This window comes from Brachybacterium sp. UMB0905, from assembly GCF_002871795.1.
GTDB lineage: Bacteria > Actinomycetota > Actinomycetes > Actinomycetales > Dermabacteraceae > Brachybacterium.
Window position 1 is genome coordinate 1 of record NZ_PNHL01000006.1, and the last position, 55,983, is coordinate 55,983.

Sequence of the window (55,983 nt, forward strand, 5' to 3'; positions counted from 1 at the left end):
TATCAGGTGAGTCGGTCGATGCAGGAGTTGCTGCGGCAGATCGACCCGATCTGCGCAGTCCCCGGCTGCGCCACGATCGTCACCACCAGCGGCGAAAGTGACCACATCGAAGAATTCGACCACCAGCATCCAGACCGGGGTGGCCCCACCAGCCCCCAGAACCTCCACCGGCTCTGCTACAGCCATCACCGGCTGAAAACCCTCGGGCTCATCGACCCGATCCGCGACCCCAACACCGGGGTGACCACCTGGACTGCCCGAACCCGCGGACGCAGCCGCCCCTTGACCGAAACCGCACGCAACACCGACCTCGTCACCCGCGAGCTCGGCGACCACCTGCGGGTTATCTGGAACTCCTACCTCGAACGCGAGGAAGACGCCCACCGCCGAGCACGGGGTGAAGCGGTAGACGAAGAGAGCGAGCCAGCCGCAGACCCACCCAGCCCCGCTGCCCCGCTTTACGACCCCGAGCACCCGCCGTACTGAGAGCACCGCTCTCGCCGAGCCCCATCCACGAACGGCACTCTGACGACCGGCCACCTGCAGTATGCGCGCGGCCGGTCGCCTGAGTACCGTCCGCGGAACCAGCTGGGCGGGCTTGTCCCAGCAGTCCCGCACCGCTCACGCCCCGAGCTCGCGCAACCGCGCGCGGGCCATCACCGCTATCGCGAGCACCGCCACGAGCGCCCCGCCAGCCAGTGCCAGCGCCCCCACCTGCGTCACCAGCCCCCACAGCACCGCCCCGGCTGCGAGCGCCAGCAGCACCGCGTCCGACTGCCAGGCGAGCATTCCGAGCACCGCTCCATCGCCCTGTGCAGTAGGCATCGGCGTCATGAGCTTCAGCGGCATCGGTCCCTTCGCCGCATCCCGCGCCCGCCCCGCGACCAGCGCCGGCACCAGCAACACCGGCAGCAGCACCGGCACCATCAGCACGGGCAGCGTCACGTTCCCTCCGCCCACGCCCTCCGCGCCCAGTGCCAGCAGGCCCGCCACCCCACCGGCCAACGCCCCGAGCATGAGCACCCCAGTCGGGGCGAGAGCATGCAGCAGCACCTGCACCCCGGCGCGCTGGCCGAACAGCGCCGGTGCCCCCAGCGTCGCGACCCCATGCCGGATCCCGTCCACGAACGGCCCCGTCCCCACCCACAGCGCGAGCGAACCCAGCAGCATCGCCCCCACTCCGAGCGGCCCCGTCAGAACCTGCGCCACGACCAGCAGCCCCGCGCCCAGCAGCACCCCCGCCAGACCCCCGAGCGTCCGCTCCGGGCTGCGCAGCCAGCCGACCACGTCCCGGCGCACGTACAGCAGCGTCAGCGGCCCGCCGCCAACCGCCCGAAGGCTCCGGCCCGTGCTCGGTGGCGGCCGCAGCGACCCCGCCGCACCCGCCACATCACCGCTGGTCACCATGCCTGTGGCGCTCTGCCAGCGCAACGCCTGCTCGAGCAGCACCCACCCCCGCAGCCGATCGAGCGCAAGCACCGACCCCGCCGCCGCCACCGCTCCTGCCCCGCCGAGCACAGCGGCGAGCGCCCACGGCACCCCATCGGCCAGCGTCCAGCCCCATGGCGGCAGCAGCCACGCCCCCACCGCCGCAAGCGTGAGCAGGCCCGCCACCACGCCACGGCCGCGCGAGCTCAGCAGCTGGCCGGCCAGCCACGCTCCGCCCAGCAGCAGCGCCACCCCGGCAGCCACCGCCCCGAGGGCCACCAGCCCCATCGGCTCCGCATACCCGGCACCCAGCAGTGTCGCCCCCACCACGCCGGCGAGCAGCAGCCCCGCTGCCACCAGCGCCAGCAGGGACCGAGCGAGGGGCCGCCACAGCACCCGTCGGCGCGAGATCGGTCCCGCCGCGAGCGTCGCGGTCAGGAACGGGGCCAGCAGTGCCGGACCGCGCACCGCCCCCACCAGCACCGTCGCCGCGCCCCCGCCGAGCAGCGCCGCCATCAGCATCCCGGGCGTGCGGGCATCCAGCAGCACCGGCAGCACATCCGGCCGCGCGAGGAACAGTCCCGCACTGCGCAGGGCCGGCGCCCCGAACACCAGCACTGTCATCACCGTGAGGTAGACGATATAGAGCAGGTCCATGGCGCTGCGGGCACTCGCGCGCCCCGCCCAGACCTGCCGGGCCGGCCCCAGCGGGTCGCTCACACCTCCCCCTCGAGGTGCAGCCGGCGATCCGCGAGCTCCTCAAGCAGCCGCGGGCTATGCGTGGCGAGAACCGTAGCAACCCCCGCCTGCGCCCGGGAGCACAGCGCCGCGATGACCAGCCCCAGCCGCTCGGGGTCCAGCCGCTGCTCGGGCTCATCGAGCAGCAGTACCTGCGCCGGACGCGCGAGGGTCAGGGCGAGGGACACCAGCTGCGTCTGCCCGCTCGAGAGCTCATGCGGGAATCGCCGCGCAAGCGCCGTGACTCCCAACTCCTCCAGCAGCGCATCGGCCTGCTGCTCCGCCTCCGCCGCTGCCGTCCCCCAGGTCGCGGCGATGAACTGCAGATGCTCCCGCACCGTGAGATCGCGCGAGGTCTGCGGCGGGCCGATGAGCGCGGCGAGCGCCGTGCGGAATCCGCGGTCGCGGTCATCGGGGCGGCGCCCCAGGATACGCACCTCCCCCGCCGTGGGTTCGAGGATCCCGGCGAGCACGCGCAGCAGCGTCGTCTTGCCGCTGCCGTTCGCGCCGGTCAGGGCGAGCACCTCTCCGGCCGCCACGGAGCCGCTCGCCTCCAGCAGCATCACCGCTTCATCGGCCACCACACCCACGCCGTCGAAGCGCACCACTGCCACATCGGTTGGCGTGGTGGAGAGCGACGGCGCGGAGGTTCGATGATGTCGAAGCACCGCCCCATTGCACCGCATGAGAGTGGGCTGCTTCCTCCGACGATGGTCGCGATCTGGACGGGACGCGCTCGCGATCTGCCCCGACACGCCCCGATCTGGACCGGACGCGCTCTCGACCTGCCCCACCCACACCGCCTACCCCCACGCCCCTCTCACACTGTGAGACGTCACCCTCTAGATTTCGTGTCAGATCCGTGAGATCATAGAGAGGCGCCGACGTAGGTGCCGCCACCCTGTACCTGCAGGCCGAGCGGCACTCGAGCCGCCCCGACGTTTCCACTCCCCCGGTCCTGCGACCGTGGACGCCGCGCGGCCGCCCCGACCCCACCAGGGCCGTGGGTACCGGCGGCGCACAGGTCAACCCAGGAGGTAAGAGCTTGTCCGTCGCGACCCCCGCCCCGAAGATCGGTGAGGTCCTCACCCACCCCGTCCATGGCCCCGTCAGCATCGTGGCCACCTGCACCCGCACTGTGCGCGGCGAGGAAAGGGACTACGTGGACCTGGAGGTCATCGGCGACGAGATGCGCATCTCCGTCCCCGCCGACGGCAAGGACGTGATCGGCCTGCGCCCGCTGCTGGCCGAGAAGGAGATCGCAGAGCTCATCGCGAAGCTCGCCGAGCCCATCGAGATCCCCACCAAGAAGGCGTCCTGGGCCCATCGCATCAAGTCCCTGCAGATGCAGCTGCAGACCGGCCGTATCAGCGACCGCGTCGAGGTGATCCGCAACATCATGCGCGATTCCGGCGGCGTGCCCTCCTCCCTCGCGGAGCGCAATCTGCTGCGCCAGGCCGTGGGCCCGCTGGCCTCCGAGGTCGCGATCGCCCGCGACATCTCCCTTGATGAGGCCACTGAGCTGCTGCAGAGCACCGCTGAGGGTGCCCTCGAGTCCAAGGCCGCCTGAGCCGACCTCTCACCACGTTGCCCCGCGTCACGTCCTCCCGCGCACCCCGCCGGAGGGTGTGACGCGGGGCAGTGTGCGTGCGAGCCACGCTCCTCCGGCGAGGCACAGTGCCCCGGTGACCGCCCCGGCCGCTGCCACCGGCGCAAGCAGCGTGATCCCGGAGACCAGCAGCGGCGCGACCAGCCGCCCGCCCCCGAGCATCGTGTTCCACCAGGCGAGATAGCCGGTCCGCCCATGCACCGGGGAGACATCGATCCCGAGGGTCATCACGATCCCCGACCCCAGGCCGTTGCTCACCGCGATCAGCAGCATCGGCACCACGAGCGCGACCACGGCTGCCGCCTCACCCCGCCCCGCCAGCAGCGTGCCCAGCACCGCGAGCAGCACGAACCCGGCTCCGAGCCCGAGCGCGCACGGCACCGCCGCGGCGGCCCGGCCATAGCGGTCCATGAGCGTGCCCGCCGGGACCACCAGCAGGATCTCGACGGACGCCCCGACCCCGAAGACGATCGAGATCCACAGGGCGTCCAGGCCCAGCGCCGCCCCCAGCAGCGGCACGATCACCGGGCGGTTCACCCGCGCCATCATCACCGGTGCGATCCCCGCGCCGACGGACACCATCCGTGCCAGCACCGCCCGGTCCAGGCGCCGACGGGCCGGGCTGCGCGGCAGCTTCCGCCCCGGCCCTGCGGTGCGCACCGTGCGCTCCCCCGGCGGGAGGAACAGCGCGATGAGCGCGGTGCCAGCCCCGACCACCACCGCGAACAGCAGGAACACCGCGGGGATCGACCAGCTGGCCATCACCGCCGCACCGAGCAGCGGACCGACCACCTCTCCCAGGCGCAGCACCCCACCGAACAGGGTCATGCCGCGGGCCCGCATCGTCGGCGGCAGGGCGGTGCCCAGATACGACTGTCGGCCCAGCTGCCACACCTGGGTGGCGGCGGCGATGACCACCAGCAGCGCCACGAACAGCGCGCGCTCCATCGGCCCGCTGGGCGCATCGAGAGCCGCGTTCAGCAGGGCGAACAGCGCCAGGCCCGCACCGACCAGCAGGACCCCGGTGCCGACGAGGGCCGGGCGAGCGCCGAGCCGAGCGATCAGCCGCCCCGCCGGAATCGGCCCCAGGAAGGAGGCGGCGCCGAAGATCACCGTGAGCCCCGCGGACTGCGGCACGTTGAACCCCAGGTCAAGGGCGATCAGCGGCACGAGTGGGAGCAGTGCCGCCAGTCCCGTGAACTCCAGGAAGGTTGGGGCGTACACCGAGGGGATGAGGGTGCGCAGCACCCTCGCCGTCGGCCCGTCGATGGCGGTCAAACCTCCGCGGTCTCGGCGATCGCGATGCTCTCCGCGTTCCGCGCGACCTGCTCATCCATGCCCGCGGCAATCGCCTCCGCGGTCCAGCGCACCGCCCAGGCGCGCCGATGCTCCGCCCCCTCGACACTGCTCAGCCACGCCGGGGTGGGCGTCGGGACGGGCGCCAGGCACGTGGTGGCCCAGCCGCCCGTCTGCGCCGCGAGCGCCAGCAGCGCGATCTCCCAGCCGATCGCGAGGGCCGCCGCTCCGCGCCGTGCGAAATCCGCAGCGTCCATCACCGCGCTGTGCCGCAGACACAGCCGGGTGGTGCCGTCGTCCTCCGGGTCCAGCCGCACCAGCAGCGGCCCCTCGGCCCCGGGCTGCTGCCAGTCCACGAGCAGTCGATGTGGCTCGGCGATCTCCACCACGGTGCCCTCGGCCGGGGACGCCCCCACTCCCGGGGACTCGAAGCCGGAGCCCTCGCTGAGCTGGCCGCGCACCGGGCCGAACCACTGCGCGAGCTCGTGCGGGTCTGTGATCAGCGGCCACACCTGGGCGGGGGCCAGGGAGAGATTGGTGGTGAGGGTGAGCACGACCTGCACATGCGGGTGTCCCTCGTGACTGGTGCGGGTATCGATCTCGAGCTCGCGGCGCACCGCGTCGAGCACCGGCAGCGACTGCGTGAGGGTCATCGTCTCCTCGATAGGTCGGGCTGCTCCGCCCCGGTGCGCGGGCACGGGAGCGGACGCAGGCAGAGTAGCCCACTGCGCGCCGACCTGCCATAGCGTCGGCCGACGCGCAGGATCCGCGGTGCGCCGCGCCCACCAGGACGGACCCGTAGCATGACCGGTGTGAGTGACGCACAGAGCTTCAGCCGGGACGCTTTCACGGGCCATCTGTTCGATCTGGACGGCGTGATCACGCCGACCGCCGAGGTGCACATGCGGGCGTGGGCGCGCATGTTCCAGGGATTTTTGGACTCGCGCGGGGTCACCGAGCCGTACACCGATGAGGACTACTTCGCGTACGTGGATGGCAAGCCGCGGTACGACGGGGTGCGCTCCTTCCTCACCTCACGCGGCATCGAGCTGCCCGAGGGGGAGGACGCCGACGCCGCCGACCAGGCCGCCGGTAAGGAGACCGTCCGCGGGCTCGGCAACCGCAAGAACGACATGGTGCTCACCCTGATCCGCACCGAGGGCGTCGCGCCCTACCCCGGCACCGTCGCCTACCTCGATGCGCTGGGGTCGCAGGCGCGCCTGGCGATCGTCTCCTCCTCCCGCAATGCGGAGGAGGTGCTCACCAGCGCCGGGCTGCGCGAGCGCTTCGAGCACATCGTGGACGGCAATGTGGCGCGGGCCGAGGGACTGCCGGGCAAGCCCGCCCCGGACACCTTCGAGCACGCCGCGGACCTGCTCGGCGTCCCGCATGAGCAGTGCGTGGTGTACGAGGATGCGGTCTCGGGGGTGCAGGCCGGGGCGGCCGGGCGTTTCGGCGCGGTGATCGGGGTGGACCGCGGGGCGGGGCATGACGTCCTCGCGCGCGCCGGCGCGACCCTGGTGGTCTCCGATCTGGAGGAGCTGGCATGACCCGTCTGCGCAATGTGCCCGCGGACCCGGTGGACCGCACCCGGTTGCCGGTGGATCCCTGGCGCCTGGTGGAAGCCCGGCCCGGCGGTGACCCGGGCGTCATGGAGACGCTCTTCGCCACCGCGAACGGCTACCTGGGGATGCGAGCCACGCCCGAGGAGGGGCGGGATGTCGCCCACTACGGGACCTTCCTCAACGGCTTCCATGAAACCTGGTCGATCCACCACGCCGAGAGCGCCTTCGGCTTCGCCAAGACCGGGCAGACGATGATCTCCGTCCCCGATTCCTCGGTGCTCAAGCTCTACGTGGACGATGAGCCGCTGCTGCTGACCATCGCGGATCTTGAGAGCTACGAGCGCTGGATCGACTTCCGCGAAGGAGTGCTGCGCCGCGAGCTGATCTGGCGCACTCCGGCCGGCAAGCGCGTGCAGGTGTCCTCCTCGCGCATGGTCTCCTTCACCCAGCGCCACCTCGCCCTCATGGAACTGCAGGTCACGATGCTTGACGGGGCCGCCCCGGTGGCGGTCTCCTCGCAGATCATCAATCGGCAGGATGTGGCCGATGACTTCGGCAAGGGCGGCGGCGGGTCCTCCCCCATCACCGATAAGGACGATCCGCGGCGCACCACCGACTTCACGCACCGCGTGCTCGAGCCGCTGCAGGACTGGCACAGCGAGCGCCGGATGCTGCTGGGCTACCGGGTGGCGCAGTCCGGCATGACTCTCGCCGTGGGCGCCGACCACGAGGTGGAGTGCGAGGCCGAGATGGAATACCTCATCGACACCATGCCGGACCTGGGCCGGCAGGTGGTGCGCGGGCACCTCGAGCAGGGGCAGACCCTCACCGTCCGCAAGGCAGTGACCTACCACTCCTCCCGCTCCGTGCCGCATCGCGAGCTGTTCGACCGCTGCCGGCGCACTCTGGACCGGGTGCGCGAGGAGGGCTTTTCCACCCATTACGACCAGCAGCGCGAGTACCTCGCGGACTTCTGGACCAGCTCAGATGTCCAGCTGCCGGGCCAGGATGCCGCCCAGCAGGCCACCCGCTGGTGCCTGTTCCAGCTGGCGCAGGCCGCGGCCCGCTCCGACCAGTGGGGCATCCCCGCCAAGGGCGTGACGGGCTCCGGCTACGAGGGCCACTACTTCTGGGACAGCGAGGTGTACGTCGTCCCGTTCCTGACGTTCACCCAGCCGCGCTGGGCCCGTAACGCCCTGCGCTTCCGCACCAACCTGCTGCCCAAGGCGCGTGAGCGCGCCCGCGAGCTGAACCAGCGCGGAGCCCTGTTCCCGTGGCGGACCATCAACGGGGATGAGGCCAGCGCCTACTACGCCGCCGGCACCGCGCAGTACCACATCGATGCGGACGTCGCCTACGCCTTCGCGCAGTACGTGGACGTCACCGGGGATCAGGATTTCCAGCATCGCGACGGGGTGCGGGTGCTCGTGGAGACCGCCCGACTGTGGGCGGACCTCGGGTTCTGGCGGCACATGGCCGATGGCTCCGCGAGCTTCCACATCAACGGCGTGACCGGCCCGGATGAGTACACCACCGTGGTGAACAACAACATGTTCACCAATGTCATGGCGCGCTACAACCTGCGCCGCGCCTGCCGGGCGGTGCGCGAGCTGCAGGAGGCGGATCCGACGGCCTACGAGGCCCTGCGGGTGGAGCTCGAGCTCGATGAGCTCGAAGTGGAGCAGTGGAACGAATGCGCCGACGGGATGTTCATCGCCAAGGACGAGACGCTGGGCATCCACCTGCAGGAGGACCGGTTCCTGGAGCGGGAGGTGTGGGACCTGTCCTCCACCCCCGAGGAGGCCTTCCCGCTGCTGCTGAACTTCCACCCGCTGGTGATCTACCGCTTCCAGGTGATCAAGCAGGCCGATGTAGTGCTGGCCCTGTTCCTGCGCGGCAGCGAGTTCACGGCCGAGGAGAAGCGCCGCAACTTCGAGTACTACGACCCGATCACCACGGGTGATTCCTCCCTCTCGGCGGTGGTGCAGTGCATCATGGCCGCCGAGGTGGGGCACCAGAAGGCGGCGCTTGACTATTTCCGGGCCGGACTGTTCGTGGACCTCGGGGACCTGCACCACAACGCGGCCGACGGCGTGCACATCGCCTCCGCGGGCGGGGTGTGGAACGCCCTCGTGCATGGCTTCGGCGGGATGCGGCAGGACGAGGGCCGCATCTCCTTCGACCCGCGCCTGCCGGCCGACTGGCCGGAGCTGCGCTTCCCGCTGACGGTGCGCGGCTCCCGGTTCCGGGTGCGTCTGGTGCGCGAGGCGATCAGCTTCACCCTCGAGACCGGGGAGCCGCTCGCGGTCACGGTGCGTGGGCAGGAGGTCACCATCACGGCCGACGGGGTCACCGTGCCGCTCGAGGACCAGGGACCGCTGCTGTCCGATGAGGTGCTGACCCATCCCGTGGGGCTCGGCGACGCCCGGGCCGACGGCTCGATCATGACGTCCTTCGTGCCGAGCGACCCCGAGGACCCGTGGGAGTACCCCGTCCTCAGCGACCCGGACGAGATCATCGAGAACAGCTGATGGCCCGCGAGGTCGAGATCCCGCGGCCGCGCCTGAGCGTGCTGCACGTGCTGAACCGGGTGCGCATGCGACTGCTGGACATCCAGGTGTGGGACGTGGCCGGGACGATGACCTTCTACCTCGTGCTCTCGCTGTTCCCCGGCGCCGTCGCGGTGGTGTCGCTGATGAGCCTGATCGGGGTGGAGCACGAGACCCTCACCGCGATCTCGGAGATCACCGGGGAGATCTTCCCGACCTTCGATCCGCGCCCGTACCTCGTAGCCATCCAGGCGGTGTCCTCGGCCGGCGGCGGCCTGTGGGGGCTGGCGCTGGGCACCATCGGCTCCCTGCTCTCGGCCTCCAACGGCGTAGCGGCCTTCCACCGAGCGCTGCACCGCGTCTACGACACCCGAGAAGGACGCCCCTTCCTGTGGTTCCGCACCATTGTGTTCGGGGAGACGGTGCTGATCGTCGCTGTCGTGCTGCTCAGCATTGGCATGCTGATCGTCGGTGGCGGGGCGTCGCAGCGCATCGGTGAGCTGATCGGCATCCCCACCATCGCCTTCGAGGCCTGGAACCTCGTGAAATGGCCGATCCTGCTGATCATCCTGATCATCGGGGTCTCCGGCGCGTACTACCTGTTCCCCAATGTGCGCCTGCCCCGCTACCGGGTGATGACCCTGGGCTCGGTGCTCAGCGTGCTCGTGCTGTTCGGCACCGCGCTGCTGGCCGGGCGGCTGATGGAATATGCCACGCGCTTCGCCGAAGTGCTGACCGTCCTGAACGGCCTGATCGCGATCCTGCTGCTGATGTGGGTGGCGAACATCGTGGTGGTCTCCGGCGCGGCGCTGGACGCCGAGTTCCTGCGCGCCCGCCAGATCGCGTCCGGCATCCCGGCCTGGCATCACATCGAGCTGCAGCCGCATGCACGGCATACCCTGGACTTCCTGGCCTCGGATGCGGATCACGCGGAAGAGCTGGGCCGCACCGTCGCCGAGGCGGTGCGTGCCAAGCGGCCGCTGCGTCGCGAGCGCAGCCCCTGGATCGTCGACGCCGCCCACCCCCTGGCAGTGAACCCGCCCAAGAGCCATCCCGTGACCAGCACGCCCGAAGAAGGAGACCCCTCCGCATGACCGTCCGCCCGATCACGATCGTCGGCCATCGCGCCCTGTCCCAGCGCACCCGCAAAGTCCGCGAGATCACCGATGAGATCCGCGAACTGGTGGCCGACATGGTCGAGACCAGCGCGGCGGCCAACGGGGCCGGGCTCGCAGCCCCGCAGGTCGGCTCCCGCTGGCGACTGTTCGTCTACTCCTGCACCGACGGGCAGGGGCAGATGCGCCGCGGCGTCGTGATCAACCCGGTGCTGGAGCGCTTCGGCGGCCTGGTGCTGGATGAGGAGACCCTCGAGGGCTGCCTCTCCGTGCCCGGGGAGGGTTTCCCCACCGCCCGGTATCGCGGCGCGCGCGTGAGGGGCATCGACCTCGAGGGCCAGGAGATCGTCGTGGAGGACGAGGGCGGGGTGCTCGCCCGCGCCCTGCAGCACGAGGTCGACCACCTCGAGGGCATGCTCTACCTGGACCGGCTCTCCCCGGCCCGGCGGCGGGAGGCCCTCGATGCGGTGACCGCCCGAGGCTGGCGCGCCCGGTCCCTGCGCTCGTGGGACCCGCGCGAGGTCGAGGCGCCCGATGTGTGAGCCCGCCGTGTGAACCCCCTGACGTCCGGCGCAGGGCCCGATGCTGTCCAGCATCCGCTGACTATCCTGTGGCTATGGAACGTCCCTGCCTGTCTCGTCGTCACGCCCTCCTCGTCCCCGCCACCGCGGCAGCCGGCGTCGGAGCCCTCGCGGCCTGCGCCCCCGAGGATCAGGGCTTCGGGACCAATGCGCCCGTGCGCGCCGAGGACGGTGCGGTGCCGCTCGCGGACATCCCCGAGAACACCAGCACGCTCGTGAACTTCGGTGGCCAGCAGCCCTTCGTGCTCGTGGTCCGCGGCGAGGGCGAGGACGTCACCGCCTACTCTGGCTACTGCACCCACAACGGCTGCGCCCTGCGCGAGGTCGAGGATCAGCTGGACTGCCCCTGCCACGGCTCCCGCTTCGACGCCACGACCGGCGAAGTGCTCGTGGGCCCGGCCACGCGGCACCTGCCCGAGGTGGCGGTCCGCATTGAGGGCGACACCCTGCAGCGGGACGGCTGACCGTGCAGCTGCATCAGACCTCGAAGGGCCTCCGGCCCCACCGGGACGTGGTCAGCTTCGTGCGGCGCGGCGAACGGCTGAGCACTGAGCAGCAGCAGGCGTGGGACGCGCTGGCCGAGCAGTACGTGCTGGATCCGCCGCGCGCCCACCGCGATACGCTGCCCGCCGCCGGGGAGACGCTGGATGTGCCCGCCCTGTTCGGGCGGACGGCACCGCTCGTGGTGGAGGTCGGCTCCGGCCAGGGGGAGAACCTCGTCGCCGCTGCTCTCGCCCACCCGGAGCGTGACTTCCTGGGGGTCGAGGTGTACGCGCCCGGCCTCGCCCAGACCCTGGTGCGGCTACAGGAGGCGGCCGGGCAGGACGGCGCTGACCTGCCGCAGAACCTGCGGATGCTGCCGCTGGATGCGCAGCGGGCCCTGCCGCAGATGCTGCCATCGGCGTCGATCGATGAGCTGTGGGTGTATTTCGCCGATCCGTGGCCCAAACAGCGCCACCACAAGCGGCGGCTGATCAACCCGCCGTTCCTGGATGCGGTGCTGCCGCTGCTGCGGGAGGGCGCCGCCTTCCGCCTCGCGACCGACTGGGCGCAGTACGCTCACCACATGCGCTTCCAGCTCGATGCACGCCCCGAGCTGGAGCTGCTGTTCCCGCAGGGCCCGCGGCCCGACGGGGACTCCACCGATGCCGTGCCCGAGACCATGGCGATGACCGGCTGGGCACCGCGTTTCGCAGGTCGGGTGAAGACAGGTTTTGAGGCCAAGGGCCGACGGGCCGGGCGCCTCATCTGGGATCTTGCGTACACCCGGGTGGCAGAGCCCGGGACCGACGACGGCACCGCCGGAGAGGGGTCGGCATGACCGGGAACGATGATCTGGAGCTGCCCGCGGAGTGGGACGCGGACGAGGATCCGCAGCGCGACCGGCGCGGCGGCCGCCGCGCCGCCCTGATCGCGCTGGGCCTGGTGGCCGTGCTGGTCCTCGGCGTCGGCCTGGTGGTGGGCAACTACCTGCGCGGCCTGCAGAACTCCTATGAGAAGCGCACCGTCGTGGAGATCACCCGCGGCCCCTCCGATGGCGAGGCCCCCGCCCCCGTCGAGGGCAGCGGCCAGAACTTCCTGCTGCTGGGCTCGGACAAGCGCTCCCCCGAGGCGGCCGCCGCCTCCGGGGTGTACGGACAGCGCTCGGACGTGATGATGCTCGTGCATGTCAGCGAGGACAAGGACGCGGTGTATGTCATGTCCTTCCCCCGTGACCTGTACGTGGACATCCCCGGGCACGGGAAGGACCGCATCAATGCCGCCCTCGCCTTCGGCGGGGTGAGCCTCGCGGTGACCACGGTGGAGAACTACGTGGGCGTGCCGATCGACCATGTGGCCCTGGTGGACTTCGACGGCATCCAGGGACTCGTGGACACCCTCGGCGGGGTCGAGGTGCAGGTGCCCACGAACTTCACCGCGGACGGCCACACCTTCACCGAGGGAATGCAGCAGATGAACGGCGAGCAGGCGCTGGTGTTCGTGCGCCAGCGCAAGCAGTTCGCCGACGGCGACTTCCAGCGCAACCGCAATCAGCAGGCCCTGCTCAAGGGCATCGCGGACAAGCTCATCAGCCGCGACACTCTCACCGACCCCGGCAAGCTCGCGAACACGGTCGAGTCCATCTCCCCGTTCCTCACCACGGATGCGGGGCTGAGCTCCACCGAGATGGTGCAGCTGGGGCTGTCGCTGCGCTCCATCCGCGGCGGAGACATCTACTACCTCTCGGTCCCCCACGGGGAACCGACCACCACCAGCGGCGGAGCGAGCGTGGTGGCCACCGATGAGGAGGAGATGGCCGTGCTGCGGGAGGCTCTGCGCACGGATTCGATGGGAACCTATTACGCTCAGAACGCCGGCCGCTACTGAGGGCCGACGCCGCTTCGCTCACCCCTGGGAGGACCCCGTGGCCAATCCGATCGTGACCATCGCCGTTCCCATCGCCGGGTTCATCGCCGCACGCCTGGGCTCCCAGGCGGCCTCCGCCGGGTGGGGCGCCGTGTTCGGGGAGGAGGCCCCCACCCCGAAGAAGCAGAAGGCCGCGGAGAAGGCCGCTGCGCAGCGCCGCAAGGAGCTCAAGAAGGAAGGGGCCTCGAAGGCAGAGATCTCCGCGGTGCGCAACCCGGAGGATGAGACCCCGGTCTGGAAGATCGTGCTGTGGACGACGATCTCCGGCCTCGTGCTGCAGGGGCTGCGCGTGGCGGCGCAGCGCGGCACCAAGGCCGGGTTGGAGCGGGCCATGAGCCGTCGGCCCCGCTCCAACCGCGGCTGAGTCTCAGAACTCCGGGACGTCCACGCCCGGGTGGAGGGTGTCCGGGGCGTCGCCGGTGACCAGGAAGCCCACACGGCGCACCAGGGAGACCGCGTGGTCGCCGATGCGCTCGTAGAAGCGGATCAGCAGCGTCATGTCGATGATCTGGGCGTTGGTGTACTCGTCCTGGCCGCCGCGCGCGATCTGACGGGAGATCTCGAGCATCAGCTCGTCCATCTCGTCGTCACGCTTCTCGACCTGCGCGGCCAGCGCGAGGTCCCGCTCGGCGATGACCTCGCAGGCATCCTTGAGGGCGGCCCGGGCCAGCTCGCTCATGCGCACGATCTGCTCGCGGTGCCGCTCGGGCACGGCCAGCTCGGGGTTGGCGCGGCGGGCGGTCAGGGCGACGTGCGCGGCCAGATCACCCATGCGCTCGAGCGACGAGCTCATGCGCAGCGTCGCGACGAGCAGCCGCAGATCGGTGGCCACGGGCGACTGCCGGGCCAGCAGTTCGACGGCCTTCGCATCGAGCTCGACCTGACGGGAGTCGATGTGGGGATCGGCCGTGATGACCCGCTCGGCGAGGGCGAGGTCCCCCTCGAGCAGGGCGGTGGACGCGTCCTGGATGGCGGTGTCGACCAGCCCGGCCATGTCGATCAGGTCGTCGACGATGTGCCGCAGGTCGCTCTGGTACGCCTCGCGCATAGTGATGCTCCTTGACTGTGTACGAACGTCAGCGCCGATGCTCGCAACTCGGAATGAACGGAGGTCGACGGCTGGTGAACACGAAGCGTAGCTGGCATGAACGCTTCAGGACATCGCGTCACCGGGCCGGGCGTGGCGCCCGGGAGGCGATGCGGGGATCTAGGCTGGATCAGTGCCCCTGTCTGCTCTGCTCCTGCTCGCCGCGGCAATCGGTCTGGTGATCGGCGTCGCGGCGACGCTCGCGCTCGCCCGTTCGGACCGTCGGCACCACGAGGAGGCCCCCGCCCCCGCGGAGCAGCGCGTGCCGGAGGCCGCCGCGGAGGTGCTGGCGATCCTCTCGTCCGCATACGTCGTGCTGGACTCCAGCGGTGACGTCCTGCGCGCCTCGCCGCTGGCCTATTCCTACGGCATCGTCCGCGCTGCCGAGGGTGATTACCCGCGGCTCGCCAGCCGCGAACTGATGGAGCTGGCCGCCGATGTGGGCCGCAACGGCGGCTACCGCGATGAGCGCCTGACGCTGCGCCGCTCGACCGGGCAGGACACCGACGCGGTCATCGACGTGCGGGTGGGCGCCCTGGGTGAGCGCGGCGCGCTGCTGCTGGCCGATGACCTCACGCGGGCGGTCCGCGTCGAGGAGACCCGCCGCGACTTCGTCGCCAATGTCTCCCATGAGCTGAAGACCCCCGTCGGCGCAATCACCCTGCTGGCCGAGACGATGGAGGACGCCGCCGAGGACCCCGATGCGGTGCGCCGCTTCGCGGAGCGCATGCAGACCGAGACCCGGCGCCTGTCCCACCTGGTGCAGGAGATCATCGAGCTGTCGCGGGTGCAGGGCGGCTCCGCCCTGCCCGATGCGACGCCGGTGGAGATCGACGAGGTGGTCGAGGAGGCCGTCGCGCTGAACCGCAACTTCGCGCTCGGCTCACAGATCGAGATCGCCGTGGGTGGCACCCCGGGGCTGCGGGTGTACGGCTCGGTCGCGATGCTCACCACGGCGCTGTCGAACCTGATCTCCAACGCGATCTCCTACTCCGATGCGGACACCCGCGTGGGAGTGTCGGTGCGCCGCGACGGCGGCATGGTGGAGATCTCCGTGAAGGACCAGGGCATCGGCATCTCCAAGGAGAACCTGGAGCGGGTGTTCGAGCGCTTCTTCCGCGTGGACCGGGCGCGCTCACGCAGCACCGGCGGCTCAGGACTGGGCCTGGCGATCGTCAAGCACATCGCGACCGACCACGGCGGCGAGGTCACCGCCTGGTCGATGCGCGGCCAGGGCTCCACCTTCACGCTGCGGCTGCCGGAGATGGGCCGCACCGAGACCATCACCGTGGGCGGCCGCCCGGCGGGCGAGTCCGCCCCGGCCGCCTCAACCTCGGCCGCGGACGCCTGACGTACCGTGGCCATGGAACACCGTGCCGAAAGGGGCAGATGAGATGACGCGGATCCTGATCGTCGAGGACGAGGAGTCGTTCTCCGACCCGCTGTCCTACACCCTCCGCAAGGAGGGCTACGAGGTGGCGGTGGCCGACAACGGCACCGACGGGCTGCGCATCTTCTCCGCCCACGGCGCCGACCTCGTGCTGCTGGACCTCATGCTGCCCGGGATGAGCGGCACCGAGGTGTGCCGGGAGATCCGGCGGACCTCCACCGTCCCGGTGATCATGCTGACCGCCAAGGACGACGAGTTCGACAAGGTGCTGGGCCTGGAGCTGGGCGCCGATGACTACGTGACCAAGCCGTACTCCTCCCGCGAGCTGCTGGCCCGCATCAAGGCGGTGCTGCGGCGCGGCCAGGACTCCGCGGAGGCGCAGGAGGATGCGCCCCTGACGGCCGGGCACATCATGATGGATGTGGAGCGCCACGTGGTCCAGGTCCATGGGCAGGATGTGGCGCTGCCGCTCAAGGAGTTCGAGCTGCTGGAGATGCTGCTGCGCAATGTGGATCGGGTGCTGACCCGCGGCCAGCTCATCGACCGGGTGTGGGGCGCGAACTATGTCGGCGACACCAAGACGCTGGATGTGCACGTCAAGCGGCTGCGCGCGAAGATCGAGGATGACCCGAAGAACCCCGTGCACCTGGTGACGGTGCGGGGCCTGGGCTACAAGTTCGAATCCGGCTCCTGAACCGGGGCGGGGCTCAGGCCCCGCCGTCGGAGGCGGCCGAACCCTCAGCGTCCTGGTAGTACGTCACGTCCCCGGTGATCGTGGGCAGAGAGCTGGTCTCGCTCTGCCCTTCCGCGGCGACCTCCAGCTGCAGCACCGCCCCGGGCACGACATCGCCCACATTCGCCTCCACGAGCTGCTGGCCCTGGCCCGCACCGAACTCCTGCACGCCCTGCGGCTCCAGGGACACCGAGGTGGAGAACACCGTGGTGCCCTCCGCGGTCATGCCGGTCAGCTCAAGAGTGACCGGCTCCTCGCTGTAGTTCACGGCGGTGCCGGTCAGATGCGCGGAGCCGTCCTCGCCGATGAAGACCGCGGCATTGCGGATCCCGGAGTGCATCGCGCCATCCACCTCGATGGTGGCGTTCATGCCGTCGCCGGCCTGGTAGAACTCATGGGTCTGCGTCGGGGACATGACCGAGCAACCGCTGGCGGCCAGGGCCAGGCCCACAGCAGCGGCAGAGAGCACGAGACGGCGGGAGGGACGCACAGAGGACTCCTGTTCGGTGCCGCGCAGGCGGCGGGAGAGGACGGGACAGCGTCCACAGAGTACCGCACGGGCCAGGAGCGGCCGCGCTAGACTGGCCTGCGGAAAGGGGACCCCCACATGAACTATGCCGTCGGCGAGACCGTCGTCTACCCGCATCACGGTGCCGCGCTGATCGAAGAGGTCACCACACGCATCATCAAGGGCGAAGAGCGCACCTACCTGAAGCTCAAAGTCGCTCAGGGTGATCTGACGATCGAGGTTCCCGCCGACAACGTCGACATGGTGGGGGTGCGGGACGTGGTGGATTCCGAGGGCCTCGAGGAGGTCTTCGACGTGCTGCGCCAGCCGTACATCGAGGAGCCCACCAACTGGTCTCGCCGCTACAAGGCGAATGTGGAGAAGCTCGCCTCCGGCGATGTGAAGAAGGTTGCCGAGGTGGTGCGGGACCTGTGGCGCCGCGATCAGGATCGCGGCCTGTCCGCCGGGGAGAAGCGCATGTTGGCCAAGGCCCGGCAGATCCTCGTCTCCGAGCTCGCCCTGGCTCAGAAGACCGATGAGACCGCCGCCGAGGGCATCCTCGACGAGGTCCTCGCCTCCTGAGCTGGCTGACCTCCCCCACCCCATGGCACTGACCTTCGACCCGGCGACGGTGCGTCCGCTGATTCCGGCCCTGGCCCCGGCGGCGGCGGGAGTCGCGCACGGCCGGGAGGCACCCTGCCTGACCCTGCTGGGCGGCAGCCGACTGATCGACCGCCTGCTGCACACCCTCGAGCAGCTGGGTCTCGGCGCACCCATCGTGCTCGCCCCGGCCCCCGCGCTGGCAGCGCTGCGGCAGGCCCTGCCGTCGGCGGTGCAGGTGCGCGGGGTCGAGGGCGATCGATCCGCCGCCCTGCGTGAGGGTCTCGCCGCCACGGACGCCCCGCTGCTGCTGATCCATGATGCGGAGCGGGCGCTCACCCCCCGCAGCGTGATCGAGCAGGTGCTGGGGGCGCTCACCGCTGACGTGGATGCGGTGGTGCCGGTCACGGCCGTGACGGACTCGGTGAAGGCGGTGCGGTCCGACGGGCTGCACAATGTGGACCGCGAGTCCCTGGCCACGCTGCAGAGCCCCCGGCTGCTGCGGCGCGAGCTGCTCGAGCAGGTTCTTGCCGCCCCTGCGGATGGGGGGACTGACGAAATCCAGCTGGCTCTCGCGCACGGGGCGCAGGTGCGCACGGTGCCCGGCTCCCATGCGGGCGCCGCGATCGTGGATCGGCTCAGCCTGTGGCAGGCGCAGATCTCCCTGGGGCTGGCCCGGGACACCTCGCATCGCCACGGCCTGGCCCGCAGCTGACGGGCTCAGCGGGGGCGGGACTCAGCGGCGGCGGCTGCGAGCCACGGCGCGGAACTCGCCGAGCATGCGCCGCGGCTTGGACAGCAGACTGCGCGGCAGCGAACTGGCCAGCTCCCCCGGATCCCGGCGCAGGCGCCGCAGCAGGCGGCGCGGCTTGGAGCTGATGCGCTGGCGCAGGTCCGGCAGGTAGTCCTCCGAGACGTCCAGGCGCGTCACGGCGCCGCAGCCGGTGCACTGGATCTCGGTGACGAACCGACCGGCGTACACCACCGCGTGCTCTGCCTCCTCATTGCAGGCGGTGCAGCGCAGGTAGCTCTCCTCGACGCTCATCGGCTCCTCCTCAGCGGGACCTCAAACCTAGCGCGGCCACCACATCCTGGGCGAGCAGGAGGTCCTGCGCGTAGGTGATCTTGAAGTTCGTCTCCTCGCCGCGCACCCAGGTCACGGGGATATCCGTGTATTGCTCGGCGCAGGAGGCGGTGTCGGTGCCCACGAAGCCGTCCCGGGCCGCCGCCTCATAGGCATCCAGGATCGGGCTGGCCCGAAAACCCTGCGGGGTCTGCACCCGCACCATCGTCTCGTTCCCGACGCCGGGGGCCAGGCGCTCCCCCGGGGCGATGCCGACGAGGTCCTCGGCGGGGATGCCGGGGACGGCCCCGCCGGACTCCCGGGCGGCATGCAGCACCGCGGAGGCCAGGCCATGAGAGACCAGCGGACGGGCGGCGTCATGGATCAGCACGGTGTCCACCGCTCCGGAGTCGATGCGGTCGGCCAGATGCCGCAGCGCCAGCAGCTCCGACTCCTGGCGGGTGGAACCGCCGGGGATGATCTCCAGCGGGCACTCGGTCTCTCGGGTGGCCACGAAGCGGGCGTGTTCGAGGTCCTCGGGCCGCACCACGAACACCAGCAGGCCCACGCCCTGCACGGTGGCCAGGGTGTTCAGCCCCCAGGCGGCGATGGAACGGCCGGACAGCTGCAGGAAGGCCTTGTTGATCCCCGCGCCGACGCGGGTGCCAGAGCCCCCGGCGAGCACCACGGCAGCGGCCCGTCCGTGCAGGCGGGGGCGGCGGTGTCGGCGGATCTGGCTCACCCCGGCATCGTAGACGTCCGCAGTGATCATGATGGAACCGCACAGCGCCTCGTGACAGAATCGACGACTGCCGCCCGTGCCCGCTGTCGCTGTCTGTCAGGAGATCGCATGCTCACCATCGCCGTCGTGTGCGGCGCCGGGATCGCCACCTCCGCGCTGATCGCCGGTCAGGTCCGCGATCACATCGCAGCCTCCGGGCATCGCGCCCACGTCACGCAGGCCACCGTGATGGACCTGCTCTCCCCCGACTTCCAGGCCGATCTCGTGGTCTCGACCGTGGATCTGCCACCGGCGCTGGGCATCCCGGTGGTCTCCGCGATGCCGCTGCTGCTGCAGACCAACCCGGCCCAGACGTTCACGGACATCGACACGCTGCTGGCCCGCATCACCGGCACCGCGGGAGGGAAGGACGCCCGATGAACACCGATCGCACGATCGATACTGCGCCGATGCCGCTGCCGCGCGTGGGCACCGGCGTGGATGTGCACGCTGTGGCCCCGGAGGGAGCGGACCGCGAGCTGTGGGTGGCCGGGCTGCTCTGGCCCGGCGAGCGCGGGCTCGTGGGTCACTCGGACGCCGATGTGGCCTGCCACGCGGCCTGCGATGCGCTGTTCGCGGCGGCTGGCATCGGGGACCTGGGGTCCCATTTCGGGGTCGCTGACCCGCAGTGGGCCGGTGCGGCCGGGGCGACGATGCTGCGCGAGGCCGCCCGTCGGGTACGGGAGGCCGGGTATCGGATTGGGAGTATCTCGGTGCAGGTGGTGGGGAATCGGCCCCGCCTGGCGACCCGCCGTGAGGAGGCCGTCGCGGTGATGAGCGAAGCCGCCGGCGCCCCCGTCTCCGTCTCCGGCACCACCACCGACGCCCTGGGCCTGACCGGCCGCGGGGAGGGCGTCGCGGCGATCGCCACCGCCCTCGTGGTGGCGCTGCCCCAGCCCGCGAAGGAGGCCTGATGAGCACCACCGAACAGTCCGCTGACCGCACCCCGCTGCCCACGTCGGCAGCGGATGTGGAGGCTGCCGCTGAGCAGCTGGCCCCGGTGCTGCGCCGCACCCCGCTGGAGATGTGCCCGCGGCTGAGCGAGATCGCCGGGGTGCCGGTGTGGCTCAAGCGGGAGGACCTGCAGTCGGTGCGGTCCTACAAGCTGCGCGGCGCCCACCTGTTCATCGGCTCCCTGGAGCCCGCCGCGCGGGAGGCCGGGGTGGTGGCGGCGAGCGCCGGCAATCACGCCCAGGGCGTCGCGCGGGCCTGCCGCAGCCTGGGCATTCCCGGCCGGATCTACGTGCCGAGCACCACGCCGCGGCAGAAGCGCGAGCGGATCACCGCGATCGGCGGGGACCTCGTGGAGCTGGTGCTGGTGGGCGATACCTTCGACGATGCTGCGGAGGCCGCCGCCCGGGATGCGGAGACCAGCGGCGCCACGATGGTCCCGCCCTTCGATCATCCGCGGATCATGGCCGGGCAGGGCACGGTCGCGCTCGAGGCCGCCGAGCAGCTGCACCTCGAGCACGGCCGCGAGGTGGGCACGCTGGTGCTGCCGGTGGGCGGCGGAGGGCTGCTGGGCGGCTGCGGGGCGTGGCTGCGTGAGCGTCTGCCGGGGGCCCGGATCGTGGGTGTCGAGCCCGCGGGGGCGCCGTCGATGGCGGCGGCCCTGCGCGCGGGACGCCCCGTCGCGTTACCGGATATGGACCGTTTCGTGGACGGTGCGGCGGTGCGCACCGTCGGCGCCGCACCGCTGGCGATGGCGCAGGCGCTGCAACCGGATCTCCTGGCCGTCGACGAAGGGGCGGTGTGCACCGAGATGCTGGCCCTGTACCAGGTCGATGGCATCATCGCCGAGCCGGCGGGGGCGCTCGCGGCCTCCGCCGTCGCCACCGGCGCACTCGGGGATCTCACGGGGGCCGATGGGGATGTGGTGGTCGTAGTCTCCGGCGGCAACAATGACGTCTCGCGGTACAACGAGGTGGTCGAGCGTTCCCTGGTCCACGAGGGCCTCAAGCACTACTTCCTGGTGACGTTCCCGCAGGAGCCGGGAGCGCTGCGCCGCTTCCTGGACCGGGTGCTGGGCCCCACCGATGACATCGTGCTGTTCGACTACATCAAGCGCAACAACCGCGAGGAGGGCCCGGCCCTGGTGGGCCTCGAGATCAGCGCGAAGGAGGATCTCGAGCCGCTGATGGCCCGCATGGCGGCCTCGCGGATGGAGATCGAGCGGATCGACCCGCGCGACCCGATCTACCGCTACCTCACCTGAGGGGCCGAGCCCCCGCTCAGGACTCGGCGCGTGCGGCGACGGCGGAGCTCACGATCTCGTCCAGGCCGTGCTGCGCCGACCAGCCCAGGGTCTGGGCGATGCGGTCCGCCGAGCAGATCAGGCGGGCCGGGTCCCCGGCGCGGCGCGGCCCCATCTCCGGGGTGATCTCGATGCCCTTGGCGCGGGCGATCGCCTCGATCACCTCGAGGACGCTCGACCCGGTGCCGGTGCCCACATTGAACACCCGGTGCGGGCGGTCCTCGCCGCGCAGGTAGTCCAGGGCGGCCAGATGCGCTTCGGCGAGGTCCAGCACGTGCACGTAATCGCGGATGCAGGTGCCATCGGGCGTGTCGTAGTCATCGCCGAACACAACCGGCGCCTTCCCCTGCGCGAGACGGTCCAGGACGATCGGCACAAGGTTCATCACCGCGGTGTCGGCTAGCTCGGGCCAGCCGGCCCCGGCCACGTTGAAGTAGCGCAGCCCCACGGTACGCATCCCGTGGGCGCGCTCGGCATCGGCCAGCATCCACTCCCCCACGTACTTCGTGGCGCCGTAGGGATTGATGGGCTGCGGTGTGAGGTCCTCGGTCACCAGGTCCACATCCGGCACGCCGTACACGGCGGCCGAGGAGGAGAACACAACATCGCGCACCTGGGCGGAGGCGCAGGCCGCGAGGACGTTGGCGAGCCCGCCCACGTTGTCGTGCCAGTACATCTCCGGCTTCTCGACGGACTCCCCCACCTGCTTGTGGGCGGCGAAGTGGATGACCGAGTCCGCGCCCGAGGCGCGCAGGTGGAAGGCGAGCTTCTCCCGGGCATCCGGGAGGGTGACATCGAGTTCGATGAGCTCCGCTCCCGCGGTGCGCTCACGCAGGCCGGTGGAGAGGTCATCGACCACGACCACCTCCCGGTCCTGCTCCAGCAGGAGCCGCACCACGTGCGACCCGATGTACCCGGCACCACCGATCACGAGAGTCGTCATGGCACCAGCCTACCCGGGGTGCGCCTCGCCGCTCAGGACCAGGAGCTGGCCAGGGGCCGACCCTCGGCGTATCCGGCCGCGCCCTGCAGCCCGATGACGGCGCGCTCGCGGAACTCGGCGGTGTCCGCCGCCCCGGCGTAGGTGAAGGAAGAGCGCACCCCGGCGGTGATCTGGTCCAGCAGGTCCTCGACCCCGCCGCCGGCCGCATCGAGATACATGCGGGAGGTGGAGATGCCCTCCTCGAACAGGCCCTTGCGGGCGCGCGCGAAGGCGTCCTCCCGGGCGGTGCGGTGCGAGACGGCCCGCTTGGAGGCCATGCCGAAGGACTCCTTGTAGGCGCGCCCGGACTCATCGGTGCGCAGCTGCCCCGGCGATTCGTAGGTGCCGGCCAGCCACGAGCCGATCATGACGTTCGAAGCCCCGGCGGCGAGCGCGAGCGCGACGTCGCGCGGGTGCCGCACCCCGCCGTCGGCCCAGACATGGGCGCCGAGCTCGCGGGCCTGCTGGGCGCATTCGAGCACCGCGGAGAACTGGGGGCGGCCCACCCCGGTCATCATGCGGGTGGTGCACATGGCGCCCGGGCCCACGCCCACCTTGACGATGTCGGCCCCGGCCTCGATGAGCTCGCGCGTGCCCTCGGCGGTGACGATATTCCCGGCGGCCAGGCGCACCGCGGTGCCCTCGCGGGGGCCCAGCGCCGTCCGGGCGGCCTGCAGGGCTTCGATCATGCGGTCCTGGTGGCCGTGGGCGGTGTCCAGCACGATGACGTCTGCGCCGATGTCCACGAGGTCCCGCACCCGGGCGGCGACATCGGCGTTGATACCGACGGCCACGCCGATGCGCAGGCGACCCTCGCTGTCCACGGCCGGGCGGTAGATGGTCGAGCGCAGCACCCCGGTGGCAGTCAGGACACCGCGCAGCGTCTGATCGTCATCCACCACCAGGGCGGCCTCCCGGTGGGTGGCGGCGATGCGGGCGTGCAGCTGCGCGGGCTCAGACTCGAGGTCCGCGGGGTGCAGCACCGGCACGTCGTCGCTGAGAACCTCCCCCACCTGGGTGAAGGAGTCCTGCCCGGCGATCTCGTCGGCGGAGACGGTGCCCAGCACGTGCCGCTGCTCATCGACGATCACGACGATGCCGTGGGGGCGCTTGGGCAGCAGGTCCGCGGCCTGCCCGAGGGTGCCGTCGGCCGTGAGGGTCAGGGGATGGTCCACCAGCAAGTCACGGCTCTTGACGCTGCGGACGATCGAGGCGATGCGCTCGGGGGCGAGATCCTGCGGCAGGATCGCCAGGCCCCCGCGGCGAGCCATCACCTCGGCCATGCGGCGGCCGCTGACCGCGGTCATGTTCGCGGCGATCAGCGGGATCGTCGTGCCGCTGCCGTCGTCGCTGGCCAGGTCCACATCGAAGCGGCTGGTGACCGCGCTGCGGCGAGGCAGGAAGAAGCAATCGTCGTAGGTGAGATCCGTGATCGGCTCGTGGATGATGCGCATGGGCCCAGCATCGCATGGAGTCATGTGCGGGCAGCGATCCGGCGCTGGGTGGGGCGCGACGTTTCCGGACCTCCACACGCCTCTCACAGCGCATGCCAGGGTTGCGCGGATGCTCCGCCTAGGATGTCGGGCGTGACGAACGGACCCAGCGCATGACGGACTCGTCCTCGATGCCGAGGCGACGCCGACAGAAGGGCCGCCATCGCAAGATCGAGCGACCTGCCCAGTCGACGCCGCTTCCCGATCAGGAGGCGCGGCGGCGGCGCGATGCTGCCTTCGGCCACGCGTCGCAGCGCCGCACCTGGGTGGTGGGCCCCCAGCAGGACGAGGTGGAGCCGCAGCAGGCAGAGGTGGAGCCCCAGCAGGCCGAGGTGGCTGACGAGCCGGCCGAGCAGGTTGAGCCGGTTGAGCCGGTTGAGCCGATTGAGACGGTTGCACCGCCCGCGCGGCCGCGCGGACGCCGGGCCGCCTTTCCGCTGGATCAGCTGCCTGAGTTCCCGCCCGAGGCTATGGAGCAGGACGCGCCTGAGAACGACGGCGAGACAGGGCTGGATCACGAGCACGACGCCGAGGTCGACGCCTGGAGCGCATCGTCCGCGCCGGAACCGGAACCTGAGCCGGAATCTGAGCCTGAGCCCACACCGGAGGCGGAGCCTGACTCGGAGACGGCGCCTGTCCCGGAGCCTGCGGCCGTCGCCGCACGGCGGACCGAGCACGGGCCCGTCGGCTCTCTCCCCCAGGTCGCCGGCTGGACGATCCTGACCTCCCTGGTGCCAGGCACCGGACTGCTGACCACCCGTCTGCGCCGCGTGGGTGCGGTCCTGCTGGGGATCCTGCTCGTGGTCGGTCTCGCAGTCGGCGGCCTACTGCTGTTCGGCGACCCACTGCGCACCGCAGCGACCTTTGCCTCGCGCCGCGGGATCCTCATCGCCGCGATGATCGTCCTGGCCGTGGCCGGGGTGGTGTGGGCGCTGCAGATCATCGCCGCGAATCTCGCGCACTCCGCCCGGCAGCGCCTGGAGGGCGCCAAGCGGCACCTCGCGCTCGTCCTCGCGGCGGTGATGGTCCTGGTGGTCGCGGTGCCCTTCGGTCGCGGTGTGCAGTCGCTGTGGGCGCTGCAGGGCCTGATGGGCTCCAGGGCCGTGTTCACCGGGGGCAACACCGCGCGGGATCACCGCCTGCAGGAGGGCAAGGATCCCTGGGCTGGGGTGGGGCGGCTGAACATCATGCTGCTGGGCCAGGATGCCGGGGCGGATCGCACCGGCACCCGCCCGGACACCATCATGGTGGCCTCGATCGACACCGAGACCGGCAAGACCGCGCTGTTCTCCATTCCCCGCAACCTCGAGCATGTGCGCTTCCCCGAGGACACCCCCGCGGCCAAGGAGTTCCCCGACGGATTCCGCTACTACGGCCCCAACCAGGACCTCATCAACGCCGTGTGGTCCTGGGCGGAGGATCGCCCGGACCTGTTCGAGGGCGATCCGGAGCCGGGGCTGACCGCCACCCGCTGGGCCGTCGAGGAGACCCTGGGCCTGGAGATGGACTACTACGCGATGGTGAACCTCCAGGGCTTCGAGGACCTCGTGGATGCCCTGGGCGGGGTGGACCTCGTGGTGGAGCGGCGCATCCCCATCGGCGGTGGCGCCTCGCAGGTGGAGGGCTACATCGAACCGGGCGAACAGACCCTCGATGGCTTCCACGCCCTGTGGTACGCCCGCTCTCGCGAGGGCTCTGATGACTTCAACCGCATGTGCCGCCAGCAGCGGATCGTGCGGGCAGTGGCCGAGGAAGCGGATCCCACCTCGATCGCCCTGTCGATCCCGAAGCTGGTGAAGGCCACGGAGACGAACATCGTCACGGACCTGCCGGTGAACAACCTCGATGCCTTCGTGGAGCTGGCGCTGCGGATCAAGGAAGGCGGCTTCACCTCCCACCCGATCACCCAGGACGTCACCTTCAGCGGCAACGCCGACTGGGACTACCTCAAGGAGTGGACGCAGGCCTCGATCGAGGACTCGATGCAGCGCGGCCCGGAGTCCGTCAAGGGCGAGACCGAGCCGGGCTCGACCGAACCCGCCGAGACCGGGGCACCGCCCGAGGAGGACACCGAGGACTCCGACACCGGTAAGGAGGGCTCGGACACCGGCGAGGACGACTCTGCGGAGGAGAAGCCCACCAAGGAGGAGAGCTCCGATGGGCAGGGATCCTCGGAGAAGACCGAGGCTCCGGAGGTCGAGCAGGATCCGCTCAAGAGCTGCCTGCCGGGGGCCGATCAGAGCCAGTTCGGCTGATCCTGCCCGCCCGGGGCGCAGCGTCAGATCACCTGCTGGTCAGATCACCTGCAGCAGCGCGTTCTCAATGAGCTCCGGCATCGCCGGGTGGATCCAGTACTGGGTCTCGGCGATGTCCCGCGCACTCTGCCCGGTGCTCATCGCCTGGATCAGGATCTGGATCAGCGTCGTCGCCTCGGGGCCGATGATGTGTGCGCCGAGGATCTCGGTGGTCTCGGCATCCACGACAATGCTCGCAAAGCCCGTCTCGTCCTCCATCGCCCATCCATAGGCGATCGCGCTGTAGTCCTGGCGCGCTACCCGAATGCTGCGGCCCTGCTCGCGGGCCTGGTCTGCGGTGAGCCCCACCCACGCCACCTGCGGGGAGGTGAACACGCCGCTGGGGATCGGCATGGTGTCCGAGCGGCGCAGCTGCTCGGGGTGCAGCAGGTTGTGGCGCACGATCCGCAGCTCATGGTTCGCCACGTGCTTGAGCTGGAAGGGGCTCGAGAGGTCGCCGAGTGCCCACACACCCTCGAGCACCTCGCCTCCGGAGAGGACCCGCTGATAGGGGTCCACGAGCACGCGCCCGTTTGCGGCGGTGTCGATTCCGGCCGCGGCAACATCCAGCAGGTCGGAGTTCGGGCGGCGCCCCACGGCGACCAGCAGCTCCTGGGCACGCACCACGGCCTCGCCGCCATCGCGCGGCCCGCGCAGCTCAACCCCGTCGGCCGTGCGCTGCACGCTTGCCACGTCCAGGTTCTTCTCCAGGTGCAGCCGGGCATCGAGGATCTCGGTGAGTCGGGCGGAGATCTCCGGATCCGCGCCGCGCAGCACCCGGTCGCGCCGGGCGATGAGCGTGACCTCCACCCCGAGAGAGGCGAAAATGTGCGCCATCTCCACGGCGATCACTCCAGAGCCGAGAATCGCCAGGGATGCCGGCAGCTCGGGGATCCGCATGATGGTGTCCGAGGTGTGGGGCTGCGCCTCAGCGAGACCGGGGATGGGCGGCAGCTCGGGGCGTGACCCGGCGCCCAGCACGATGGTGTCGGCCGTGATGCGCCGGGTCCGGGGGCCGTCGGTGTCCGCGGCGGCGGTGACCTCGAGGGTCTTCGGGCCGGTGAACCGCGCGGTGCCGCGCAGCAGCGTGAGGTTCGCATTGTCCGGGTGGTCGCGCCGGTACTGTTCACCGCCATCGCTGATGGGGTCGATGCGCCCGAAGATCCGGTCGCGGATCGCCAGCCAGTCCACGTGCCGCAGCTGCTGGCTGAGACCGAAGCGCCCGGAGATCGCCGGGGTGTGGGCGAGGTTCGCGGTGTGCACGAACATCTTGGTGGGGATGCAGCCGAGGTTCAGGCAGGTTCCGCCGAACACACCGCGCGGCCCCACCCCCCGGTCGATCTGGACGATCGAGGATCCGGCCAGCTCCGGGCCGGGCAGGGAGTTCGCGGATCCGGAGCCCACCAGGGCGATATCGAAATGCTGGGCGTCATCAGTCACGTTCCCCAATCTACTGCGCCCCGCTGGCGTCCTGCGGCGGCCGCCCCTGCCCCGAGAGCAGAACTGCCCAGCTGGGGGCGAGCCCCCCAGCAGATCTGATATCGGCCGATAGTGTGACTCTTGACGACGCTGATCGGCTCCCCACCCGATCACTTCACCCGAGTGCCCACGGCGCCGATGTGAGCATGCCAGATGGAGCCGACCATGACCGCTGCCCCCACGTCCGCACCTCCCGCTGCCGGGGGCGCCGTCGTCGAGCGCGACGGCGAGGAGATCACCATCGACGGTTGCTCGAAGATCGTGCTGGCCCCCGGCGTGAAGACCCGCCAGGTGCTCGAGGGTGCACAGACCCTCGTGCCGGAGGTCCACCACATCGGTGATGCGAAGCAGACCCGCAACGCGGTCTCGGCAATCTGGGAGGGTGCACGGGTGGCGCTGGCCATCTGATCCGGCATCGATCCCGGGGAGCCCCGACGCATCCCCATCGGCGCGAGCCGGTCATCACCCCCGTAGGCTGTGGTGATGACCGGCTCGTCTGCTGTCGTGGGGGAATCCGGACGCCCCACATTCCCCTCTGCCCTCGCCGCCTGGCTGACGGTGCTGCGCTGCCCCCTGTGTGATGACGGCCTGCACGCCCAGGGCCGCACCCTGCGCTGCCCCCGCGGGCACAGCGCGGATCTGGCACGGGCCGGGTATGTGTCGCTGCTCGGCGGCACGCCGGCCCGCAGCGGGGATGACGATGACATGGCGCGGGCCCGGGACCGTTTCCTCGCCACCGGCGCCTATGAGCCGCTGCGCCAGAAGCTGGCACAGCGCGCCGCGGCCTGCGCGCCGTCACGGGTGCTGGATGTGGGCGGCGGCACCGGGTGGTATCTCGCCGGGGTGCTCGATGCGGTGCCGGGGGCGCTCGGGCTCACGACCGACACCTCCGCCCGGGCGCTGCGCTTTGCGGCCCGGGCGCATGAGCGCGCTGCCGCTGCCGCGTGGGATGTGTTCCGGCCCTTCCCCTTGGCCGATGGGTCCGTGGATCTGCTGCTGGATGTGTTTGCGCCGCGCAACCCTGCCGAGTTCGCGCGGGTGCTCGGGGACCGGGGAACCCTGCTGGTGGTGCGCCCGGCCCCGGATCATCTGGCGCAGCTGCGGGCGGCGGTGCCGACGATGGTCGCGCCGGATCCGCGCAAGGAGGAGCGTTTGCATGAGGCGCTGGATCCGCTGTTCGAACAGATCGAGACCGTGCCGCTGCGCTGGAGCTTCACTGCGCCGCCTGCCGCGGCGCGGGACCTGGTGGCGATGACGCCGAGCGCCCGCCATGTCAGCCCCGAGCAGCTCGGCGCTGTAGAGCAGCACGGGCAGCTGGAGGTCACCGCTTCGATGGTGCTGACGCAGCTGCGCACGCGCTGATCCCGGCCCGGTGAGCCGGCGGTTCAGGGCTGCCGGGAGAGTCCCACGAGCACGAGCCCGACGGCGGCCACGAGTGCCCCGGCCCCGAGCATCACGACGCCCTGGGGCATGAGATCGGCGGCGAACTGGTCCTCGAAGGCCCGCACGATCGGACCGAGGAACGCCGCCTGATCCAGCAGGTCCGGGACCAGCGTCTGAATGCGGGCGGCCAGCAGACACACCACCCCGCCGGCGAGGATCCCCGCCAGGCCCGCCAGGCCCAGTATGGCGCGGCGGTGCGCGGCCAGCAGCAGGGCGAGCAGGACGAGCGCCCCGGCGGCGAGTCCCAGCCACGGGGCATAGGGCGCGAGGGCCGCCGCCCGGGTCAGCAGCGGGATGTCCGGGATCGTTGCGACGGTGACCGACGCGGAGTCGGGACGCGGTAGCTCAACCGGCAGAAACCCCTCGGCGCCGCTCAGCATGCGGTCCACCAGCGGCAGCAGGTCTACCTGCAGCTCCTCCGCACCGGGCACGAACAGGGACTCGTGCAGGCTGACCATGGTGCGGTCCCACACAGTTCCGTAGGCATCGGTCTGGGTGATCTTGGCGGTCTGCTCCTCCAGCAGCGGGGTGAGGCGCTCGGAGATCCACCCGGGGATGCGGTCATCGTCGAGAACACTCGCAACCGCCGCATCGGAGATCTCCTGCTGGGCGGCACGGTCATCGGCCAGCGGCTGGGTGATCGCGAGGAACCCGTCCTGCGCGATGACGTGGCGCTGCAGCCACACGGCGGGCAGCCAGGCGGCACCGAGCACGAGCGCGATCAGCAGCAGAAGCGCGGCGAGGAGGTCACGAGCGGAGGACACCCGCCCACGGTACCGCGCGGCGCGGGGCAGCAGGTGGCCTAGACAGGGAGCGGCCCCGCTCCCGATGAGTCTCGGGGGCGGGGCCGATACGGCGTGTGGGCCTGGTCAGCCGCCGATGCGGATGAAGGTCCAGTTGCCGGAGTAGATGTTGCGCTCGGAGGTGCCCACGCGGGCGTTGCCTGCGTCGACCATCATGTTGCCACCGGCGTAGATGCCGACGTGGCCCGGCTTGTAGATGAGGTCGCCGGGGCGAGCCTCGGAGCGGGGGATCACCCGGCCGGCCGCAGCCTGCCCGGCGGCACCGCGCGGCAGGTTGATGCCGTGCTGGGCGTAGACCCACTGCACGAAGCCGGAGCAGTCCCAACCCGAGGGCGAGGTGCCTCCCCAGACGTAGGGGGTGCCGATGCCGGAGCGGGCGGTGGCCAGGATGGAGCTGCCCGCGGCGGCCTGCGAGGGGGCGGGCGCGGAGCTCTCGGACGACTGCTGCTCGGAGGGGTTGTTCTGGGCGTTCGAGCGCTCACCCGAACGGGAAGCGGTGTTCGAGTCCGCACGGGTCTCGGGCTCGTCCTGCCCCTGCTCCGTCTGGTTCTGTTCGGCCTGCTCCGCGGCGGCCTGCTCCTGCTGACGCTGCTCCTCGGCCTCGCGCGCAGCCTCCTCGGCCGCACGGATCTCCTCTTCGGTGGGGCCGACCTCGACGGAGATGGCACCAGCGAGCGGGGACAGGGAGGAGGTCGCGCCCTCGGCGGCCTTCTCGACGGAGGGGATGCCCACCGCGGGGGCGGTGACCGCCGGGGCCACCGCGGTCTCGATCTTCTGCGGACCATCGGCCTGCGGCTCCGCGGTCGCGCTCGCACCGCCGCCCAGCAGCATCGCAGCGGCCATGGCAGCGCCGACGCCGACGCGGCCGGCGCGGGTCACGGGCGTGACCGTCCGCATCGCGCGGCGGTGGGTGTTCTTCACAGTCTTTGACACGTCAGGCTCCCTGGCCCCTCGGTGCATGCACCTCGCGCTGGTCCGAACTCGGATCCCGTCCCGGGGCGCGTACGGGGCCTCCCGGGGGGAGCGTCGAAGCGCCGTCTCGCCTCGACACGCCCTCGACTTTAGGTGGGGGTCCCCGTCGACGTCAGCAGGACAGGAAGGGTCTGGGGGAGAGTTTGACGCGGGCTTTACTCGCCAGTCGGGGGCGTCACGCGCAGCTGCTCGGCGGCGTCGAGCTCGAGGGTGAGCTCGCGCCCATCGGCAGCGGTGAGCCCGATCATCTCGCCGCGCCGTCGCACCTCGATCCACACCCCGGGATAGATGCCGTGACCTGCGAGATCCTCGAGCAGCGCGGTCTCGGACTGCAGGCGCTCTCCGATCCGCTCCAGGAGCACGCGCGCGCTCCCATCGGCGGAAAGCACCGCGGTGAGCGTCGGCGGCACTTCACGTGACTTGAGGGGGTCTTTACCGTTGTTGGTGGCGCCGGTCTCGTCGTGCGCCGGGTCGATGCCGAGCGCCTGCAGCCCCGGGATCGGGTTGCCGTACGGGTCCACGTAGGGCGGGGTGAGCGCCGCGGCGAGCCGCTGCTGCACCGCGAGGCTCATGACGTGCTCCCAGCGGCACGCCTCCTCGTGGACCTGCGCGTACTCCAGACCGATTACGTCCAGCAGGTGACGTTCGGCCAGGCGGTGGCGGCGCATGACATCCACGGCGAGCTCGGCGCCGCGCTCGGTGAGGCGGATGCGCCGCTGGTCATCCAGATGCAGCAGGCCATCGCGCTCCATCCGGGCGACGGTCTGGGAGACCGTCGGGCCCGAGTGCCCCAGACGCTCGGCGATCCGGGCGCGCATCGGCACCACCCCGGCCTCGCGCAGTTCGAACACCGTCTTGAGGTACATCTCGGTGGTGTCGATGAGATCGCCGGACACGGGCCCTCCTCGGATGACGTAAGTGCGGTCAGCTTAGCGAGCGGCGCCACGGCTGGTCAGCGGGTCCTCAGAGCAGACGGGCGAGCAGGTGCAGCAGGACACCCAGCCCATTGATCAGCACATGGGCGAGCACGAGCAGCCCGAGGGTCTTAGCCCGCACCCGCTGCGGCCGACGGGCGATCACGCGGGCCTCGCCCCGCCCGCGGGGCATCACGAGCAGCAGCAGGATCGTCGCCAGGTACGGGATCAGCAGCAGCGGAACCGCGACCGGGGCCCGACCCGCATCGGAGGACAGCACGACACCGCCGGGGTTGCGCCACCAGGTCACGGCGATGGCGAGGACGAACAGCGCCACCAAGGCGCCGATGGCGCCGGGATGATCCCGACGCGGCAACGCCCCGGGAACCGCGGGGGCTCCCGGGGCGTCGACGCGGTGGCTCACAGAGACTTGATGATCTCGCGCATGAGCTCGGCGGTCTCGGTGGGGGTCTTGCCCACCTTGACGCCAGCGGCCTCCAGGGCCTCCTTCTTCGCCTGCGCGGTGCCGGCGGAACCGGAGACGATGGCGCCGGCGTGGCCCATGGTCTTGCCCTCGGGGGCGGTGAAGCCCGCGACGTAGCCCACGACAGGCTTGGTCATGTGCTCCTTGATGTACGCGGCGGCGCGCTCCTCGGCGTCGCCGCCGATCTCGCCGATCATCACCACACCGAGGGTGTCGGGGTCGTTCTCGAACGCCTCGAGGGCGTCGATGTGGGTGGTGCCGATGACCGGGTCGCCACCGATGCCGATGCAGGTGGTGAAGCCGATATCGCTCAGCTCGTACATCATCTGGTAGGTGAGGGTGCCGGACTTGGAGACCAGGCCCAGCGTGCCCGCGCCGGTGATGTTCGCCGGGGTGATGCCGGCATTGGACTTGCCGGGGCTGATGACGCCCGGGCAGTTGGGGCCGATGATGCGGGTGGTGCCCTTGCCCTTGGCGTAGTTGAAGAACTCGGCGGTGTCCTTCACCGGGATACCCTCGGTGATCACCACGAGCAGGCCGATGCCTGCATCGATCGCCTCGATCGCGGCGTCCTTGGCGAACTTCGGTGGCACGAACACCACCGACACGTCGGCGCCGGTGGCCTCCATGGCCTCGGCCACGGAGCCGTAGACCGGCACGTCGTGGCCGCCGTCGAAGGAGACGCTCTGCCCGGCCTTGCGGGGGTTGACGCCGCCGACGATCTGGGTGCCCGCATCGAGCATGCGCTGGGAGTGCTTCATGCCCTCCGAGCCGGTCATGCCCTGGACGATGACCTTGCTGTTCTCGTCAAGAAAAATCGACATGGGGTGTGCTGCTCACTTTCCTGCGGCGGCGAGCTCGGCAACCTTTGCGGCGCCGCCGTCCATCGTGTCGGCCAGGGTGACCAGGGGGTGGGCGAAGTCGGCCAGGATCTTCCGGCCCTCCTCGACATTGTTGCCATCCAGGCGCACCACGAGCGGCTTGGTGGCGGAATCGCCGAGCTTCTGCAGGGCGCCGACGATACCGTTGGCCACCGCGTCGCAGGCGGTGATGCCGCCGAACACGTTGACGAACACGGCGGTGACCTGCTCATCGCCCAGGATGACGTCCAGGCCGTTGGCCATCACCTCGGCGGAGGCACCGCCGCCGATGTCCAGGAAGTTCGCGGGCTTCACGCCGTGCTGCTCGCCGGCGTAGGCCACGACGTCCAGGGTGGACATGACCAGGCCCGCGCCGTTGCCGATGATGCCGACCTCGCCGTCGAGCTTGACGTAGTTGAGGTCCAGCGCCTTGGCCTTGGCCTCCAGCGGGTCCTCGGTCTTGGTGTCCACCAGGGCGGCGTGGTCCTCGTGGCGGTACTCGGCGTTGTCATCCAGGGTGACCTTGCCGTCCAGCGCGATGATCTCGCCCTCGCCGGTCTTGACCAGCGGGTTGACCTCCACCAGGGAGGCGTCCTCCTCGCGGTAGACATCCCAGAGCTTGATGAGCACCGGGGCGACCTTCGCGGCGGTCTCGGGGTCGAACTTCGCGGCCTCGACGATCTCGCGGGCCTTGGCCTCATCGATGCCGACATTCGGGTCCACGGCCACCCGGGCCAGGGCCTCGGGCCGCTCGACGGCGAGCTGCTCGATCTCCATGCCGCCCTCGACGGAGCACATGGCCAGGTAGTTGCGGTTGGCGCGGTCCAGCAGCAGGGAGAAGTAGTACTCCTCGGCGATGTCGGCGCCAGCGGCGACCATCACGCGGTGGACGGTGTGGCCCTTGATGTCCATGCCCAGGATCTCGGTGGCCTTGGCCTCCGCCTCCTCGGGGGACTTCGCGAGCTTGACGCCGCCGGCCTTGCCGCGGCCGCCGGTCTTCACCTGCGCCTTGACGACCACCACGGGGGTGCCGAGCTGCTGCGCGCCGGCCTTCGCCTCTGCCGGGGTCTCCGCGACGACTCCCCCGAGCACGGGAACCCCGTGCTTGGCGAAGAGATCGCGGGCCTGGTACTCATACAGGTCCACGGGGTGCTGTTTCCTCTCGGTGTCGGCCTGGGCGGCAGGCCTCGTCGGCCTCGGCGCCGCCCCTGGGAACATGTTCAGCGTAGCGCCTCGCCGAAGGTCCCGGTGCCGCTCTCACCTGCAGGTGATGTGCGGGACATCTCATGTGTGTCCGGCGCCGCGGACGCGTCTACGATGGCGGGATGACTCGACGCTCCCGCTCGCTGGCCGGCCGCATCCGCGACCACCTCGGATTCAGCGTGGTCGCCATCGGGGTGCTGTTCATCATCCTGCGGCTGCTGGGGGTGCGCAGCACCGTCACCGGCTTCCTGTTCAGCGTGCTGATCACGCTCGCGCTGAACGTGGGGCTGTCGTACTGGAACGAGCATCGCGCCCGCACGGCCTCGCGCCGTCCGCCGCGGCGCGAGATGCGCGGCGGCGGGGACATCCGCTTCCGCGAGGACCGCTGAGGGGACGGCGGGACCACATGAGGAGGGCGCCCGGCCATGGCTGACTGGAAGACATACGCGAAGGCGGCACGGAACACGGCGCGGCGGCAGGCGCCGGGCGCGAAGCAGGCGGTCCGACGGGCGGGCGACCGCGCGGGCGGGTATGCGCGCGCCGCCTCGAAGGCGATCGACGAAGGCTGGCGGGAGCAGCCGCGAGACCGAGCGCCGCACGACGAGCGAGATCGAGCGCCGCGGGATGAACGGGACCGAGCGTCGCGGGAGGACCAGCCCCGGCAGGACCGTCGGCCCTCCCGCTCCGGGTCCCGCACCGCGGACCTGCGCCGGGACGCGGCCGCGGCCTATGTGGTGGCCGGACGTCGCGTCGAGCGGGCGGACCTGGTGGGCCGCACCCTGCGGGCCCTGCGGGATGCGGTGCTGATCGCGGTCTCCCTCATGGTCATCTGGGGGGTGCTGTTCGCCGCCGGGATCCCGATCAGCCCGCTCACGATGCTCATCGCGGTGGGCGTGATCACCGTGCTGAGCTTCGCGAGCGGCATGTACGCGAGCTCCCGCCGGGCCCAGCAGGCCGCGCCGGACGACGAGGCGTAGAGGCCCGGCACCACGGGGGCCTCACAGCGCCGCGTTGATCGCATCCACGCTCGCCTTCGCATCGCCGAGCAGCATGTCGGTTTTTTCGTGGAAGAACAGCGGGTTCTGCACTCCTGCGTAGCCGGCGCCCATGGAGCGCTTGAACACGACGACGTGCCCGGCCTCCCACACCTTCAGCACCGGCATCCCGGCGATCGGGGATCCCGGCTGCTCGGCGATGGGGTTCACGGTGTCGTTCGCGCCGATCACGAGCACCACGTCCACCTCGGCGAAATCGTCGTTCACCTCGTCCATCTCCAGGACGATGTCATAGGGCACCTTCGCCTCCGCGAGCAGCACGTTCATATGCCCGGGCAGGCGCCCGGCCACCGGGTGGATCGCAAAGGTGACATCCACGCCGCTGGCCCGCAGCTTCTTCGCCAGATCGGCGACGGGGTACTGGGCCTGGGCGACCGCCATCCCGTAGCCGGGGGTGATGACGACCTTCTTCGCCGCCTGCAGCACCTGTGCGGTCTGCTCGGCGCTGGTCTCCGTGTGCGGGGCGTGCTCACCGTCATCGCCGCCGGCGGGCGCTCCCCCATCGGACCCGAAGCCCCCGAGGATCACCGAGACGAACGACCGGTTCATGGCCTTGCACATCAGGTAGCTGAGGTAGGCGCCGGAGGAGCCCACGAGGGCGCCGACGATGATCAGCAGGGGGCTGCCCAGCATGAACCCGGCGGCCGCGGCGGCCCAGCCGGAGTAGGAGTTCAGCATCGAGACCACGACCGGCATGTCGCCGCCGCCAATCGCGGCGACCATGTGCACGCCGATCGCCAAGGCGATGCCGGTCATCGCCAGCAGGCTCAGCCAGCCCAGCACTCCGGTGCCGCCCGAGCCGACGTACAGGATGCCGAGCCCCAGCACCATGAGCAGGGCGATGAGGTTCAGCAGATGCCGGGCGGGCAGCATCAACGGCGCACCCTTGACCTTCCCGGACAGCTTGAGGAACGCGGTGATCGAGCCGGTGAAGGTGATCGCGCCGATGAAGATCCCGAGGTACACCTCGACCAGGTGGAAGGTCTCCATATCCGGTGTGATGCCGTGCGGCTCGATCGCGGAGCCGAAGCCGATCAGCACTGCGGCGAGGCCCACGAAGCTGTGCAGCAGGGCGATCAGCTCGGGCATGCCGGTCATCTGCACGGTGCGGGCGCGCAGCACGCCGATCACGGCGCCGATCGACATCGCCAGCAGGATCAGCATCAACGTCAGGGCCGCGGGGTGCTGCCCGGTGGGGTCGGCGGCGGAGACGGCGACGGCCCGCAGGATCGTCGCGCCGACGGCGAGGACCATGCCGGCGATGCCGAACCAGTTGCCGCGCTGGGCGGTGGTCTGCTTCGACAGTCCCGCGAGCGCCAGCACGAACAGCAGCGCCGCCGCGAGGTAGGCGAGGTTGGACAGGCGGATCGCCTCGGTGAGTAGGTCGATGTTCGGGAGGAGGTCGGGGGTCATCAGGCGTCCTTCCTGAACATGCCGAGCATCCGGTGGGTGACGGTGAAGCCGCCGAACACGTTGATCGAGGCGACCACGATCGCGATGAACGCAAGGACCGTGACCAGCCAGTTCGCGGAGCCGATCTGGAGGATCGCGCCCACCAGGATGATTCCGGAGATCGCGTTGGTCTCGCTCATCAGCGGGGTGTGCAGGGCGTGGGTGACGGCGGTGATGACGTAGAAGCCGACGATCACGGCCAGCAGCAGCACCACGTAGTGGCTCGCGACCGCGAGGGGGCTCGCGAGCACGAGGGCGGCGCCGAGCAGGGCCAGCGGGATCATCCACCAGGCGCGGGAGCGCTGCGGTGCGGGCTCCACCGGGGTGGGGTCCGGTGGGGGCGGCGCCGCGGGGGCGGGCGCGGCGGAGACCTGCACGGGCGGCGGGGGCCACAGCACGTCGGCCACCACCTGCGGGGTGGGGCCCTCGCGGTCGATCCGGGCGCGGGTGAGGGTGATGCCGCGGACGATCTCGTCCTCGAGGTCGATCTGCAGCATCCCGTCCTTCGCGGGGGTCATGAGGGCCAGGAGGTTCACGAGGTTCTGCCCGTACAGCTGGGAGGCCTGGGCGGGCAGACGCCCGGCGAGGTCGGTGTGCCCGACGATGATCACGCCGTTGTCGGTGGTGATGACCTCACCGGGGACGGTCAGCTCGCAGTTGCCGCCGCCCGCGGCGGCCATGTCCACGATGACGCTGCCGGGCCGCATTCCGGCCACATCCTGCGCGGTGAGCAGGCGCGGGGCGGCGCGACCGGGGATCGAGGCGGTGGTGATGACGATGTCCGCGCTTGCCAACTGCGCGGTGTAGAGCCGCGCGGCGGCCTCGGCCTGCTCGGCGGTCATCTCCTTGGCGTAGCCGTCCGCGGAGCGTTCCGCCGCGGCGGGGATCGGCACGAACTCAGCGCCCATGGATTCGACCTGCTCGGCCACCTCGGGCCGCAGGTCGGTGGCGCGCACCACGGCGCCCATGGAGTTCGCGGTGCCGATGGCGGCCAGTCCCGCCACGCCCGCGCCGATCACGTACACGGTGGCGGGCGGGATCTTCCCAGCGGCGGTGACCTGCCCGGTGAACAGGCGACCGAAGTGGGAGGCGGCCTCGACCACGGCGCGGTACCCGGCGATGTTCGCGAGCGAGGACAGCACGTCCATGGACTGGGCACGGGAGATCCGCGGCACCGCATCCATCGCGAGCGCCGTGATGGCCGAGCGCTCGAACTCCTCGATCAGCTCGGGGCTGCGCCCGGGGGCCAGGCGCGCGATGAGATGCCGACCGGGGCGGATGCGGGCGCGCAGCTCGGGCGGCGGGGCGTCGAGCGCGGTGAGGATGTCCGCGTCCCACACCTCCTCCCCCACGATCTGCGCGCCGGCGGCCGCGTACTGCTCATCGGGGAAGGCGGCGCGCTCCCCGGCGCCGGCTTCGACGGCCACGTCGTAGCCGAGGGCGATGAGCTTCGCGACGGTGTCGGGGGTCGCGGAGACGACGGCCTGCGAGGGATCTGCCTCGCACGGGATGCCGATCAGCATGAGGTATTGCTCCTGGGGAATGAACGGGGGCGGGCGGCCGCGACCGCGTGGTGGCGCGGGCCCAGCGACAAGCCTAGGGCCGGGGAAGGTGTCGAGGGCCGCAGAACGGCCCGGCGCATCGTGCGGTTCGGCCGACGCGGACCATACAGTGGGATCCCCGCCTGCCCTCCGCACGGTCTCCCCCTCGCCGTCGCGGTCATCGTCTGAGAAGGTCATGCCCGACTTCGCTTCCCTCGACCGGTCCTCTCCCCGCCCCGCCGCCCCGGCCCCGCCGGAGCGGACGGGTCGGCGCTCCTGGCACCGTCGCGCCTCCCGCCCGGTGTCGGTCTGGATGGTCCTGCTGGTGCTGGTGGTGCTGATCCATCCCTGGCTGCCGCAGTCGCGCTGGCTCATCGTCCACATGGTCACCCTGGGCCTGGTGACCACCTCGATCCTGGTGTGGGGTCAGCACTTCACCGAGGCGCTGCTCAAGACGCGCCTGGGCCCGGAGTCGCGGCCGCAGCAGGTGTGGCGGATCCGCCTGCTGACCATCGGAGTGCTCGCCACGATCGCGGGCATGTTGCCCACCTGGCCATGGCTCGTGGCGGCCGGGGCGCTCGCCGTCGCGGCGGCGCTCGTGTGGTACGCACTCTCGCTCGGGTCGCAGCTGCGGGCCGCGCTCGCCCCGCGCTTCGCCGTGGTGGTGCGCACCTACCAGGGGGCGGCGCTGCTGCTGCCCGTCGGCGCGGTGCTCGGCGCGGTCATGGCCTTCAGCCCCGGTGAGCCGTGGCAAGGGCGGCTGCTGCTCGCCCACCAGGTCATCAATGTGCTGGGTTTCGTGGGGATCACGGTGGCGGGCACCCTGCTGACGCTGTGGCCGACGGTGCTGCGCACCCGCCTGGACCCCGCGCAGGCCACGCGCGCTGCCCGGGGCCTGTTCGGCATGGGTGCCGGGGTGCTGCTCGGGGTGTTCGGGGCGCTGCTGGGCTCAGGACTGCTGGGCGGGATCGCGATGCTCCTCTACCTCGCCTCCTGGCTGTGGGTGGGGGCGCTGCTGGTGCGCCTGGCGGTGCAGTCAGCGCGGCAAGGCCATCGGGTGCCCGTGCCGCTGTTCCCGGTGCTGTCCATCGGCGCGGGGATCATGTGGTTCACCCTGGCGCTAGTGGGGCTCGCGATGATGTGGCTGATCTCGGCCGAGGGGCTGCTGGGGGCGTCCCTGCTGGCCGTGGACGTGCAGCGCCTGACCGCGCCGTTCGTGGCGGGCTTTGTGCTGCAGGTGCTGCTGGGGGCGATGAGCCACCTGCTGCCGGTGACGATGGGCGGCGGGCCCCGCGCCACCGGGGCAGGCCTCACGGAGCTCTCCCGCGGCGCGATCTGGCGGGTGGTGACGTACAACCTGGCGCTCGCCGTGTTCGTGCTGACGACCCTCGGCGGCACCGGGGCCGACGCACTGCTGGCGACGCTGCTGCTGGGCACCGTGGAGCCGGCCGCGATCGGCTCGATCACCCGCGTGGCGGTGACGCTGCTGGCCTTCGTGGTGCTGCTGTGCTTCCCCGTGCTCATGGGCCGGGCGGTGCGGGCGAACATTCGCGAGCGTCGCGCGGCGGCGCAGGCGCGGAAGGCATCGGACGAGGGCAGCGGCACAGCGGAGCCGCTGCCCGCCCCGACGTCCCGGCCCCAGAGCCCCGCGGCGGAGGAGACCCCGTCGGCCGTGGATCGTCGGGCGCTCACCGGCACCCTGCTGGGTCTCGGCTCGGTGCTGGGCGTCACGGCGCTGGGCGCCACCTTGGATCGGCCGACGGGCGGCGCGCCGGCCACCGGCACAGCCCCGGCGGTGGGCGTGACCCCGACGGGGAACACGACCACGCTCGCGGTGTCCATGGCGAACATGCGCTTTACCCCGGATGTGCTCGAGGTCCCGGCCGGGGATGAGCTCGTGATCCAGCTGCGCAATGACGACCCGGTGGATGTGCATGACCTCGTGCTCGCCACCGGTGCGACCTCGGGCCGGCTGGATCCCGGGCAGGAGGCCACCATCGAGGCGGGCGTGATCAGCCACGATGTGGAGGGCTGGTGCTCGATCGTGGGGCACCGCGCGATGGGCATGACGCTGCAGGTGACGGCGCTCGGAGCGGCCGGCTCAGCGGGTACGCAGGGCGGCGAGGCGTCGGCCCATGGTCATGGTGGCGATATGACCAGCGGGAACCCGCTGGCCCGGGTGCCGCTGGATCTGCAGGCTGAGCCCGGTGCGGACCACACGGTGCGCGATGCGCGCCTGCCGGAGGCCGTGGGGATGGAGCAGCGGGTGCGCCTCGAGATCACCGAGGCAGACCTCGAGATCGCCCCGGGCGTGAGCATGCAGGCCATGACGTTCGGCGGCACCGTGGTGGGGCCGATCCTCCGCAGCGAGGTGGGGGCGCGCTTCACCGTGGAGCTCGTGAACAACGGCTCAATGGGCCATTCCCTGGACATGCACGCCGGGACCGTCTCCCCCGACGAGGTGATGCGCACGATCCCGCCGGGTGAGTCCCTCGAGTACCCGATCACCACCGACCATGCAGGGATCTGGCTGTACCACTGCTCGACGATGCCGATGACCGTGCACCTGGCCGCCGGGATGCTCGGGGCGCTCATCGTCCCGCCCACGGGGCTCGCGGCGGCGGATCGCGAGTATGTGCTGGTGCAGTCGGATCACTACCTGGTGCCGGAGGCCGATGGGTCCGCGCACGCCGTGAGCCCGGAGAAGATCGCGGCCGAGCGACCCGATGCGACCGTGTTCAACGGGCATGCGAACCAGTACGTCCACGCGCCGCTGCAGGCGACAGTCGGCGAGCGGGTGCGGCTGTGGGTGCTCGCGGCCGGCCCCTCCCGCGGCATCTCCTTCCACGTGGTGGGCGCGGTGTTCGACACCGTGTTCAAGGAGGGCGAGTACCGACTGCGCCCGGACAACGAGAACGCCGGCGGCTCGCAGGCCCTGGATCTCGCGCCCGCTCAGGGCGGTTTCGTGGAGCTCGTGTTCCGCGAGCCCGGCACCTACACCGCGGTCAACCACAGCTTCTCCGACATGGAGCGCGGAGCCCGCGCCCTGATCGAGGTGAGCGCATGAGCTGAGGGCGTGCGCTGGCGCACCCCGGCAGTATCAGACCTCGAGCTGCGGATTGCCGGCCCTGACGCGTTCTCGGGCGCCGCATACCAATGTCGGTCCGCAGCGCCCGAGAACGTTGTGGTAGTAAGGCGGCGCTTTGCGATGCCTCCCTCCAGGCTTTCACTCCGGAGCTCAGACTCCGTCGTAGGCAAGGAGGACCTGCACCGCAGTGACACGCTCCTCGTCCGTGAGGTCCTGGCCGCGGGCATCGAGCACGAAGGTCTTCCACTGAGCGCCGTCGCCGCCAATAATCGTGGCCCAGTGGGTCGCCTCCGCGGTGGAGTCGAACCGCATGTACACGCCGTACGGCGTCTCCCAGGCTTCGACGCACTCGATCTCGGCAGTGCAGTACTCAGCCGTGACCTCATCGGCCGCCCCGAAGCCGGGATTGTTCGCCACCAGATCCTCGACCGTGATTTCCGGGCCAGAAAGATAGCGCCACCCAAGGAAAATTAAGATCGCCGCAGAAAGCAACAGGGTGCCAATAGACCCAACTTTCCACACAGCACCAGAAGCTGAACTCTTACTTACCATTTCGCAATCCCGTTATTCTAATCCATGGCCGAATAAGTCTCAAGCGATTTCGGCGATCCGGTCGCGCGTGAGTGCGATTTTCCGCCCTAGAGAGAGTTGGGCGTTGTCCAATTGCAGCGATGCTTGGCAACGCCGTACGTCCAGTGTCTGGTCCTATTTGGCCGAAATGTCTCTAACTCCCAAGTTCCCGCCCCAAGAGCGCCGAGAGCGTGGCAGGAGAACTGCTGACGCATGCTTTTCTTCGATAGCAACAAGGATTTCACCCTTCCACCTTTAGCGAGAGCCTCCTTCCACCCGTTAGTATTAAGAATCCCCTGCCCAGCTATAACCCCGCCGATGCCCGAGCCGGATCCCGTATAGACCGCCCAACCCCATGTACTCAACTGCAGTGTTACGACATTAGTATTGACCCCATAATACTTTCCATACTTCGCCCCAATCGACTTAAATAGCCTCTTCCCTAGATATGGGTCGGCCACAACGGGGAAGGATGACGTATTGCTATAATCGATAACCTGGACGACAGTTTTGCCGTGAATCTCGAAATGGGTGGGCACCGGCTTCCCATTGGCGTCCCGCGCCCAAGCCGGGGCTATCCCTGCGATGACGTTGCCAGTAGGACCCAGGAAAAAGTAAGATCCATTTACCTCTTCCAATTCCGAATAATCCGGAATGTTCAACTCGAACGCATACTCTCGGGGGGCCGTCGAGTCGGGGATCACAATATTTATCTGCACATCGCCTTCCGGCGATACCAGAGGGGCGTACACAACGCCCCCGCCATCCTCCCATGAGACCAGTTCGGGATTCCCAGGATTATCACGCATGCCGGAGTGCTCAACTGGCAATTTGATTCCAATATCATGTCTGGACAAATCGATATCAACGAGGCCGGCCTCATCCTCTCGGACAACTACAGACTTATCCTCGCTGGAAACCTCTCCGACTACCGAATCGATCTCCAGTGGCACGGCGGCATCAAGAATACTTTCGGGCGCTCTTGCCAGAGTTTCGCGAATCGGTTCGCTCGAAGGCTCAGCTGATGCTGGCATTGCAATTGTAGTAGAAAGTGCAACTATGGCGACAATAGTTGCAGCTTCCCGCAAACATTTTCGGATCATGGATGCTCGTTTCTACGAAGGTTTAAATCACGGGAAGTTCTCGCCAATTGGAATTTGGCGCATGCGACCAGGGCATGGACGCAACACACTGTCAGGTCATCATGCGACTCGGGTCCACACGAGTAGGATGGAGCTTAGCCTGTGTAGGAGCGCGGGGTTGGCCATACCGCAGACCAATAGTGTGAAGTGGCACACTAGGGGTGCTCGTTGCCTGGCTTATCTCGGTGGCTCTCCACTCTTCCGAGGTGAGACCTTGGAGGTCTAAGTCTCGGCAGTCAGGCTCGGCGGCACCGTACAGCGATCCTTCTAGGCCAATGCGGTAGTTCAGCTGCTAAACGGCGCCGCCATCACTAGGCCCTCTCCCGTTGCTAGTTCGGGCCCATCCCCTGATGCGTTGAGTGTCTTTCACGGCTCCGCTACCTACAGCTTCGTGATCGGCGCGTAGCGCAGCAGCAGGCGTTTCACGCCGTGCGGGGCCTTGAACTGGACCTCCACCTGGGTTTTCTCGGCTTGCCCGGCGACCTCGAGCACCGTGCCCATGCCGAAGGAGTCGTGGGTGACGCGGTCCCCGGGGGCGAGCTGCGGCAGCTTGTCCGCGGCCAGCGGCTTGCGCCCAGAGGCCATCGAGGGGCGCTTCACATCCGAGCGTCCCCCGCCGATGCCGCCGGAGAACGACGGGCCGCGCGAGCCGGTTCGACCGCTGTAACCGCCCGAGCTGTACCCGCCGCCACCGTAGCCACCAGCGCCATACCCCCCGCCGCTGTACCCGCCGCCGACGAAGGTCGACCCGGCGCGTGCCACGTCCAGCACCTGCTCGGGGACTTCGTCGAGGAAGCGGCTGGCGGGCATGAACTGGCTCTGCCCCCAGGTGGCGCGCATCTGCGCGCGCGTGAGGTAGAGCTTCTCGCGCGCCCGCGTGATGCCCACATAGGCCAGGCGCCGCTCCTCCTCGAGGTCCTCGGGGCTGCTCATGGTGCGGTGGTGCGGGAAGGTGCCGTCCTCCATGCCGGTGAGGAACACGACCGGGAACTCGAGACCCTTCGCGGTGTGCAGCGTCATGAGGGTGACGAACTGGTCCTCCGCCCCGGGCAGCTGGTCGGCGTCGGCCACGAGCGAGACCTTCTCCAGGAAGCCGTCCAGGAGTGAGGCCTCCGGGTCGTCGGGGGCGGTGAGCTCCGCATCCGGTGCGGTGTCGGAGTCGGCGCCGGAGCTGGACTCCACACCGTCCTCCGCCTCGCTCGCGGCGGCGGCGATCTCCTCGCGCTGCGCCTCGAACTCGGCGGCGACTGCCACGAGCTCGGCGAGGTTCTCCAGACGGGACTCATCCTGCGGGTCATCGCTGCCCTGCAGCTCCGCGTAGTAGCCGCTGCGCTGCAGGATCGCCTCGAGCAGCTCCGCCGGGCCGTCCCCCCGCTCGGCCATCTCTCGCAGATCCGAGAGCATCGCGACGAAGGCCCGCACCGCGTTCAGGGAGCGGGTCGCGATCCCGGGCGCTTCGTCGGCCCGTTCGAGCGCCTCGGCGAAGCCGATCCGCTCACGCTCGGCGAACATGGCGACCGCCGCCTCGGCCCGGTCGCCGATGCCACGCTTGGGCACATTGAGGATGCGCCGCAGGTTGATCTCATCGGCCGGATTGGCGAGGACCTGCAGATAGGCGATCGCGTCCTTGATCTCGCGGCGCTCGTAGAAGCGAGTGCCGCCCACCACGCGGTACGGCAGCCCCACGCGGATCAGCTGATCCTCGAGCGCACGGGACTGGGCGTTGGCGCGGTAGAAGATCGCGATATCCGCGGCGCGGCGACCGGCGTCCACGAGGGCGTCGATCTGTCGGCCGATGTACCGTGCCTCGGCCACCTCGTCGTCGGCCACATACAGGGTGATCTTCTCGCCTGAGCCCTGGTCGGTCCACAGGTTCTTCTTGCGCCGGCCCTGGTTCTCCTCGATGACAGCGTTGGCGGCGGTGAGGATGTTCTGGGTGGAGCGGTAGTTCTGCTCCAGCACGATGGTGCGGGCAGACGGGAAGTCCTGCTCGAACTCGATGATGTTGCGGATGGTCGCGCCGCGGAAGGCGTAGATCGACTGGTCGGAGTCACCCACCACGGTGAGGTCCGCGTGCGGGTCCTCCCCCACCAGTTCGCGCACCAGCTGGTACTGGGCGGTGTTGGTGTCCTGGTATTCGTCCACCAGCAGGTGGCGGAAGCGCCGGCGGTAGCCCTCGCGGATCGCGGGGTTCTCACGCAGCAGTTCGACGGTCAGCCCGATGAGGTCATCGAAGTCCACCGCATTGGCCTGCCGCAGCCGTTCGGTGTAGTTCGTGAAGATCCGCGCGAGGGTGCGATCGAAGCCGTCCTTGCTGAGCTCGGCGCGATCCGCGAAGTCGATCGGGTCCACGAGGTCGTTCTTCAGCGTGGAGATCCGCGAGGCGATCATCCGCGGGGCGTGCTTCTTGGTGTCCAGCTCCAGATCCTTGGCGATCGTGGTGATCAACCGCAGAGAATCGGCGCTGTCGTAGATGGTGAAGGAGCTCTTCAGCCCCACCGCCTGCGCGTCCCGCCGCAGGATCCGCACGCACGCGCTGTGGAAGGTGGAGACCCACATGTTGCGTGCGGCTGGGCCGACGAGCTCCCCCACGCGCTCGCGCATCTCGGCAGCGGCCTTGTTGGTGAAGGTGATCGCGAGGATCTCCCCGGGCATCGCTTCGCCGGAGGCCAGCAGGTGGGCGATCCGGCGGGTGAGCACGCGGGTCTTGCCGGATCCGGCGCCCGCGACGATCAGCAGCGGACTGCCGCGATGTTCGACGGCCTCGCGCTGGGCGGGGTTGAGGTCCGCGGTGAGGGCGGCCAGACGCTCTGGGCGGGCGGCCGCCGACGGCGCGGTGGAGAACTGCTCGCGCGGCGGCACCCAGCCGTCCTCCTCCGGTGGCAGGTCCTCCTCCGGCGGCAGGTCCTCCTCCGGCGGCGGGGCATCCTCATCTGCGGGCGGGGCGTCGGCATCCGTGGGCGGGACGTCGGCATCCGCGGGCGGGGCATCCTCCTCGCGCGGGGCGTCCGCGGCGGAGTGCGCGGGGCCCACCTGCACGCCCTCCAGGCGGCGGAAGGCGTCAGGCAGGGAGAGGTCGTCGAACAGTGAGCTCATGAGGATCCCAGGATAGGCCCGGGGCCGGACGGACCGGCCGACGGCCCGCTCAGATCACGGGGCTCATCAGATCGTGGGGCTCAGATGAACACCGCGATGATGACGTTCAGGACGATCACCAGCGGGATCGAGAACCACACGGCGGGCGAGGTGCGCTCCTGCTTCGCGTTCGCGATGTAGCCGAGCACCACGGCGATGAGGCCCACGAGGCCCTTGATGCCGAGCTTCATGTGGTTGGGGTCGCCGGTGATCGACACGAGCGCGGCGAGGATCAGGCCGATGACGAAAGCGCCCGCGAGGCCGTGCGCCATGCCGGGGCTGGGGGTGCGGGTGCGGGCGGCGCCCACCCAGGTGCCCAGGGCCACGGCCCAGCTCAGCAGGTGCAGGACGACGAGAAGGGAGAAGAGGAAGCTCATGGGCCCCATCGTACGGGCGCGTCGCTGAATGCTCCGTACCCCGCATCACCCCTGACGTGCGAGAATCGCCGCATGTCAGCGGCCCCTCCACCACGCTCTCCCGGCTCCGATGACTCCCCCGGCGCGCGCCACGACCGCGAGAGGGTAGACACCACGGAGCCCAGCGCAGAGGAGCACACCGAGTTCGAGGCGCTCTCCCTGCTGCCCGCCCCTGTCCTCGCCGGGGCGATCGGCGAGGAGCGTCCGCGGCCCGGTCCGGGCCGGATCCTCGCCGCGGTGCTCAGTTTTCTCGTGGTCCTCGTGCTGCTGGGGTACGCGCTGCCGAAGCTCACCGGCACCACGCTGACGGAGATCTGGGCGGCGGTGACCGCGTTGCCGCTGTGGGCGGCGCCCGCGATGCTGCTGCTAGGGATGCTGGCCCTCGCCCTCGAGGCCCTTTCGGTACGCACGGCCCTGCCCGGCGCCCGATACAGCACGGCCCTGCGCGCCCATGCCGTCACCTCCGCGGTCTCGCTCGCGGTCCCGGGCGGATCCGCCATCGGGCTGGGGCTCATGGGGTGGCTCCTCGCCCGCGCGGGCTTCACCTTCGGGGCCCTCGCTACGGGGATCATCGCCGCCTCGCTCGTGGACATGGTCCTGACCTCGGTGCTGATCCCGCTGCTGGGATTCGGGGCCTATGCGCTCTCCGGCGCTCTCGCACCGCAGGAGCTGCAGCTACCCGGCGGGCTGTGGGCGGCGGTGATCGCGATCGGCGGGGCGCTGCTCGCCCTGGTCCTCACCGCACTGCTGCTGCGCCGCGGCGTGCTGACCGCGCTGCTGAACAGCGCCGGTGACATGGTTCCCGCGGCGGTGCGAGGGGAGATCCTCACCCAGCGCGATGCGCTCATCGCGCTGCTGCGCTCCCGCGCAGTGCCGCTCGTGGTGCCGACGCTGCTGGCCCGCGCTGCCCAGTGGGCGGCGCTCGTGCTCGCGATCCGAGCGGCGGGAGCGGAGGTGCCGCTGCTGCTGACCGTCGCGATCTTCGCGCTCGGGCGAGTGCTCGCCCTGCTTCCGCTCACCCCGGGCGGGGCGGGGATCACCGAGACCGTCGGGGCGATGGCTCTGGTGGCGCTCGGGGTGCCGGCGGCATCCGCGGGCGCGGCGATGATTCTGCTGCTGGTGGCGATGCTGATCGTGCCGTTGCTGGCCGGCGCGGTGGGAGCCGCGGGCAGCGTCGCCGCCCCGGCGGCGCGGAAGGGCCCGGAGGATCAGTCCTCCTCGTCCTCCGCTCAGTCCTCCTCGTAGTCCGGGGTCTCGATCCCCAGGGTGTGGGAGGGGTGCGGGAGCATCGCCCCCGCGGTATCGGGCAGCAGGGGGAAGCCGCCGATCTCGGCGCCGTGCCGGGTGCCGACGAACTTCGCGACATCGTGCACGTGGTGCTGGGCTTCGGCGCCGCGGCCCAGGAAGCCGGCGCCGGCATAGCCGCCCAGGCGCCGCCCGGTGGTGCGCTCTGCCTGCACCGCCGCCTGCTCGAGGCACTTGGCGGTGCCCCGCAGACCGCTCGCGAGCCGCCCCAGCTCGGGATGTTCGGTGAGGGTCCAGCGGTCATGCACCTGCTCGCCGAGGTCTCGGGTCCACTCGTCCTCGGACTGCGAGAGCTCGGTGATGGAGTTGCCGATCCGTAGCCGCAGCAGGGTCAGCCGGTCTGCGGCGTGGCGGAACGCTGCGGCTTGGGCACGCAGGTCAGCAGGCTGCGGGCTCATCGTCGGCCTCCTCCCCCGGGTGCGGTGAACCTGTGGGGTCCATCGTAGGGGCATCCGCTGCTCGCTCTGCGAGCCAGGCGTCCAGGATGCTGAGCGCCCGGGCGCGCGCATCGGCGTCGGAGAGGAACACGTCGTGCCGGGCGCCCGGGATCGCCTCCACCTGCACGCGCGGACCGAGTTTGCGGGCGGCGCGCGCGAGGGAGTGCACATCCAGCACCGTGTCCGCCCGGCGCATGCTCTCGTGGAAGACGGGACCGATCCGGCTGCGGTCCGAATGCATGACGAGCACGGGGATCGCGAGCGGACCGGAGGCCTCCAGGCGGCGCTGCCCATCGATCACGGCGCGCAGGGTGTCGGCGGGGAACCGGTGGCCGCCGGGTGGTTTGAGCTCGAGGTCGTACTCGAACGCGCCGCCGTACTCGCGGTGGGTGGTGCGCGCATAGTGGAGGCTGCCAACGGGCAGCACCGGGCGGCTCCCCAAGTGCCGTGCGAGGATCCGGACGGGCGCCTCCACGAGGGCGCGCGCCGCGGGCCCGAGGTGCATCTCGAGCCACGGAGAGTTCAGGGCGAGGCCCCGCACGGCGCCGGGGCGGCGCAGCGCGAACAGGGTGGCGGTGAGCCCGCCGGTGGAGTGGGCGAGGATCACCGGGGGGCGGTCGCGGCCGATGATCCGCAGTGCCGCATCGAGCTCCGCGTCATAGCGGGAGAGGTGATCCACGTCGGTGGGGGTCTGGCCGGGCAGCAGGCTGCGGCCGTGCTTGCGCAGGTCCAAGCCCCACACATCGTGCCCGGCGTGTCCCAGGTGCTCGAGCAGCTCACGGTCGAAGACGTAGTCCGACCAGCCGTGCAGCACGAGTATGGGCACGCCCGGCAGGTCGCGGTATGCGGTGCCAGGCGGCAGGTCGCGGTGGAGCAGCGTCGCGATGAGCGAGCCCTCATCATCGGCGCCCAGGCGGATCCGGTGGGTGCTGAAGCCCTCGCCGAGCACGGGATCCGGTCTCACGGAGGCCACCCTAGTGCCCGCTCCTGCGGTGTGCCGCACCTCCCCGCGTGCCTGGTGGCCGCCGCTGCAGGCGACCATGTAGGCTGGGCCACCGAAACGATTGCCATCTTCCGGGTCGACACATCCACCCGGCACCCGAAGCACAGGGGGTCAGATCCATGGGTCGCGGCCGACAGAAAGCCAAGCACACCAAGGTGGCACGGGACCTCAAGTACTACAGCCCGCCGACGGACCTGTCCGCGCTCCAGCGCGAACTGCAGGGCAAGCGCGGTGCCGACGACTCCGCGGACGAGCACCGCTGGGACGAGGACAGCGACGACTGGGCTGATGAGGACGCCCCGTCGCTCCGTCGGCGCTGAGGGCTGACCGGCTGCCGCCGGATCACCGTGACACTGCGGAAGGGCCGCCCCGAGGGGCGGCCCTTCCGCTGTTCTCGGTCCAAGCGCGACGTTCTCGGCCCAGCGCGACGTGACGTCTCAGTCCCAGCCGGGATGCTGGCCGGTCATCATGACGGCTCCGCCCTCGACGCCCTTCGCCCCGGTGACCACATGCTCGAGCGGACCGTGAGCCTCGGGCAGCTGCTCCTGCGCCAGCACCTCGCCGAGCACGCGGGAGGGCAGGCCGCGTTCGGTGAGGAGCTGCAGCACCGCATCGGCCTGCTCGGCGCCCACCAGGGCGATCATGCCGATGCCGAGGTTCAGTGTGCCCTCGAGGTCCCGCTGCGGCACCTGGCCCCAGCGCTGGATCTGCGCGAAGACGGGCGCGGGCTCCCAGCGCGCCCTATCCACGCGGGCAGCCAAGCCCTGGGGCATCACGCGGGCGAGGTTTGCGGCCAGGCCCCCGCCGGTGACGTGGCTGAGGGCGTGGATCGCGCCGCGGGTGCGTTCGTCCTCGAGGACGGCGAGGAGGTCGGCGGTGTAGATGCGGGTGGGCTCGAGCAGCTCCTCGCCGAGGGTGCGGCCCAGCTCCGGCACGTGCTGCTCGAGGTCGAGCCCGGCAGCGTCCATCACGGCGCGCACCAGGGAGTAGCCGTTGGAATGCAGGCCGGAGGCGTCCATGCCGATGATGACGTCACCGGTGCGCACCCGCTCGGGGCCCAGCAGCTCATCGGCCTCCACGACGCCCACGGCGGCGCCGGCCACGTCGTAGTCCTCGGGGGCCATGAGCCCGGGATGCTCCGCGGTCTCCCCGCCGACCAGGGCGCAGCCGGCCAGGCGGCAGCCTTCGGCGATGCCGCGCACGATGTCGGCGATCCGCTCGGGCACCACCTTCCCGCAGGCGATGTAGTCCGTCATCGCGAGCGGCTTCGCACCGACCACGACGATGTCGTCGACCACCATCGCCACGAGGTCTTGGCCGATGGTGTCGTGGACATCCAGCGCGCGGGCGATCGCGATCTTGGTGCCCACCCCGTCGGTCGAAGAAGCCAGCAGAGGCCGCCGGTAGTCCTTGATGGCGCTGATATCCATCAGCCCCGCGAAGGCGCCGATACCGCCCATCACCTCGGGGCCGTGGGTGGCGGCGACCGCCTGCTTCATGAGCTCCACGGCGCGGTCGCCGGCGGCGGTGTCCACCCCGGCGGCGGCGTAGGTCAGCGGGGCGGGGTCGGGGCGGGTCATGCGTCCTCCTCGGTGACGGCCGGGGCGGTCGTGCCCTGGTCGGTGATGCCCTGGGCGCGGGCGACGTCCTCCGGCAGCGCTACCGGGTAGGTGCCGGTGAAGCAGGCGGTGCACAGTGAGCTCTCGTCCTGCTCGGTCGCAGCGATCATGCCGGCGGTGGAGATGTAGCCGAGCGAGTCCGCGCCGATCGAGCGGGCGATCTCCTCGATCCCCAGGCCGTTGCCGATCAGCTCGGCGCGGGAGGCGAAGTCGATGCCGTAGAAGCAGGGCCAGCGCACCGGCGGGGAGGAGATGCGCACATGCACCTCGGCGGCACCGGCCTCGCGCAGCATCCGCACCACGGCACGCTGGGTGTTGCCGCGCACGATCGAGTCGTCGATGACTACCAGGCGCTTGCCCTCGATGACTTCGCGCAGCGGGTTGAGCTTGAGGCGGATGCCGAGCTGGCGGATGGTCTGGGATGGCTGGATGAAAGTGCGGCCCACGTAGGCGTTCTTGACCATTCCGGAGCCGTAGGGGATGCCGGATTCGAGGGCGTAGCCGATCGCGGCGGGGGTGCCGGAGTCCGGGGTGGGGATCACGAGATCCGCGTCGACGGGATGCTCGCGGGCCAGCTGGCGGCCCATGGCGGTGCGGGATTCGTGGACGCTCCGCCCGGCGATGCGGGTGTCGGGGCGGGCGAGGTACACGTACTCGAACACGCAGCCGCGCGGGCGCGGTTCGAGCACCTGCTCGCAGCGCAGCCCCCGCTCGTCGATGACGATCATCTCGCCGGGGGCGACCTCGCGCACGAAGCTCGCGCCGCAGATGTCCAGGGCCGCGGTCTCGGAGGCCACCACCCAACCGCGCTCGAGCCGACCCAGCACCAGAGGGCGGATGCCCTGCGGATCGCGGGCCGCGTACAGGGTGGTCTCGTCCATGAGGGTGAAGCAGTAGGCGCCGCGCAGACGCGGCATCACCTCCCGCAGCGCATCTTCGAGCGGCCCCTCGGTATTCAGCAGCGAGGTGACCAGGGCGGTGTCGGTGGTATTGCCGCGCGCGAGCTCGCCGGTGCGGGAGCGTTCGCCGCGCTCATCGAGCAGGGCCAGCAGCTGCTCGGTGTTCACGAGGTTGCCATTGTGGGCGAGGGCTACGGTGCCCTCGGGGCGGGGCCCCAGGGTGGGCTGGGCGTTGGCCCATTCGGAGGCGCCGGTGGTGGAGTAGCGGGTGTGGCCGATGGCGATATGGCCCTGCAGGGTGCCGAGCGAGGCTTCGTCGAACACCTGGGAGACCAGACCCATGTCCTTGTAGACGAGGATCTGGGAGCCGTCGGAGGTGGCGATGCCCGCGGATTCCTGGCCGCGGTGCTGCAGGGCGTACAGCCCGAAGTAGGTCAGTTTCGCGACGTCCTCGCCGGGGGCGAAGACGCCGAAGACACCGCAGGCGTCCTGCGGGCCCTTCTCGCCGGGGAGCAGGTCATGGGAGAGTCGTCCGTCGCCGCGTGCCACCGGACCATGATGCCACAGCGCCACGGGGCCGACGGGTTCGCTACCGGGCGGACAGATCGCCGCTGATCAGCGGTCCCGGTCTTTCGGGGGCCGATGCTTCCAGGCGTCGATCGCGGCGGCGATGCCCGCAAGCGGCATGCCGACGAACACCGCGGCCATGAGCATGAAGTTCAGCACCTGCCCGAGGTCCGAGAAGTCGAAGAAGGGGGCGCTGAACAGGGCCAGCAGGGCGGGGGCGGCCAGGCACAGCGCCACCCAGAAGCCGAGGGTAGGGGTGCGGCCGCGCCGCACGTACACGCTCGTGCTCGACGGCTGCGGGCGGTCGGCCTCCGGGGCGGTCTCGGGCCCGGCATCCGTCGGCGCGGGCGCGGGGGCGGGCTCGGGCGTCGGGGCTGGCTCGGGGGTTGAGGTGGGCTCGGGCGTCGTCACGGTCACAGCGCTCCTGCGATGTCGACCACAGCCGCCACGATGGCGGGGTCGGTGCGGATGGGGGGTGCCGCCGCGGGCACGGTCGTGGTCGAGGCGGCGGCCGAGCTCCGGGCGGAGAGGTGGATATCGGCCACCGCGGAGCGTTCCACGAGCTCGCGCAGGTCGGCGGGGCGCACCCCGCCGCCGGCGCACACATCCAGCAGCTCCTCGGCAGCCTCCACCATCGCGCGCAGATCCGCCGCCCCGTCGAGGGCGCGGGGGGCGCCGCCGGAGCTGAGGACGCGGTGGAAGCCCTCCCCCAGCAGGGTCCGCACCGCCTCGACGCGAGCCTCCCGGGAGGGCAGAGTATCCAGTGCGCGATGGAAGGTCAGATGCACTCCGCGCAGCGCATCCGTCGCGGCCCCCAGGGCGGCATCGCGGATGGTGCGCACCGACGACAGATCCAGCTCGCCGCTCTCGGTGAGGGCGCCGATGACCACGCCCGCCGCGCCCGCGGCAACGCACTGTTGGGCCTGCTCGGCCATGAGCTGCACTTGCGCGGCATCATAGGTGAACTCCGCGGGCTGTCCCAGGAAGTCTCCGGTGCCGGCGTGGGAGCGGATGAGCGTGTGCACGTCGAAGTGAGGTTTCGCCTCCCGGGCGGCGACCAGCGCCGCAGCCCGCTCGGTGATCTCCTGGACCAGTTCGGGCGGCGGCGTGAGGCCTCCGCGGCCTAAGTCCACGCACAGCTCAACACGGTCGGCACCGCCGCGCGCTGCCACCTCGAGACCGGCGGCGTCCTCGATCGCGATCTCCACCAGCACGCTCATGCGTCTCCTCCCTCTGCAGGCGCCCCATGGTCGCGGGCGGTGCGAACGATGCGGCGCGGCCCCGGCAGGGGCAGCAGCTCGCTGAGGTCACTGCGTTCGCCACTGGCGTGGATGCGACCCTCAGCACGGGCCCGCTCCCAGTCCAGGTCCCCGACGGCGAGGGCCAGCCAGGTGGCGGCGTCGGTCTCCACGACCGCGGGCGGGGTGCCGCGGGTGTGGCGCGTCCCGGCGATGGCCTGCACCGCCGCGTACGGCGGAACGCGCAGCTCGACGGCGCCACCGGGATTCTCCGCGGCGAACAGGTCGAGGGTGTGGCGCACGGCGGGGGCGAGCACCGGGCGACGCGCAGCGGCGGGATCCGCGGCCCAGGCGATCAGCGCCCGTCGGCCATCCTCAGGGTCGGTGCGGGGCGGCATCTCAGTCCTGCGCGCCCGGCAGTAGATCATGCACGGCGATCGTGTCCGCGCGGTCCGGGCCCACGCCGATCGCGCTGATCCGGCACCCGGCGAGCTCCTCGAGGCGCCGCACATAGGCCCGAGCGTTCTGGGGCAGGTCCTCGATCCGGCGGGCGGTGGAGATGTCCTCGCTCCAGCCGGGCAGGGTCTCGTAGACCGGCACCGCGTGGTGGAACTCAGTCTGGGTCATCGGCATCTCGCGGTGGACCTCACCATCGACCTCATACCCGGTGCAGATCGGCACCTGCTCGATCCCGGTGAGCACATCGAGCTTGGTCAGCACGATGTCGGTGAAGCCGTTGATGCGCACCGCGTGGCGGATCATCAGCGCGTCATACCAGCCGCAGCGGCGGGGCCGCCCGGTGTTCACGCCCACTTCGCCGCCCACGCGCTGCAGGCGCTCGCCCCATTCGTCCTCCAGCTCGGTGGGGAACGGACCGGCGCCCACGCGGGTGGTGTAGGCCTTGGCGATTCCGATCACGCGGTCGACCCGGGTGGGGCCGATGCCGGTGCCGGTGCAGGCCCCGCCCGCGGTGGGGTTGGAGCTCGTGACGAAGGGGTAGGTGCCGTGGTCGACGTCCAGGAAGGTGGCCTGGCCGCCCTCCATGAGCACCACCTCACCGCGGTCCAGCGCCTCGTTGAGCAGCAGCGTCGTGTCCACCACCATGGGGCGCAGACGCTCGGCGTAGGACAGCAGCTCCTGGGTGATCTCCTCAACCTCGACGGCGCGACGGTTGTACAGCTTGACCAGCAGCTCGTTCTTCTGCCGGAGGGCACCTTCGACCTTCTGGCGCAGGATCGAGGGATCGAAGAGGTCCTGCACCCGGATGCCCAGGCGCCCGGCCTTGTCCATGTAGGCCGGTCCGATGCCGCGCCCCGTCGTGCCGATCGCACGCTTGCCCAGGAAGCGCTCGGTGACCTTGTCGAGCGTCTGGTGGTAGGGGGCGACGAGGTGCGCGTTCGCGCTGATCCGCAGCCGGGAGGTGTCCACGCCGCGGCTGGTCAGCATGGCGATCTCCTCGAACAGTGCGGCGAGGTTCACCACCACGCCATTGCCGATCACCGGGGTGACCTGCGGGGAGAGGATTCCGGCGGGCAGGAGCTTGAGCTCGAACTTCTCGCCGTCCACCACAACGGTGTGCCCGGCGTTGTTGCCACCGTTGGGTTTGACGACGTAGTCGACCTTCTCTCCGAGCAGGTCGGTGGCCTTGCCCTTCCCTTCGTCGCCCCACTGGGCTCCGACGATCACGACGGCGGGCATGGCGACTCCTGGGACGAGATGGTGGATGGATGCGGCCGCTGAGGACCGCGCCCCAGCGTAGCAATCAGGGCGCCCGCTCCCTGGGGCCTCAGCCCAGCAGCGTGGGGTCGGCCTCGCGCAGGAAGTCGGTGATGCGGTCCGCTTCGGCCTGGTCGCCCAGACGGCGGGAGGTCTCCCCCAGCATCGCC

Annotated in this window: 57 protein-coding genes (1 of these 57 only partly in view); 25 read left to right on the plus strand and 32 right to left on the minus strand. The window is 70.7% G+C overall.

Annotated elements, in window-relative coordinates:
• A partial coding sequence (locus CJ197_RS06915; RefSeq protein WP_233190703.1) for an HNH endonuclease signature motif containing protein occupies positions 1-486 on the plus strand: 486 nt, incomplete at its 5' end.
• A 135-nt stretch (positions 487-621) separates the two neighbouring features.
• Here the strand turns inward: CJ197_RS06915 and CJ197_RS15800 are convergent.
• Both CJ197_RS15800 and CJ197_RS06925 read right to left on the minus strand, forming a co-directional pair.
• Positions 622-2,148: a hypothetical protein gene (locus CJ197_RS15800; protein WP_102236018.1), complete on the minus strand. Its 1,527-nt coding sequence runs from the start codon at positions 2,146-2,148 to the stop codon at positions 622-624.
• Positions 2,145-2,834, minus strand: a complete 690-nt coding sequence (locus CJ197_RS06925; RefSeq protein WP_233190705.1) for an ABC transporter ATP-binding protein — start codon at positions 2,832-2,834, stop codon at positions 2,145-2,147. Before CJ197_RS06925 ends, CJ197_RS15800 begins: the two co-directional genes overlap by 4 nt.
• Before the next feature lie 377 nt (positions 2,835-3,211).
• Between CJ197_RS06925 and CJ197_RS06930 the strand changes: the two genes are divergently transcribed.
• Positions 3,212-3,736: a CarD family transcriptional regulator gene (locus CJ197_RS06930; protein WP_102236020.1), complete on the plus strand. Its 525-nt coding sequence runs from the start codon at positions 3,212-3,214 to the stop codon at positions 3,734-3,736.
• Between the two features lie 27 nt (positions 3,737-3,763).
• Here the strand turns inward: CJ197_RS06930 and CJ197_RS06935 are convergent, their stop codons facing one another.
• The gene (locus CJ197_RS06935; RefSeq protein WP_233190707.1) at positions 3,764-5,053 is read right to left on the minus strand and encodes an MFS transporter; all 1,290 of its coding nucleotides are present in this window, start codon (positions 5,051-5,053) and stop codon (positions 3,764-3,766) included.
• Positions 5,050-5,724: an SRPBCC domain-containing protein gene (locus CJ197_RS06940; protein ID WP_102236022.1), complete on the minus strand. Its 675-nt coding sequence runs from the start codon at positions 5,722-5,724 to the stop codon at positions 5,050-5,052. Before CJ197_RS06940 ends, CJ197_RS06935 begins: the two co-directional genes overlap by 4 nt.
• 150 nt (positions 5,725-5,874) lie before the next feature.
• Between CJ197_RS06940 and CJ197_RS06945 the strand changes: the two genes are divergently transcribed.
• The 8 genes from CJ197_RS06945 (at position 5,875) to CJ197_RS06980 (ending at position 13,651) form a co-directional block, all read left to right on the plus strand.
• On the plus strand, positions 5,875-6,621 hold the full coding sequence (locus CJ197_RS06945) for an HAD family phosphatase (RefSeq protein ID WP_102236023.1): 747 nt from the start codon (positions 5,875-5,877) through the stop codon (positions 6,619-6,621).
• Positions 6,618-9,167 carry a glycoside hydrolase family 65 protein gene (locus CJ197_RS06950; protein ID WP_102236024.1) on the plus strand — a complete coding sequence of 850 codons (2,550 nt, stop codon included), beginning with the start codon at positions 6,618-6,620 and terminating at the stop codon, positions 9,165-9,167. The genes CJ197_RS06945 and CJ197_RS06950 overlap by 4 nt, the downstream gene beginning before the upstream one ends.
• Entirely contained in the window at positions 9,167-10,279 is a 1,113-nt protein-coding gene (locus tag CJ197_RS06955; RefSeq protein ID WP_102236025.1) for a YihY/virulence factor BrkB family protein, read from the plus strand. The genes CJ197_RS06950 and CJ197_RS06955 overlap by 1 nt, the downstream gene beginning before the upstream one ends.
• Positions 10,276-10,842 carry a peptide deformylase gene (def, locus tag CJ197_RS06960; protein WP_102236026.1) on the plus strand — a complete coding sequence of 189 codons (567 nt, stop codon included), beginning with the start codon at positions 10,276-10,278 and terminating at the stop codon, positions 10,840-10,842. The genes CJ197_RS06955 and def overlap by 4 nt, the downstream gene beginning before the upstream one ends.
• Positions 10,843-10,916: 74 nt before the next feature.
• A complete protein-coding gene (locus CJ197_RS06965; RefSeq protein ID WP_102236027.1) occupies positions 10,917-11,345 on the plus strand; it encodes a ubiquinol-cytochrome c reductase iron-sulfur subunit in 429 nt (142 codons plus the stop codon).
• A gap of 2 nt (positions 11,346-11,347) precedes the next feature.
• Positions 11,348-12,202: a tRNA (guanosine(46)-N7)-methyltransferase TrmB gene (trmB, locus tag CJ197_RS06970; RefSeq protein WP_233190708.1), complete on the plus strand. Its 855-nt coding sequence runs from the start codon at positions 11,348-11,350 to the stop codon at positions 12,200-12,202.
• Positions 12,199-13,248, plus strand: a complete 1,050-nt coding sequence (locus CJ197_RS06975) for an LCP family protein (protein ID WP_102236029.1) — start codon at positions 12,199-12,201, stop codon at positions 13,246-13,248. The genes trmB and CJ197_RS06975 overlap by 4 nt, the downstream gene beginning before the upstream one ends.
• A 52-nt stretch (positions 13,249-13,300) precedes the next feature.
• Entirely contained in the window at positions 13,301-13,651 is a 351-nt protein-coding gene (locus CJ197_RS06980) for a DUF4235 domain-containing protein (RefSeq protein WP_233190710.1), read from the plus strand.
• Positions 13,652-13,654: 3 nt separating this feature from the next.
• Here CJ197_RS06980 and phoU read toward each other — a convergent pair whose 3' ends face one another.
• Positions 13,655-14,335: a phosphate signaling complex protein PhoU gene (phoU, locus tag CJ197_RS06985; RefSeq protein WP_102236031.1), complete on the minus strand. Its 681-nt coding sequence runs from the start codon at positions 14,333-14,335 to the stop codon at positions 13,655-13,657.
• Positions 14,336-14,507: 172 nt separating this feature from the next.
• On the opposite strand from phoU, the gene CJ197_RS06990 reads away from it, so the two are divergent.
• Positions 14,508-15,725 carry a cell wall metabolism sensor histidine kinase WalK gene (locus CJ197_RS06990; RefSeq protein ID WP_102236032.1) on the plus strand — a complete coding sequence of 406 codons (1,218 nt, stop codon included), beginning with the start codon at positions 14,508-14,510 and terminating at the stop codon, positions 15,723-15,725.
• Between the two features lie 43 nt (positions 15,726-15,768).
• Complete coding sequence (locus CJ197_RS06995; RefSeq protein WP_102236033.1) at positions 15,769-16,458, plus strand: response regulator transcription factor; 690 nt, start codon at positions 15,769-15,771, stop codon at positions 16,456-16,458.
• A gap of 13 nt (positions 16,459-16,471) precedes the next feature.
• Here CJ197_RS06995 and CJ197_RS07000 read toward each other — a convergent pair whose 3' ends face one another.
• Entirely contained in the window at positions 16,472-16,987 is a 516-nt protein-coding gene (locus CJ197_RS07000; RefSeq protein WP_102236034.1) for a hypothetical protein, read from the minus strand.
• A gap of 117 nt (positions 16,988-17,104) precedes the next feature.
• On the opposite strand from CJ197_RS07000, the gene CJ197_RS07005 reads away from it, so the two are divergent.
• A complete protein-coding gene (locus CJ197_RS07005) occupies positions 17,105-17,587 on the plus strand; it encodes a CarD family transcriptional regulator (protein ID WP_102236035.1) in 483 nt (160 codons plus the stop codon).
• 22 nt (positions 17,588-17,609) lie between these two features.
• Positions 17,610-18,320 carry a 2-C-methyl-D-erythritol 4-phosphate cytidylyltransferase gene (locus CJ197_RS07010; RefSeq protein WP_102236036.1) on the plus strand — a complete coding sequence of 237 codons (711 nt, stop codon included), beginning with the start codon at positions 17,610-17,612 and terminating at the stop codon, positions 18,318-18,320.
• Between the two features lie 21 nt (positions 18,321-18,341).
• On the opposite strand, the gene CJ197_RS07015 is transcribed toward CJ197_RS07010, so the two are convergent.
• Positions 18,342-18,650: a hypothetical protein gene (locus CJ197_RS07015; RefSeq protein ID WP_102236037.1), complete on the minus strand. Its 309-nt coding sequence runs from the start codon at positions 18,648-18,650 to the stop codon at positions 18,342-18,344.
• 10 nt (positions 18,651-18,660) lie between these two features.
• Positions 18,661-19,440, minus strand: coding sequence for a 2-C-methyl-D-erythritol 4-phosphate cytidylyltransferase (locus tag CJ197_RS07020; RefSeq protein ID WP_233190713.1), 780 nt, complete (start codon positions 19,438-19,440; stop codon positions 18,661-18,663).
• A gap of 78 nt (positions 19,441-19,518) precedes the next feature.
• Here CJ197_RS07020 and CJ197_RS07025 point away from each other — a divergent pair, with 78 nt between their 5' ends.
• Genes CJ197_RS07025 through ilvA form a run of 3 tightly spaced genes read left to right on the plus strand, consistent with a single transcriptional unit; the run spans position 19,519 to position 21,664 of the window.
• Positions 19,519-19,830: a PTS sugar transporter subunit IIB gene (locus CJ197_RS07025; protein ID WP_102236038.1), complete on the plus strand. Its 312-nt coding sequence runs from the start codon at positions 19,519-19,521 to the stop codon at positions 19,828-19,830.
• A complete protein-coding gene (ispF, locus tag CJ197_RS07030) occupies positions 19,827-20,363 on the plus strand; it encodes a 2-C-methyl-D-erythritol 2,4-cyclodiphosphate synthase (RefSeq protein WP_102236039.1) in 537 nt (178 codons plus the stop codon). The genes CJ197_RS07025 and ispF overlap by 4 nt, the downstream gene beginning before the upstream one ends.
• Entirely contained in the window at positions 20,363-21,664 is a 1,302-nt protein-coding gene (ilvA, locus tag CJ197_RS07035) for a threonine ammonia-lyase IlvA (RefSeq protein ID WP_102236040.1), read from the plus strand. Before ispF ends, ilvA begins: the two co-directional genes overlap by 1 nt.
• A gap of 16 nt (positions 21,665-21,680) precedes the next feature.
• Here ilvA and galE read toward each other — a convergent pair whose 3' ends face one another.
• Complete coding sequence (gene galE, locus CJ197_RS07040; RefSeq protein ID WP_102236041.1) at positions 21,681-22,646, minus strand: UDP-glucose 4-epimerase GalE; 966 nt, start codon at positions 22,644-22,646, stop codon at positions 21,681-21,683.
• 32 nt (positions 22,647-22,678) lie between these two features.
• Positions 22,679-24,139, minus strand: coding sequence for a GuaB1 family IMP dehydrogenase-related protein (locus tag CJ197_RS07045; RefSeq protein ID WP_102236042.1), 1,461 nt, complete (start codon positions 24,137-24,139; stop codon positions 22,679-22,681).
• A 152-nt stretch (positions 24,140-24,291) separates the two neighbouring features.
• Here CJ197_RS07045 and CJ197_RS07050 point away from each other — a divergent pair, with 152 nt between their 5' ends.
• Positions 24,292-26,433, plus strand: coding sequence for an LCP family protein (locus CJ197_RS07050; protein ID WP_102236043.1), 2,142 nt, complete (start codon positions 24,292-24,294; stop codon positions 26,431-26,433).
• Between the two features lie 39 nt (positions 26,434-26,472).
• Here CJ197_RS07050 and CJ197_RS07055 read toward each other — a convergent pair whose 3' ends face one another.
• Positions 26,473-27,912, minus strand: coding sequence for a mycothione reductase (locus CJ197_RS07055; protein ID WP_102236044.1), 1,440 nt, complete (start codon positions 27,910-27,912; stop codon positions 26,473-26,475).
• Positions 27,913-28,116: 204 nt separating this feature from the next.
• Between CJ197_RS07055 and CJ197_RS07060 the strand changes: the two genes are divergently transcribed.
• Together CJ197_RS07060 and CJ197_RS07065 are read left to right on the plus strand one after the other, a co-directional pair.
• The gene (locus CJ197_RS07060; protein WP_102236045.1) at positions 28,117-28,359 is read left to right on the plus strand and encodes a hypothetical protein; all 243 of its coding nucleotides are present in this window, start codon (positions 28,117-28,119) and stop codon (positions 28,357-28,359) included.
• 75 nt (positions 28,360-28,434) lie between these two features.
• On the plus strand, positions 28,435-29,313 hold the full coding sequence (locus CJ197_RS07065; RefSeq protein ID WP_102236046.1) for a putative RNA methyltransferase: 879 nt from the start codon (positions 28,435-28,437) through the stop codon (positions 29,311-29,313).
• 23 nt (positions 29,314-29,336) lie between these two features.
• Here CJ197_RS07065 and CJ197_RS07070 read toward each other — a convergent pair whose 3' ends face one another.
• From CJ197_RS07070 to sucC, 6 genes are all read right to left on the minus strand, one after another.
• A complete protein-coding gene (locus tag CJ197_RS07070) occupies positions 29,337-30,158 on the minus strand; it encodes a hypothetical protein (RefSeq protein WP_102236047.1) in 822 nt (273 codons plus the stop codon).
• 105 nt (positions 30,159-30,263) lie between these two features.
• Complete coding sequence (locus CJ197_RS07075; protein ID WP_158239403.1) at positions 30,264-31,130, minus strand: C40 family peptidase; 867 nt, start codon at positions 31,128-31,130, stop codon at positions 30,264-30,266.
• A 194-nt stretch (positions 31,131-31,324) separates the two neighbouring features.
• Positions 31,325-32,065: a metal-dependent transcriptional regulator gene (locus CJ197_RS07080; protein WP_102236049.1), complete on the minus strand. Its 741-nt coding sequence runs from the start codon at positions 32,063-32,065 to the stop codon at positions 31,325-31,327.
• A gap of 67 nt (positions 32,066-32,132) precedes the next feature.
• A complete protein-coding gene (locus tag CJ197_RS07085; RefSeq protein WP_146007717.1) occupies positions 32,133-32,507 on the minus strand; it encodes a hypothetical protein in 375 nt (124 codons plus the stop codon).
• Positions 32,504-33,391 (minus strand): succinate--CoA ligase subunit alpha, encoded by an 888-nt coding sequence (sucD, locus tag CJ197_RS07090; RefSeq protein ID WP_102236051.1) that lies wholly within the window; start codon positions 33,389-33,391, stop codon positions 32,504-32,506. The genes CJ197_RS07085 and sucD overlap by 4 nt, the downstream gene beginning before the upstream one ends.
• Before the next feature lie 12 nt (positions 33,392-33,403).
• Positions 33,404-34,573, minus strand: coding sequence for an ADP-forming succinate--CoA ligase subunit beta (sucC, locus tag CJ197_RS07095; RefSeq protein WP_102236052.1), 1,170 nt, complete (start codon positions 34,571-34,573; stop codon positions 33,404-33,406).
• A gap of 179 nt (positions 34,574-34,752) precedes the next feature.
• Between sucC and CJ197_RS07100 the strand changes: the two genes are divergently transcribed.
• Together CJ197_RS07100 and CJ197_RS07105 are read left to right on the plus strand one after the other, a co-directional pair.
• Positions 34,753-35,019, plus strand: a complete 267-nt coding sequence (locus tag CJ197_RS07100; protein ID WP_102236053.1) for a hypothetical protein — start codon at positions 34,753-34,755, stop codon at positions 35,017-35,019.
• 36 nt (positions 35,020-35,055) lie between these two features.
• Positions 35,056-35,607, plus strand: a complete 552-nt coding sequence (locus CJ197_RS07105) for a hypothetical protein (protein ID WP_102236054.1) — start codon at positions 35,056-35,058, stop codon at positions 35,605-35,607.
• A 21-nt stretch (positions 35,608-35,628) separates the two neighbouring features.
• Here the strand turns inward: CJ197_RS07105 and CJ197_RS07110 are convergent, their stop codons facing one another.
• Both CJ197_RS07110 and CJ197_RS07115 read right to left on the minus strand, forming a co-directional pair.
• The gene (locus tag CJ197_RS07110; RefSeq protein ID WP_102236055.1) at positions 35,629-37,098 is read right to left on the minus strand and encodes an NAD(P)(+) transhydrogenase (Re/Si-specific) subunit beta; all 1,470 of its coding nucleotides are present in this window, start codon (positions 37,096-37,098) and stop codon (positions 35,629-35,631) included.
• The gene (locus CJ197_RS07115) at positions 37,098-38,660 is read right to left on the minus strand and encodes a Re/Si-specific NAD(P)(+) transhydrogenase subunit alpha (protein ID WP_102236056.1); all 1,563 of its coding nucleotides are present in this window, start codon (positions 38,658-38,660) and stop codon (positions 37,098-37,100) included. Before CJ197_RS07115 ends, CJ197_RS07110 begins: the two co-directional genes overlap by 1 nt.
• Positions 38,661-38,874: 214 nt before the next feature.
• Between CJ197_RS07115 and CJ197_RS07120 the strand changes: the two genes are divergently transcribed.
• Entirely contained in the window at positions 38,875-41,745 is a 2,871-nt protein-coding gene (locus CJ197_RS07120; protein WP_102236057.1) for a multicopper oxidase domain-containing protein, read from the plus strand.
• A gap of 171 nt (positions 41,746-41,916) precedes the next feature.
• Here CJ197_RS07120 and CJ197_RS07125 read toward each other — a convergent pair whose 3' ends face one another.
• The 4 genes from CJ197_RS07125 to CJ197_RS07135 all read right to left on the minus strand — a co-directional run bounded on the left by CJ197_RS07125 (position 41,917) and on the right by CJ197_RS07135 (position 46,990).
• Positions 41,917-42,183: a hypothetical protein gene (locus CJ197_RS07125; RefSeq protein WP_102236058.1), complete on the minus strand. Its 267-nt coding sequence runs from the start codon at positions 42,181-42,183 to the stop codon at positions 41,917-41,919.
• Between the two features lie 221 nt (positions 42,184-42,404).
• Positions 42,405-43,439, minus strand: a complete 1,035-nt coding sequence (locus CJ197_RS14870; protein WP_146007718.1) for a hypothetical protein — start codon at positions 43,437-43,439, stop codon at positions 42,405-42,407.
• 420 nt (positions 43,440-43,859) lie between these two features.
• Positions 43,860-46,574 carry a UvrD-helicase domain-containing protein gene (locus CJ197_RS07130; RefSeq protein ID WP_102236059.1) on the minus strand — a complete coding sequence of 905 codons (2,715 nt, stop codon included), beginning with the start codon at positions 46,572-46,574 and terminating at the stop codon, positions 43,860-43,862.
• A gap of 80 nt (positions 46,575-46,654) precedes the next feature.
• A complete protein-coding gene (locus CJ197_RS07135; protein WP_102236060.1) occupies positions 46,655-46,990 on the minus strand; it encodes a hypothetical protein in 336 nt (111 codons plus the stop codon).
• 72 nt (positions 46,991-47,062) lie between these two features.
• Between CJ197_RS07135 and CJ197_RS07140 the strand changes: the two genes are divergently transcribed.
• Entirely contained in the window at positions 47,063-48,274 is a 1,212-nt protein-coding gene (locus CJ197_RS07140) for a lysylphosphatidylglycerol synthase transmembrane domain-containing protein (RefSeq protein WP_102236061.1), read from the plus strand.
• Here the strand turns inward: CJ197_RS07140 and CJ197_RS07145 are convergent.
• A complete protein-coding gene (locus CJ197_RS07145) occupies positions 48,259-48,732 on the minus strand; it encodes a hypothetical protein (protein ID WP_102236062.1) in 474 nt (157 codons plus the stop codon). The two genes, CJ197_RS07140 and CJ197_RS07145, sit on opposite strands and share 16 nt — an antisense overlap.
• Positions 48,713-49,735, minus strand: coding sequence for an alpha/beta hydrolase (locus CJ197_RS07150; RefSeq protein WP_102236222.1), 1,023 nt, complete (start codon positions 49,733-49,735; stop codon positions 48,713-48,715). Before CJ197_RS07150 ends, CJ197_RS07145 begins: the two co-directional genes overlap by 20 nt.
• Before the next feature lie 158 nt (positions 49,736-49,893).
• Between CJ197_RS07150 and CJ197_RS07155 the strand changes: the two genes are divergently transcribed.
• A complete protein-coding gene (locus CJ197_RS07155) occupies positions 49,894-50,094 on the plus strand; it encodes a DUF3073 domain-containing protein (protein WP_102236063.1) in 201 nt (66 codons plus the stop codon).
• Positions 50,095-50,211: 117 nt separating this feature from the next.
• Here CJ197_RS07155 and purM read toward each other — a convergent pair whose 3' ends face one another.
• The 7 genes from purM to CJ197_RS07190 all read right to left on the minus strand — a co-directional run.
• A complete protein-coding gene (gene purM / locus CJ197_RS07160) occupies positions 50,212-51,354 on the minus strand; it encodes a phosphoribosylformylglycinamidine cyclo-ligase (protein WP_102236064.1) in 1,143 nt (380 codons plus the stop codon).
• On the minus strand, positions 51,351-52,841 hold the full coding sequence (purF, locus tag CJ197_RS07165) for an amidophosphoribosyltransferase (RefSeq protein ID WP_102236065.1): 1,491 nt from the start codon (positions 52,839-52,841) through the stop codon (positions 51,351-51,353). Before purF ends, purM begins: the two co-directional genes overlap by 4 nt.
• A gap of 66 nt (positions 52,842-52,907) precedes the next feature.
• A complete protein-coding gene (locus CJ197_RS07170) occupies positions 52,908-53,276 on the minus strand; it encodes a hypothetical protein (RefSeq protein WP_102236066.1) in 369 nt (122 codons plus the stop codon).
• The gene (locus tag CJ197_RS07175) at positions 53,273-54,079 is read right to left on the minus strand and encodes a copper homeostasis protein CutC (protein ID WP_102236067.1); all 807 of its coding nucleotides are present in this window, start codon (positions 54,077-54,079) and stop codon (positions 53,273-53,275) included. Before CJ197_RS07175 ends, CJ197_RS07170 begins: the two co-directional genes overlap by 4 nt.
• Entirely contained in the window at positions 54,076-54,495 is a 420-nt protein-coding gene (locus CJ197_RS07180; protein WP_102236068.1) for a sterol carrier family protein, read from the minus strand. Before CJ197_RS07180 ends, CJ197_RS07175 begins: the two co-directional genes overlap by 4 nt.
• Before the next feature lies 1 nt (position 54,496).
• The gene (locus tag CJ197_RS07185; RefSeq protein WP_102236069.1) at positions 54,497-55,795 is read right to left on the minus strand and encodes an adenylosuccinate synthase; all 1,299 of its coding nucleotides are present in this window, start codon (positions 55,793-55,795) and stop codon (positions 54,497-54,499) included.
• Between the two features lie 88 nt (positions 55,796-55,883).
• Positions 55,884-55,983, minus strand: the 3' portion of a protein-coding gene (locus CJ197_RS07190) for a DUF3151 domain-containing protein (RefSeq protein WP_102236070.1). The gene runs 326 nt beyond the window's last position; the window shows 100 of its 426 coding nt (coding positions 327-426); its start codon lies beyond the right edge, outside the window; it ends in the stop codon at positions 55,884-55,886.

Bases quoted from the DNA above. Each gene is read 5' to 3' on its own strand.
- CJ197_RS07155 (WP_102236063.1), top strand. From the start codon at position 49,894: ATGGGTCGCGGCCGACAGAAAGCCAAGCACACCAAGGTGGCACGGGAC.
- CJ197_RS07105 (WP_102236054.1), top strand. From the start codon at position 35,056: ATGGCTGACTGGAAGACATACGCGAAGGCGGCACGGAACACGGCGCGG.
- CJ197_RS07180 (WP_102236068.1), bottom strand. From the start codon at position 54,495: ATGCCGCCCCGCACCGACCCTGAGGATGGCCGACGGGCGCTGATCGCC.
- CJ197_RS14870 (WP_146007718.1), bottom strand. From the start codon at position 43,439: ATGATCCGAAAATGTTTGCGGGAAGCTGCAACTATTGTCGCCATAGTT.
- CJ197_RS07120 (WP_102236057.1), top strand. From the start codon at position 38,875: ATGCCCGACTTCGCTTCCCTCGACCGGTCCTCTCCCCGCCCCGCCGCC.
- purM (WP_102236064.1), bottom strand. From the start codon at position 51,354: ATGACCCGCCCCGACCCCGCCCCGCTGACCTACGCCGCCGCCGGGGTG.
- CJ197_RS07115 (WP_102236056.1), bottom strand. From the start codon at position 38,660: ATGCTGATCGGCATCCCGTGCGAGGCAGATCCCTCGCAGGCCGTCGTC.
- CJ197_RS06950 (WP_102236024.1), top strand. From the start codon at position 6,618: ATGACCCGTCTGCGCAATGTGCCCGCGGACCCGGTGGACCGCACCCGG.
- CJ197_RS07065 (WP_102236046.1), top strand. From the start codon at position 28,435: ATGACCGGCTCGTCTGCTGTCGTGGGGGAATCCGGACGCCCCACATTC.
- CJ197_RS06940 (WP_102236022.1), bottom strand. From the start codon at position 5,724: ATGACCCTCACGCAGTCGCTGCCGGTGCTCGACGCGGTGCGCCGCGAG.
- CJ197_RS07050 (WP_102236043.1), top strand. From the start codon at position 24,292: ATGACGGACTCGTCCTCGATGCCGAGGCGACGCCGACAGAAGGGCCGC.
- CJ197_RS06955 (WP_102236025.1), top strand. From the start codon at position 9,167: ATGGCCCGCGAGGTCGAGATCCCGCGGCCGCGCCTGAGCGTGCTGCAC.
- CJ197_RS07130 (WP_102236059.1), bottom strand. From the start codon at position 46,574: ATGAGCTCACTGTTCGACGACCTCTCCCTGCCTGACGCCTTCCGCCGC.
- CJ197_RS07135 (WP_102236060.1), bottom strand. From the start codon at position 46,990: ATGAGCTTCCTCTTCTCCCTTCTCGTCGTCCTGCACCTGCTGAGCTGG.
- CJ197_RS06965 (WP_102236027.1), top strand. From the start codon at position 10,917: ATGGAACGTCCCTGCCTGTCTCGTCGTCACGCCCTCCTCGTCCCCGCC.
- ilvA (WP_102236040.1), top strand. From the start codon at position 20,363: ATGAGCACCACCGAACAGTCCGCTGACCGCACCCCGCTGCCCACGTCG.
- CJ197_RS07025 (WP_102236038.1), top strand. From the start codon at position 19,519: ATGCTCACCATCGCCGTCGTGTGCGGCGCCGGGATCGCCACCTCCGCG.
- CJ197_RS07060 (WP_102236045.1), top strand. From the start codon at position 28,117: ATGACCGCTGCCCCCACGTCCGCACCTCCCGCTGCCGGGGGCGCCGTC.
- CJ197_RS07185 (WP_102236069.1), bottom strand. From the start codon at position 55,795: ATGCCCGCCGTCGTGATCGTCGGAGCCCAGTGGGGCGACGAAGGGAAG.
- CJ197_RS07100 (WP_102236053.1), top strand. From the start codon at position 34,753: ATGACTCGACGCTCCCGCTCGCTGGCCGGCCGCATCCGCGACCACCTC.
- CJ197_RS07005 (WP_102236035.1), top strand. From the start codon at position 17,105: ATGAACTATGCCGTCGGCGAGACCGTCGTCTACCCGCATCACGGTGCC.
- CJ197_RS07045 (WP_102236042.1), bottom strand. From the start codon at position 24,139: ATGCGCATCATCCACGAGCCGATCACGGATCTCACCTACGACGATTGC.
- CJ197_RS07175 (WP_102236067.1), bottom strand. From the start codon at position 54,079: ATGAGCGTGCTGGTGGAGATCGCGATCGAGGACGCCGCCGGTCTCGAG.
- CJ197_RS06995 (WP_102236033.1), top strand. From the start codon at position 15,769: ATGACGCGGATCCTGATCGTCGAGGACGAGGAGTCGTTCTCCGACCCG.
- CJ197_RS06945 (WP_102236023.1), top strand. From the start codon at position 5,875: ATGACCGGTGTGAGTGACGCACAGAGCTTCAGCCGGGACGCTTTCACG.
- phoU (WP_102236031.1), bottom strand. From the start codon at position 14,335: ATGCGCGAGGCGTACCAGAGCGACCTGCGGCACATCGTCGACGACCTG.
- CJ197_RS07145 (WP_102236062.1), bottom strand. From the start codon at position 48,732: ATGAGCCCGCAGCCTGCTGACCTGCGTGCCCAAGCCGCAGCGTTCCGC.
- ispF (WP_102236039.1), top strand. From the start codon at position 19,827: ATGAACACCGATCGCACGATCGATACTGCGCCGATGCCGCTGCCGCGC.
- CJ197_RS07020 (WP_233190713.1), bottom strand. From the start codon at position 19,440: ATGATCACTGCGGACGTCTACGATGCCGGGGTGAGCCAGATCCGCCGA.
- sucD (WP_102236051.1), bottom strand. From the start codon at position 33,391: ATGTCGATTTTTCTTGACGAGAACAGCAAGGTCATCGTCCAGGGCATG.
- CJ197_RS07110 (WP_102236055.1), bottom strand. From the start codon at position 37,098: ATGACCCCCGACCTCCTCCCGAACATCGACCTACTCACCGAGGCGATC.
- CJ197_RS07010 (WP_102236036.1), top strand. From the start codon at position 17,610: ATGGCACTGACCTTCGACCCGGCGACGGTGCGTCCGCTGATTCCGGCC.
- def (WP_102236026.1), top strand. From the start codon at position 10,276: ATGACCGTCCGCCCGATCACGATCGTCGGCCATCGCGCCCTGTCCCAG.
- CJ197_RS07015 (WP_102236037.1), bottom strand. From the start codon at position 18,650: ATGAGCGTCGAGGAGAGCTACCTGCGCTGCACCGCCTGCAATGAGGAG.
- CJ197_RS06975 (WP_102236029.1), top strand. From the start codon at position 12,199: ATGACCGGGAACGATGATCTGGAGCTGCCCGCGGAGTGGGACGCGGAC.
- CJ197_RS07140 (WP_102236061.1), top strand. From the start codon at position 47,063: ATGTCAGCGGCCCCTCCACCACGCTCTCCCGGCTCCGATGACTCCCCC.
- galE (WP_102236041.1), bottom strand. From the start codon at position 22,646: ATGACGACTCTCGTGATCGGTGGTGCCGGGTACATCGGGTCGCACGTG.